General features: G+C 63.7%; 58 protein-coding genes (1 of these 58 running past the window's edge). 37 read left to right on the forward strand and 21 right to left on the reverse strand.

The window, feature by feature from the left end; translation table 11 throughout:
* The first annotated feature begins 256 nt into the window (after positions 1-256).
* The 3 genes from rfaE1 to QAZ22_RS13315 are packed head-to-tail and all read left to right on the forward strand — an operon-like array spanning position 257 to position 2,952.
* On the forward strand, positions 257-1,747 hold the full coding sequence (gene rfaE1, locus QAZ22_RS13305; protein ID WP_278207221.1) for a D-glycero-beta-D-manno-heptose-7-phosphate kinase: 1,491 nt from the start codon (positions 257-259) through the stop codon (positions 1,745-1,747).
* Positions 1,748-1,754: 7 nt separating this feature from the next.
* Complete coding sequence (locus QAZ22_RS13310; protein ID WP_278207222.1) at positions 1,755-2,327, forward strand: SIS domain-containing protein; 573 nt, start codon at positions 1,755-1,757, stop codon at positions 2,325-2,327.
* Positions 2,320-2,952 (forward strand): HAD family hydrolase, encoded by a 633-nt coding sequence (locus tag QAZ22_RS13315; RefSeq protein ID WP_278207223.1) that lies wholly within the window; start codon positions 2,320-2,322, stop codon positions 2,950-2,952. The genes QAZ22_RS13310 and QAZ22_RS13315 overlap by 8 nt, the downstream gene beginning before the upstream one ends.
* Positions 2,953-3,041: 89 nt before the next feature.
* Here QAZ22_RS13315 and QAZ22_RS13320 read toward each other — a convergent pair whose 3' ends face one another.
* Positions 3,042-3,518, reverse strand: a complete 477-nt coding sequence (locus tag QAZ22_RS13320; protein ID WP_278207224.1) for an Lrp/AsnC family transcriptional regulator — start codon at positions 3,516-3,518, stop codon at positions 3,042-3,044.
* Positions 3,519-3,737: 219 nt separating this feature from the next.
* Here QAZ22_RS13320 and trxB point away from each other — a divergent pair, with 219 nt between their 5' ends.
* Positions 3,738-4,712, forward strand: coding sequence for a thioredoxin-disulfide reductase (gene trxB / locus QAZ22_RS13325; RefSeq protein WP_278207225.1), 975 nt, complete (start codon positions 3,738-3,740; stop codon positions 4,710-4,712).
* A gap of 72 nt (positions 4,713-4,784) precedes the next feature.
* Positions 4,785-5,681: a LysR family transcriptional regulator gene (locus QAZ22_RS13330; RefSeq protein WP_278074890.1), complete on the forward strand. Its 897-nt coding sequence runs from the start codon at positions 4,785-4,787 to the stop codon at positions 5,679-5,681.
* Between the two features lie 31 nt (positions 5,682-5,712).
* Here the strand turns inward: QAZ22_RS13330 and QAZ22_RS13335 are convergent, their stop codons facing one another.
* From QAZ22_RS13335 to QAZ22_RS13345, 3 genes are all read right to left on the reverse strand, one after another.
* A complete protein-coding gene (locus tag QAZ22_RS13335) occupies positions 5,713-6,210 on the reverse strand; it encodes an isoprenylcysteine carboxylmethyltransferase family protein (protein WP_278207226.1) in 498 nt (165 codons plus the stop codon).
* Between the two features lie 667 nt (positions 6,211-6,877).
* Entirely contained in the window at positions 6,878-8,929 is a 2,052-nt protein-coding gene (locus QAZ22_RS13340) for an elongation factor G (RefSeq protein ID WP_278207227.1), read from the reverse strand.
* A gap of 169 nt (positions 8,930-9,098) precedes the next feature.
* A complete protein-coding gene (locus QAZ22_RS13345; RefSeq protein ID WP_278207228.1) occupies positions 9,099-10,628 on the reverse strand; it encodes an EAL domain-containing protein in 1,530 nt (509 codons plus the stop codon).
* A gap of 310 nt (positions 10,629-10,938) precedes the next feature.
* Between QAZ22_RS13345 and QAZ22_RS13350 the strand changes: the two genes are divergently transcribed.
* Positions 10,939-11,334, forward strand: a complete 396-nt coding sequence (locus QAZ22_RS13350; RefSeq protein ID WP_278207229.1) for a cupin domain-containing protein — start codon at positions 10,939-10,941, stop codon at positions 11,332-11,334.
* 64 nt (positions 11,335-11,398) lie between these two features.
* Here QAZ22_RS13350 and QAZ22_RS13355 read toward each other — a convergent pair whose 3' ends face one another.
* Entirely contained in the window at positions 11,399-12,601 is a 1,203-nt protein-coding gene (locus tag QAZ22_RS13355) for a pyridoxal phosphate-dependent aminotransferase (RefSeq protein WP_278207230.1), read from the reverse strand.
* Positions 12,602-12,809: 208 nt separating this feature from the next.
* Between QAZ22_RS13355 and QAZ22_RS13360 the strand changes: the two genes are divergently transcribed.
* The 3 genes from QAZ22_RS13360 (at position 12,810) to QAZ22_RS13370 (ending at position 15,274) form a co-directional block, all read left to right on the forward strand.
* Positions 12,810-13,706 carry an EAL domain-containing protein gene (locus tag QAZ22_RS13360; RefSeq protein WP_278207231.1) on the forward strand — a complete coding sequence of 299 codons (897 nt, stop codon included), beginning with the start codon at positions 12,810-12,812 and terminating at the stop codon, positions 13,704-13,706.
* Positions 13,703-14,578 carry an EAL domain-containing protein gene (locus QAZ22_RS13365; protein WP_278207232.1) on the forward strand — a complete coding sequence of 292 codons (876 nt, stop codon included), beginning with the start codon at positions 13,703-13,705 and terminating at the stop codon, positions 14,576-14,578. The genes QAZ22_RS13360 and QAZ22_RS13365 overlap by 4 nt, the downstream gene beginning before the upstream one ends.
* 87 nt (positions 14,579-14,665) lie before the next feature.
* Positions 14,666-15,274 carry a glutathione S-transferase family protein gene (locus QAZ22_RS13370; protein WP_278207233.1) on the forward strand — a complete coding sequence of 203 codons (609 nt, stop codon included), beginning with the start codon at positions 14,666-14,668 and terminating at the stop codon, positions 15,272-15,274.
* Between the two features lie 20 nt (positions 15,275-15,294).
* On the opposite strand, the gene QAZ22_RS13375 is transcribed toward QAZ22_RS13370, so the two are convergent.
* The 3 genes from QAZ22_RS13375 to QAZ22_RS13385 all read right to left on the reverse strand — a co-directional run bounded on the left by QAZ22_RS13375 (position 15,295) and on the right by QAZ22_RS13385 (position 16,205).
* Positions 15,295-15,504 carry a hypothetical protein gene (locus tag QAZ22_RS13375; RefSeq protein ID WP_347566940.1) on the reverse strand — a complete coding sequence of 70 codons (210 nt, stop codon included), beginning with the start codon at positions 15,502-15,504 and terminating at the stop codon, positions 15,295-15,297.
* A 41-nt stretch (positions 15,505-15,545) separates the two neighbouring features.
* A complete protein-coding gene (locus QAZ22_RS13380; RefSeq protein ID WP_278207235.1) occupies positions 15,546-15,746 on the reverse strand; it encodes a hypothetical protein in 201 nt (66 codons plus the stop codon).
* Between the two features lie 246 nt (positions 15,747-15,992).
* Positions 15,993-16,205: a cold-shock protein gene (locus QAZ22_RS13385; protein ID WP_040970890.1), complete on the reverse strand. Its 213-nt coding sequence runs from the start codon at positions 16,203-16,205 to the stop codon at positions 15,993-15,995.
* Between the two features lie 275 nt (positions 16,206-16,480).
* Between QAZ22_RS13385 and QAZ22_RS13390 the strand changes: the two genes are divergently transcribed.
* On the forward strand, positions 16,481-16,810 hold the full coding sequence (locus QAZ22_RS13390) for a hypothetical protein (RefSeq protein ID WP_278207237.1): 330 nt from the start codon (positions 16,481-16,483) through the stop codon (positions 16,808-16,810).
* Positions 16,811-16,831: 21 nt separating this feature from the next.
* Here the strand turns inward: QAZ22_RS13390 and QAZ22_RS13395 are convergent, their stop codons facing one another.
* Positions 16,832-17,401, reverse strand: coding sequence for a methylated-DNA--[protein]-cysteine S-methyltransferase (locus QAZ22_RS13395; RefSeq protein WP_278207238.1), 570 nt, complete (start codon positions 17,399-17,401; stop codon positions 16,832-16,834).
* A 175-nt stretch (positions 17,402-17,576) separates the two neighbouring features.
* Here QAZ22_RS13395 and QAZ22_RS13400 point away from each other — a divergent pair, with 175 nt between their 5' ends.
* The 10 genes from QAZ22_RS13400 (at position 17,577) to QAZ22_RS13445 (ending at position 26,643) form a co-directional block, all read left to right on the forward strand.
* Complete coding sequence (locus tag QAZ22_RS13400) at positions 17,577-18,554, forward strand: transglycosylase SLT domain-containing protein (RefSeq protein ID WP_278207239.1); 978 nt, start codon at positions 17,577-17,579, stop codon at positions 18,552-18,554.
* Between the two features lie 52 nt (positions 18,555-18,606).
* Positions 18,607-19,104, forward strand: a complete 498-nt coding sequence (locus tag QAZ22_RS13405) for an N-acetyltransferase (protein ID WP_278207240.1) — start codon at positions 18,607-18,609, stop codon at positions 19,102-19,104.
* A 389-nt stretch (positions 19,105-19,493) separates the two neighbouring features.
* Entirely contained in the window at positions 19,494-20,762 is a 1,269-nt protein-coding gene (locus QAZ22_RS13410) for an ABC transporter substrate-binding protein (protein WP_278207241.1), read from the forward strand.
* Between the two features lie 95 nt (positions 20,763-20,857).
* Complete coding sequence (locus QAZ22_RS13415; RefSeq protein WP_278207835.1) at positions 20,858-21,772, forward strand: sugar ABC transporter permease; 915 nt, start codon at positions 20,858-20,860, stop codon at positions 21,770-21,772.
* On the forward strand, positions 21,769-22,596 hold the full coding sequence (locus tag QAZ22_RS13420; protein WP_278207836.1) for a carbohydrate ABC transporter permease: 828 nt from the start codon (positions 21,769-21,771) through the stop codon (positions 22,594-22,596). Before QAZ22_RS13415 ends, QAZ22_RS13420 begins: the two co-directional genes overlap by 4 nt.
* 110 nt (positions 22,597-22,706) lie before the next feature.
* Positions 22,707-23,462, forward strand: a complete 756-nt coding sequence (locus tag QAZ22_RS13425) for a DUF899 family protein (RefSeq protein WP_278207242.1) — start codon at positions 22,707-22,709, stop codon at positions 23,460-23,462.
* Positions 23,463-23,562: 100 nt separating this feature from the next.
* On the forward strand, positions 23,563-24,126 hold the full coding sequence (locus QAZ22_RS13430; RefSeq protein WP_278207243.1) for a DUF4142 domain-containing protein: 564 nt from the start codon (positions 23,563-23,565) through the stop codon (positions 24,124-24,126).
* 260 nt (positions 24,127-24,386) lie between these two features.
* Positions 24,387-24,851 carry a cupin domain-containing protein gene (locus QAZ22_RS13435; protein WP_278207244.1) on the forward strand — a complete coding sequence of 155 codons (465 nt, stop codon included), beginning with the start codon at positions 24,387-24,389 and terminating at the stop codon, positions 24,849-24,851.
* Between the two features lie 178 nt (positions 24,852-25,029).
* The gene (locus QAZ22_RS13440) at positions 25,030-25,674 is read left to right on the forward strand and encodes a hypothetical protein (RefSeq protein ID WP_278207245.1); all 645 of its coding nucleotides are present in this window, start codon (positions 25,030-25,032) and stop codon (positions 25,672-25,674) included.
* A gap of 177 nt (positions 25,675-25,851) precedes the next feature.
* Positions 25,852-26,643: a hypothetical protein gene (locus QAZ22_RS13445; RefSeq protein WP_278207246.1), complete on the forward strand. Its 792-nt coding sequence runs from the start codon at positions 25,852-25,854 to the stop codon at positions 26,641-26,643.
* A 14-nt stretch (positions 26,644-26,657) separates the two neighbouring features.
* On the opposite strand, the gene carB is transcribed toward QAZ22_RS13445, so the two are convergent.
* The 4 genes from carB to QAZ22_RS13465 form a co-directional block, all read right to left on the reverse strand.
* Positions 26,658-30,149, reverse strand: coding sequence for a carbamoyl-phosphate synthase large subunit (gene carB / locus QAZ22_RS13450; protein WP_278207247.1), 3,492 nt, complete (start codon positions 30,147-30,149; stop codon positions 26,658-26,660).
* Between the two features lie 209 nt (positions 30,150-30,358).
* Positions 30,359-31,132: an SH3 domain-containing protein gene (locus QAZ22_RS13455; protein ID WP_347566941.1), complete on the reverse strand. Its 774-nt coding sequence runs from the start codon at positions 31,130-31,132 to the stop codon at positions 30,359-30,361.
* Between the two features lie 549 nt (positions 31,133-31,681).
* On the reverse strand, positions 31,682-32,440 hold the full coding sequence (locus tag QAZ22_RS13460) for a metallophosphoesterase family protein (protein WP_278207249.1): 759 nt from the start codon (positions 32,438-32,440) through the stop codon (positions 31,682-31,684).
* A complete protein-coding gene (locus tag QAZ22_RS13465; protein WP_278074869.1) occupies positions 32,440-32,796 on the reverse strand; it encodes a helix-turn-helix transcriptional regulator in 357 nt (118 codons plus the stop codon). The genes QAZ22_RS13460 and QAZ22_RS13465 overlap by 1 nt, the downstream gene beginning before the upstream one ends.
* A 192-nt stretch (positions 32,797-32,988) precedes the next feature.
* Here QAZ22_RS13465 and QAZ22_RS13470 point away from each other — a divergent pair, with 192 nt between their 5' ends.
* The gene (locus QAZ22_RS13470) at positions 32,989-34,167 is read left to right on the forward strand and encodes an MFS transporter (protein WP_278207250.1); all 1,179 of its coding nucleotides are present in this window, start codon (positions 32,989-32,991) and stop codon (positions 34,165-34,167) included.
* Positions 34,168-34,308: 141 nt separating this feature from the next.
* Here QAZ22_RS13470 and QAZ22_RS13475 read toward each other — a convergent pair whose 3' ends face one another.
* Complete coding sequence (locus QAZ22_RS13475; RefSeq protein WP_278207251.1) at positions 34,309-34,773, reverse strand: MarR family winged helix-turn-helix transcriptional regulator; 465 nt, start codon at positions 34,771-34,773, stop codon at positions 34,309-34,311.
* A gap of 190 nt (positions 34,774-34,963) precedes the next feature.
* On the opposite strand from QAZ22_RS13475, the gene QAZ22_RS13480 reads away from it, so the two are divergent.
* Complete coding sequence (locus QAZ22_RS13480) at positions 34,964-35,758, forward strand: SDR family oxidoreductase (RefSeq protein WP_278207252.1); 795 nt, start codon at positions 34,964-34,966, stop codon at positions 35,756-35,758.
* Positions 35,759-35,764: 6 nt separating this feature from the next.
* Here the strand turns inward: QAZ22_RS13480 and QAZ22_RS13485 are convergent, their stop codons facing one another.
* A complete protein-coding gene (locus QAZ22_RS13485) occupies positions 35,765-36,364 on the reverse strand; it encodes a LysE family translocator (protein ID WP_278207253.1) in 600 nt (199 codons plus the stop codon).
* 97 nt (positions 36,365-36,461) lie between these two features.
* Here QAZ22_RS13485 and QAZ22_RS13490 point away from each other — a divergent pair, with 97 nt between their 5' ends.
* Positions 36,462-37,328, forward strand: a complete 867-nt coding sequence (locus QAZ22_RS13490) for a LysR family transcriptional regulator (protein ID WP_278207254.1) — start codon at positions 36,462-36,464, stop codon at positions 37,326-37,328.
* 67 nt (positions 37,329-37,395) lie between these two features.
* Here QAZ22_RS13490 and QAZ22_RS13495 read toward each other — a convergent pair whose 3' ends face one another.
* The 3 genes from QAZ22_RS13495 to QAZ22_RS13505 form a co-directional block, all read right to left on the reverse strand.
* Positions 37,396-38,046, reverse strand: a complete 651-nt coding sequence (locus QAZ22_RS13495; RefSeq protein WP_278207256.1) for a dihydrofolate reductase family protein — start codon at positions 38,044-38,046, stop codon at positions 37,396-37,398.
* 93 nt (positions 38,047-38,139) lie between these two features.
* Positions 38,140-38,982 (reverse strand): rRNA adenine N-6-methyltransferase family protein, encoded by an 843-nt coding sequence (locus tag QAZ22_RS13500; protein ID WP_278207257.1) that lies wholly within the window; start codon positions 38,980-38,982, stop codon positions 38,140-38,142.
* A 45-nt stretch (positions 38,983-39,027) separates the two neighbouring features.
* Entirely contained in the window at positions 39,028-40,386 is a 1,359-nt protein-coding gene (locus tag QAZ22_RS13505; RefSeq protein ID WP_278207258.1) for an Nramp family divalent metal transporter, read from the reverse strand.
* Between the two features lie 208 nt (positions 40,387-40,594).
* On the opposite strand from QAZ22_RS13505, the gene mntR reads away from it, so the two are divergent.
* The 3 genes from mntR to QAZ22_RS13520 all read left to right on the forward strand — a co-directional run bounded on the left by mntR (position 40,595) and on the right by QAZ22_RS13520 (position 43,667).
* Positions 40,595-41,050, forward strand: a complete 456-nt coding sequence (gene mntR, locus QAZ22_RS13510) for a manganese-binding transcriptional regulator MntR (protein ID WP_278074860.1) — start codon at positions 40,595-40,597, stop codon at positions 41,048-41,050.
* A gap of 159 nt (positions 41,051-41,209) precedes the next feature.
* Positions 41,210-42,142 (forward strand): neutral zinc metallopeptidase, encoded by a 933-nt coding sequence (locus QAZ22_RS13515; RefSeq protein WP_278207259.1) that lies wholly within the window; start codon positions 41,210-41,212, stop codon positions 42,140-42,142.
* A gap of 256 nt (positions 42,143-42,398) precedes the next feature.
* Entirely contained in the window at positions 42,399-43,667 is a 1,269-nt protein-coding gene (locus QAZ22_RS13520) for a TCR/Tet family MFS transporter (protein WP_278207260.1), read from the forward strand.
* Between the two features lie 12 nt (positions 43,668-43,679).
* Here the strand turns inward: QAZ22_RS13520 and carA are convergent, their stop codons facing one another.
* On the reverse strand, positions 43,680-44,885 hold the full coding sequence (carA, locus tag QAZ22_RS13525) for a glutamine-hydrolyzing carbamoyl-phosphate synthase small subunit (RefSeq protein ID WP_278207261.1): 1,206 nt from the start codon (positions 44,883-44,885) through the stop codon (positions 43,680-43,682).
* 270 nt (positions 44,886-45,155) lie between these two features.
* On the opposite strand from carA, the gene QAZ22_RS13530 reads away from it, so the two are divergent.
* The 8 genes from QAZ22_RS13530 (at position 45,156) to QAZ22_RS13565 (ending at position 51,287) form a co-directional block, all read left to right on the forward strand.
* Positions 45,156-45,605, forward strand: coding sequence for a GatB/YqeY domain-containing protein (locus tag QAZ22_RS13530; RefSeq protein WP_278207262.1), 450 nt, complete (start codon positions 45,156-45,158; stop codon positions 45,603-45,605).
* 143 nt (positions 45,606-45,748) lie between these two features.
* Entirely contained in the window at positions 45,749-46,753 is a 1,005-nt protein-coding gene (locus tag QAZ22_RS13535) for a D-cysteine desulfhydrase (protein ID WP_278207837.1), read from the forward strand.
* Positions 46,754-46,800: 47 nt separating this feature from the next.
* Positions 46,801-47,520 carry an amino acid racemase gene (locus QAZ22_RS13540; RefSeq protein WP_278207263.1) on the forward strand — a complete coding sequence of 240 codons (720 nt, stop codon included), beginning with the start codon at positions 46,801-46,803 and terminating at the stop codon, positions 47,518-47,520.
* A gap of 132 nt (positions 47,521-47,652) precedes the next feature.
* Positions 47,653-48,462 carry a transporter substrate-binding domain-containing protein gene (locus tag QAZ22_RS13545; RefSeq protein WP_278207264.1) on the forward strand — a complete coding sequence of 270 codons (810 nt, stop codon included), beginning with the start codon at positions 47,653-47,655 and terminating at the stop codon, positions 48,460-48,462.
* A 72-nt stretch (positions 48,463-48,534) separates the two neighbouring features.
* Positions 48,535-49,281, forward strand: coding sequence for an amino acid ABC transporter permease (locus QAZ22_RS13550; protein ID WP_278207265.1), 747 nt, complete (start codon positions 48,535-48,537; stop codon positions 49,279-49,281).
* Positions 49,278-50,126, forward strand: a complete 849-nt coding sequence (locus QAZ22_RS13555; protein WP_278207266.1) for an amino acid ABC transporter permease — start codon at positions 49,278-49,280, stop codon at positions 50,124-50,126. Before QAZ22_RS13550 ends, QAZ22_RS13555 begins: the two co-directional genes overlap by 4 nt.
* A gap of 3 nt (positions 50,127-50,129) precedes the next feature.
* Positions 50,130-50,876 (forward strand): amino acid ABC transporter ATP-binding protein, encoded by a 747-nt coding sequence (locus QAZ22_RS13560; RefSeq protein ID WP_278207267.1) that lies wholly within the window; start codon positions 50,130-50,132, stop codon positions 50,874-50,876.
* A gap of 126 nt (positions 50,877-51,002) precedes the next feature.
* Positions 51,003-51,287, forward strand: a complete 285-nt coding sequence (locus tag QAZ22_RS13565) for a hypothetical protein (protein ID WP_278207268.1) — start codon at positions 51,003-51,005, stop codon at positions 51,285-51,287.
* 25 nt (positions 51,288-51,312) lie between these two features.
* Here the strand turns inward: QAZ22_RS13565 and QAZ22_RS13570 are convergent, their stop codons facing one another.
* Positions 51,313-52,317: a hypothetical protein gene (locus QAZ22_RS13570; RefSeq protein WP_278207269.1), complete on the reverse strand. Its 1,005-nt coding sequence runs from the start codon at positions 52,315-52,317 to the stop codon at positions 51,313-51,315.
* A gap of 285 nt (positions 52,318-52,602) precedes the next feature.
* Between QAZ22_RS13570 and QAZ22_RS13575 the strand changes: the two genes are divergently transcribed.
* Together QAZ22_RS13575 and QAZ22_RS13580 are read left to right on the forward strand one after the other, a co-directional pair.
* Positions 52,603-53,313, forward strand: coding sequence for a DNA helicase (locus QAZ22_RS13575; RefSeq protein WP_278207270.1), 711 nt, complete (start codon positions 52,603-52,605; stop codon positions 53,311-53,313).
* 53 nt (positions 53,314-53,366) lie between these two features.
* Positions 53,367-53,924 (forward strand): GNAT family N-acetyltransferase, encoded by a 558-nt coding sequence (locus QAZ22_RS13580; RefSeq protein ID WP_278207271.1) that lies wholly within the window; start codon positions 53,367-53,369, stop codon positions 53,922-53,924.
* A gap of 29 nt (positions 53,925-53,953) precedes the next feature.
* On the opposite strand, the gene QAZ22_RS13585 is transcribed toward QAZ22_RS13580, so the two are convergent.
* Positions 53,954-54,340, reverse strand: a complete 387-nt coding sequence (locus QAZ22_RS13585; protein ID WP_278207272.1) for a DUF983 domain-containing protein — start codon at positions 54,338-54,340, stop codon at positions 53,954-53,956.
* A 111-nt stretch (positions 54,341-54,451) separates the two neighbouring features.
* Between QAZ22_RS13585 and QAZ22_RS13590 the strand changes: the two genes are divergently transcribed.
* Positions 54,452-54,723: the start of a PLP-dependent aminotransferase family protein gene (locus QAZ22_RS13590; RefSeq protein ID WP_278207273.1), read on the forward strand. 1,105 nt of this gene lie beyond the right edge of the window; only the first 272 of its 1,377 coding nucleotides appear in the window; it begins with the start codon at positions 54,452-54,454; the stop codon falls past the right edge of the window.

The raw sequence follows: 54,723 nt of genomic DNA on the forward strand, positions 1-54,723 counted from the left end.
TTTGCGTTGCCGAATCCGGCCCTTATAGGGGAGGCGGGCGGGAGTGTCGATAAAGCACGTTCGCGGGCTAAGCCGGCGATGCTTGGCCATAGTCGCGCCGCAAAGCTCCCGCTTCACTCGCGCCCGTTCCGCCTGCCCGGTTCGCAGCCTGCCGTTGCGCTAGCCCCAATTGCGGTATATCGGCATCGCAAATACGATGGGCGCTGCAATTCCGGCGCTTCAAACCGACCAAATCCGCCCTCGGGGCGCCAGTGAGATGATCAAGCACAATCCGCCTTCTCCGGAACCTTTGCATCGCACCATCGCCCGGTTCGGCGACGTCACCGTGCTGGTGGTGGGCGATTTCATCCTCGACCGCTTCATCAACGGTGTGATCGAGCGCATCTCGCCGGAAGCTCCGATCCCCGTGCTGCATGGACGGGGCGAGACGCTCAACATGGGCGGCGCCGGCAATGTCGTCTCCAACATCGTTTCGCTGGGCGGGGCCGCCATACCCGTGTCGGTAATCGGCGCCGACCAGGCGGGCAACAATCTGATGCGGATGCTCAGCGAGAGCGGCGTCGACACCGACGGGCTCCTGCAGCGCCAGGACCGCATGACCTCGTCGAAAAGCCGCTTCAGCGCACTCAACCAGCAGGTGCTGCGTTTCGACGAGGAGGAGATAAAGCCGCTGGCCCGCGGTGAGCGGGCTGCGCTCGTCGAGCACTTTCAGGCCGCGCTTGCGCGCGCCGACATCGTCATCCTGTCCGACTACGGCAAGGGCATCCTGCTCGACGGCGTGGCGGCCGAGTTGATCGCCATCTGCCGCGATGCCGGAAAGCCGGTGCTGGTCGACCCGAAGGGCCGCGACTATGCGCGCTATGCCGGGGCGACGGCGGTGACGCCCAATCGCAAGGAGCTTGGCGAGGCGGTCGGGCGCGCGGTCTTCGGCGACGAGGAGATCGTCGCCGCGGCGCGGAACCTAATCGCCGCGCATGACTTCGACTTCATCGTCGCCACGCGCAGCGAAAAGGGCATGAGCGTCGTCACCGCCGAGGATGCCCGCCACATCTCCACGCAGGCGCGCGAGGTGTTCGACGTCTCGGGCGCCGGCGATACGGTCATCGCGACCTTCGCGCTTTCCCTCGCAGCGGGCGCCGACCGGGTGCATGCCGCCGTGATCGCCAACGCCGCCGGCGGGGTCGTGGTCGGCAAGCGCGGCACGGCGCGGCTGACGGTCGAGGAACTCTCCGGCGCGCTGTTCCGCTCGCACGGGCCGGTTGTCCACCAGGATGCCATTCTCGACGCCAAGGCAGCGGCCAGGATGGTGGCGGCGTGGAAGGAGGAGGGGCTGACCGTCGGTTTCACCAATGGCTGCTTCGACATCCTGCATGCCGGCCATGTCAGCCTGCTGCATGCCGCGCGCAGCCAGTGCGACCGGCTGGTGCTCGGTCTCAACAGCGATGCCTCTGTGCGCCGGCTCAAAGGTCCCGGACGTCCGGTCAATGACCAGCATGACCGCGCCTGCGTGTTGGCGGCGCTTGCCTCGGTGGATGCCGTCGTCGTCTTCGAGGAGGACACGCCGCTCAAGCTGATCGAGGCGCTAAAGCCCGACATCCTGGTCAAGGGCGCGGACTATACGATCGAGACCGTGGTCGGCGCCGACGTGGTGCAGAAGGCAGGCGGGCGCGTGGTGCTGGTCGACCTCGTCGCCGGCAAGAGCACGACAAGCACGATCGGCAAGCTGCGCGCCGGCGGCACGAATTGAGGGTTTCATGTCCGAACTGAACGATTATCTGGTCCGCTCCGCGGCGGCGATCTCGGCGATGGTCGAGCGCGACCTCACCGGCGAGATGGAGCGCGCGGTGAACGCGGTCGTGACGGCGCTGTCGCGGGGCAAGGCGCTGCTGATCTGCGGCAATGGCGGCTCGGCGAGCGATGCCATCCACATCGCCGGCGAACTGGTCGGCCGTTTCCTCAAGGAGCGCAAGGCCTACAATGTCATCGCGCTGCCGGCCAATGCGGCGGTGCTGACCGCCTGGGGCAACGATTATGGCTTCGACACGGTCTTCTCGCGCCAGGTCGAGGCGCATGGATCGGAAGGCGCGGTGCTGCTCGCCATCTCGACCAGCGGCAATTCGCCGAGCATCCTTGCCGCCGCCGAGCAGGCGCGCGCCATGGGGATGACGGTGATCAGCCTCACCGGCGACACCGGCGGCAAGCTGAAGCCGCTGACCGACATCCTGCTTAACGTGCCGTCGACCTCGACACCGATCATCCAGCAGGGGCATCTCTGCCTCTACCATCATTTGTGCGAGGCGGTGGAAGCGCGTCTCAGCAATGGCTGACGGCGAAGGGGATTTTCCGCTCGCCGAGCCCGGCCTGTGGGTCGAGCGGATTGGATCCAGATCGTTCCCAGCCGGCCTGCCGGCGCTGTTTCTCGACCGCGACGGCACCATCAATGTCGACACCGGCTATCCTGACGATCCGGCCGCCATGGTGCTGCGCGACGGCATCGCGCCGGTCATAGAGGCCGCGAACCGGCAGGGCATCCCCGTCGTCGTCATCACCAACCAGTCCGGCATCGCGCGCGGCTATTTTGGCTGGGATGCCTTCGCCCGGGTCAATCAGCGGGTGCTCGACCTGCTTGCCGAGAAGAATGCAGCCGTCGACATGGTGCTGGCCTGCGCCTATCACGAGGCCGGTTCCGGCCCGCTGGCCGTCACCGATCATCCGATGCGCAAGCCAAATCCGGGCATGCTGCTCGAGGCAGGGCGCCGCCTCGGCCTCGATCTCGAGCGATCGCTGATCGTCGGCGACAAGCCAGCCGACATGGAAGCGGGCGAGCGCGCCAGCCTCACACGCGGCTGGCTGGTCGATGGCGAAGCCTCAACGATGGGCGGGCTTGCGGTTGCATCGTTGCGCGGCGCCCGTGATCTCGACGGCCTGCTGGCCGCGATACGATTGCTCTGATCGCATATTGATTCGAACTTGGGCGCCAAACCGCTGGCTCTCCAGGGTTTTTCGGAAAAGCCGGCGCAGTTTTCCAGGAATCGCCTTCGTCAGCTCGGAAAAGCCACCAGCCCTTCGTCTTTCACGCGGCGGATGGTCAGCGCAGTGCGCACCGTGTCGACATTGGGGGCCGAAGCCAGTTCCTCGATAACGAAGGTCTGGAAGGTGCCGAGATCGCTCGCCACGCAGTGCAGCAGGAAATCGGATTCACCCGAGACCATCCAGGCATCGCGAACGATCGGCCAGCCGCGTGTGCGCTCCGCGAAAGTCTTCAGCTCGGCGTCGGCCTGATGATGCAGGCCGATAAGGCAGAAGGCGACGACATCCATGCCGAGGGCCGGCGCGTTGAGCAGCGCACGGTAGCCGCGGATGATGCCGGCCTCTTCCAGCCGCCTGACGCGGCGCAGGCAAGGCGGCGCCGAGATGCCGACCCGGTTGGACAGCTCGACATTGGTCATGCGGCCGTCGTTCTGCAGCTCGCGCAGGATCTTCCAGTCGATGGCGTCGAGATCGGCTTTGAGCGGCATGATCGGCTTTCGCGCAAGAATCTTTCGCGATTTTGTAATTTGGTTTCGCGCGGGAGGCCATCCCTTCCCGATAATTTTTGCGCGTTCGAAGGGACATGGCCGGTTATGCCTTCGCCATGAAGCTTTCCGGGGACGAAGGCCAAGCTGCCTTGCTGGCTTGGCGGGCAGCACTTACATTACCGGCGACAAAACCACGGCCTCGCGCCGCAGGGGACTTTAATGAACATCAAACACGCGCCCGTTCTCATCATCGGCTCCGGCCCGGCCGGCTACACCGCGGCGATCTATGCCGCACGCGCCATGCTGAAGCCGATGCTCGTCGCCGGCCTGCAACAGGGCGGCCAGTTGATGATCACCACCGATGTCGAAAACTATCCGGGCTTCGCCGACCCGATCCAGGGTCCGTGGCTGATGGAGCAAATGCTCAAGCAGGCTGAGCATGTCGGCACCGAGATCGTCAACGACATCATCACCGAGGTCGACCTCAACGTGCGGCCGTTCCGCGCCACCGGCGATTCCGGCACCGTCTATACCGCGGACGCCTTGATCATCGCCACCGGCGCGCAGGCCAAGTGGCTGGGCATTCCGTCGGAGCAGACCTTCATGGGCTTCGGCGTTTCGGCCTGCGCCACCTGCGACGGCTTCTTCTATCGCGGCAAGGATGTCGCGGTGGTCGGCGGCGGCAATTCGGCGGTCGAGGAAGCGCTCTATCTCGCCAACCTCGCCAGGAGCGTCACCGTCATTCACCGGCGCGGCGATTTCCGCGCCGAGCGCATCCTGCGCGAGCGGCTGTTCCAGAAGGACAATATCCGCGTCATCTGGGATACGGTCGTCGACGAGATCACCGGGCAGCCGGGCAAGGCACCGCTGCCGCCTTCGGTCGAGGGCTTGAAGCTGCGCAACGTGGTGACCGGAGAAATATCGCGGCTGCCGGTCGACGGCGTCTTCGTCGCGATCGGTCATGCGCCGGCGGTCGAGCTTTTCGTCGGCAAGCTCAAGCAGAAGCCGAACGGCTATCTGTGGACGGCGCCTGACTCGACCCGCACCGACGTCCCCGGCGTGTTTGCCGCCGGCGATGTCACCGACGATGTCTACCGCCAGGCGGTGACGGCGGCAGGGCTCGGCTGCATGGCGGCGCTCGAAGCGGAGAAATATCTGGCGGGGATCGAGGTTCACCGCGAAGCGGCGGAATAATCGATCGGCTGAAAAAAGCCGTTTAAAAGCCTGATTTTTCATTCAGACGCCAAAGGCAACACGAGGGGAATCATGGCGCTGGACTGGGACAAGCTACGCGTGTTTCACGCTGCGGCGGAGGCTGGGTCGTTCACCCATGCCGCCGAGACACTGCATCTTTCGCAATCGGCGATCTCGCGGCAGGTCAGCGCGCTCGAGCATGACGTCGGCGTGGCGCTGTTTCACCGCCACGCGCGCGGCCTCGTGCTGACCGAGCAGGGCGAGATGCTGTTCCGGACGGCGCATGACGTGCTGATGAAGCTGGAGACGATCAAGTCGCGGCTGACCGAGACCAAGGATCGCCCGTCCGGCGTGCTGAGGGTCACGACCACGGTAGGCCTGGGCGCCGGCTGGCTGACTGAGCGGGTGCAGGAATTCATCGAGCTCTATCCAGAGATCAGCCTGCAGCTCATCCTCGCCAATGAGGAGCTCGACCTGACCATGCGCCAGGCCGACTGCGCCATTCGGCTCAGGCAGCCACAGCAGCCGGACCTCATCCAGCGCCGGCTGTTCACCGTGCATTTCCATCTCTACGCGGCGCCTTCCTATGTCGCGAAGTTCGGCAAGCCGGCCTCGATCGCCGAGCTCAGGAACCACAGGATCGTCACCTTCGGCGTGCCGGTGCCCGCGCATCTGTCGGAACTGAACTGGCTGGAGACGGTCGGCGATTTCGAGGGTGGGCAAAGAGTGCCGACGCTGCAGATCAACGACATCCTGTCGATCAAGCGCGCGGTGCAGGGCGGCGCCGGCATCGCCATGCTGCCCGATTACGTCATCAGCAAGGACTCGAACTTGGTCCAGTTGCTGCCCGAGACCGAGGTGCCATCCTTCGACACCTATTTCGCCTATCCGGACGCGATGAAGAACCAGGCGAAGCTGCATGTGTTTCGCGATTTCATCATCGCGAAGGCGCGTAGCTGGTCATTCTGAGACGGCCTGAGACGCCACCGGGCGTAAACTGCTACTCGCGCCAAGGCGTGATGCGCGGCAACCAGCCGGGCACGGCGCGGCGGTAGGTTTCGTACTCGGCGCCATAGCGGCGGGCGAGCGTCGGCTCCTCGTAGACCTTGACGAAGGAGATCATCGCCGCCGCGGCGATGAGGCCGTAGACCAGCACCACCCAGCTCGAAAAGATGAGCACCTGGCCGAGGATGATCGACAGCACTGCGACATACATGGGGTTGCGCACATGGCGATAGATGCCGCCGACGACCAGTTTCTCGGTCGGCGCGACCGGGGCCGGCGTGCCCAGGCCCTCCAGGGCGAAACGGGCGAAGGCGTGAAGCAGGACCCCGGCCGCCCCGATCACCAGAATCCAGCCCAGGGGCACGAAACCCGGCACCGTGGACCACGGCACACGATAATGATCGGTCAAAAGCCAGGGCATCAGCCCTGCGACCATGCCGGGTGCCGCGACCAGGAACAGCGCGCTGCCGGCGACTGCCGAAAACGTCCGCATCAGGTCCTCCTGCCGCAAAAATGAACGCGGCCTGCCCGAATCCGTATCATTTCGGATTTCACGTATTTCCGGACAGAATCGGCAGCGATTTGCATATCAGCGATCGCTTTCGGTTCGGAAAGGCCCAGGATTCGGCGATTTTTGCTGGTCCTATCGGTTCCCGGAATAGGTTGGACCACAGCCTGCGTCTTTTTGCATGCGTGTGTTGCAAAATAGATGCTTGTTTCTTGGGCATGATGAGCACATATATAGTTCATCTCCAGGGCGCGTTCTCCTCCCATTAGCGCCCTCGAGTGTTCCCCTCTGGAGGTTAGCCCTAATCGGCACTTCCAATCAAACTCAGCCGGATCTTTATTGATCCGGCTTTTTTGTTGCGCTGAGGTCACGCCGACACCGGAAATGTGTGCGCCGGGGCCACGTAACAGTGACATGTAACATCGGGTAACATGTCGCAGACGCACTCTATCGATTAAGTAGATCATAGGACGCGGTTGGTCGGTCCGGGAGATGGGGGCATCACTCGGGCAGGCCGGGCTCAGGCAGCTACCGCGTCCGAACCATTTTTCCTGATGCGGCGGACCTGCCGTTGCCTCCCAGGAAGACGGTCCGCAATAAGAACGGCGTCCGGACGATCCGGGCGCCGTTTTCATATCATCAGCGAGATCAGTCAGGCGGCCTTGCCGTTGGCGTTCATCGCCTCGTCGGCCAGGCGGCCGGTCAACTCGGCCATATGGTCGAAGGCCGCCTTGTAGCTGGCGACGCCGGCCGTCGCAGAGCGCAACTCGATGATCAGGTCGCCGATCTCGGCCTGGGGCATGGTCGCCTCGACCACGTCCCAGCCGGGCCAGTCCGGCCGTGCGTCATAGCCAAGGATCTGGCCGCGCCGCTGCGGGATCAGCGCGATGATCTTCGAGGTCGCGTCGGAAGGCGTCACGATCTCGACCTTCATGATCGGCTCCAGCAGAACCGGCGAACAGGCCGCCATGCCTTCCTTCATCGCCAGCTTCGCCGCCATCTGGAAGGCCATATCGGAGGAATCGACCGCATGGTAGGAACCGTCGGACAGGTTGACGGCGACATCGACCACAGGGAAGCCGAGCGGACCCGTCTTCAGATAATCGCGAATGCCCGACTCCACCGACTGGATGTAGGTCTTGGGCACGACGCCACCCGTGATGGTGTCGGTAAACTGGAAGCCCGAGCCGCGCGGCAATGGCTTGATCTCGATCACGACGTCGCCGAACTGACCATGGCCGCCGGACTGCTTCTTGTGGCGGCCGCGCTGCTGGGCGGATTTACGGATCGTTTCGCGATAAGGCACCGCCGGCGAGTGACCTTCGATCGGGATCTGGTTCTTGCCCTCCAGGCGCTCGCGCACCACGCGCAAGTGCATTTCGCCATGCCCCGACAACACGGTCTCCGCGGAGTCCTGGTTGTGGTGCAGGCTGAGCGAAGGGTCCTCCTCGGCAAGCCTCTGGATTGCCGCCGACATCTTGACCTCGTCCTTGCGCTCTTTGGGGCGCAGCGCGAAGGCAAAGACCGGCTGTGGCGCTTCCAGCGTGACGAGAGGCTTGATGCCGCCCTTGGCGGAACTCAGCGTCTGGCCGGTCCTGACGTTATCGAGCTTGCCGAGCGCGACAGTGTCGCCGGCCCTGGCCGATGACAGCTTCAACTGGTCCTTGCCCAGCATCTTGTAGATGCCGGAGACCTTCGTCGCGTCGCCGTTGGAGAGGAAGAGCTCGGCCGCATCTGCCAATTGCCCCGAAAGCACGCGCGACACGGACAGCTTGCCGCCATGCGCGGTGTGGATGGTCTTCATCACCTGCACGACCGTCTGGCTGCCGTCCGGCGCGCCCAAGCGCTTGCGGGTCGCCTCGATATCGGGCGCATCGTGGCGGATCGTCTTCAACAGGCGCAGCACGCCATTGCCTTTCTCCGCCGTGCCGATCAGCACCGGCGTTACCGTGCCGGCACGAAGGTCGGCGGCGAGGTCATCGAAAATCGCGTCCTTCGGCGGCTCGATCTCCTCCAGCAACTGTTCCATCAGCTGGTCGTCATGGTCCGCCAGCGTCTCCAGCATCGAGAAGCGGGCCTCGAGCTCGCGCGCCTTGTCGTCGTCCGGAATCTCGGCGATCTGGCTCTCGGCATATTCGCGGTAGACATAGGCGCGCTCGAGCGCCAGATCGATCGAGCCGATGACGACGCCGTCCTTGCGCAGCGGAATCTGGCGAAGCAGCAGCGGCACCGAGCTCGCCGGCTGCAGCATCTTAAGCGTCTCGCGCACACCGGCGATCGCCTTGTCCACCTTGTTGAGGAACAGGATGCGCGGCACGCCGAGATCGTCGAGCTTGCGCATGATGAGCTGGAGCGCGGGTATCTTCTTTTCGTCCGCTTCGGCAACGACGACTGCGACATCGCAGGCTGCAAGCACCGGCTCGGCCTCAAAGGCGAATTCGATGGAGCCGGGGCAATCGACGAAGGTGAACTGCTCGCCCATGAATTCCGTGGTGGCAAAGGTGGCCTCGACGCTCATGGCGTGGGCGCGGGCTTCTGGCGAATGATCGGAAACTGTGTTGCCCGATGAAACGGGATTCTGGCGGGGGATGGCGCCCGTGCGGGCTAGGATTGCTTCGAGAAGTGTCGTCTTACCGCTTGCGAAGGGACCGACTATGGCAATGCATTTCGGTCCCGTGCGTCGTCCTCCGGCGCGAGTACCCATGGCTGACCTCCACTCAGGCGTTTCCCTGGGAGCGGCGGCCGGCCTGTTCGGCCGTCGCGGGCGGGGTTGTTGCTCACCACCTGCCCAAGGCCATCGTCACACGGGTTCGCGGAGAGGGCAAGAAAAATAGGAAATGCGCCGGCTTTGGTTTTGTCAGGCGTCCAGTTTGTCAGGCGCTGAGCGCGAGCGGCTCGCCATCGGTGGCGCACAGCACGCTCGTCTTGTCGCGCGGCGCCGGCTTGCCGAAGAAATAGCCCTGGAAGCGGCTGCAGCCAGCGGTGCGGGCAAGGGTGAACTCCTCCGACGATTCGACGCCCTCGGCGACGATGGTGATGTCCTGGATGCGCGCGATCTGAGCCAGAGCGGAAACGAAGATCTGCGCCACCTGGTCGTGGGCGAGGCTGCGGATGTAGGAACGGTCGATCTTGACGCTGTCGATCGGGAGCGTCTTCAGATAGTTGAAGCCGCAATGGCCGGTGCCGAAGTCGTCGAGCGCGATATGGAAGCCAAGCCCGCGCAATGCTTCGAGGCGCCTGAGGATTTCCGGCGTGGCGGCCATTGCGACCGTCTCGGTGATCTCGATGATGAACGCGGACGCCGATCTGCCGGTCTCGCGCAGGATGCGCTCGCACATCGTCACGATCTCGTCGCGCTTCAACTGCTCGCCGGAGACGTTGATCGAGATGCGCCGCCCCTGAAAGTGGCCGATGTCGGCGCAGGCGCGCTTGAACACCCATTCGCCGATCATGTCGATCAAGGTCGAGCGCTCGGCGATCGGGATGAACTCGGCAGGCGAGATCAGGCCGCGGACGGGATGGCGCCAGCGGATCAAGCCCTCGAGCGCGTTGATGGAGCCCTCGGTGCCCACGATCGGCTGATAGTGGAGCTCCAGCTCGCCAAGATAGATGGCGGCGCGCAATTCACGCTCCACGAGACGGCGATAGCGCTTGTCCGACAGCATCTCCTCGTCGAAGACCGTTACGCGGCCCCGGCCTGCCGCCTTGCTTTCGTAGAGCGCGAGGTCGGCAAGCAACATCAACTCGGTGGGATTGGAAGCGTGCAGCGGCGCAAGCGCGACCCCCAACGAGATCGATAGTGGAATGATCTTGCCTTCATGCCGCTTTCCGGCCCGCATCGCGTCGAGCAGCCGGCGCGCATCCTTGTTGAGGGCAGCCGCGTCACCATGCGGGACGATGACGCCGAACTCGTCACCGCCCAGCCGTCCGATGATGCCGTCGGCAAAGATGCGCTCCGCCTCCTTGACCAGATAAGCAAGGGCAAGGTCGCCGAACTGGTGGCCAAAGGTGTCGTTGAGCTGCTTGAAATGATCGAGGTCGATCAAAAGCAGGCTTGCTTGCCGCCGGTTGCGCAAGCTGCCCAGCCTGTCGCTCAATGCTTCGAGGAAATAGCGGCGGGTCATGGCGCCGGTCATTGCGTCGACGCTGAGAAAACGGTGCTTCTCGGCTTCAGCGTCCGCCGCCGACCGCAAGCGCTGGACGACGCTCGAGCGCATATACATCAGCACCAGGAGCGCAAGGCCGGTCGATGCGACCGACACGGCGAGAGCCGCGGTGCGCGAGGCATCTTCGGTCAGGCCAAAGGCGGCAATCGCCGTGGCGGCGATGCTCGCCACGAGCAGCGCCTGAATACCGCGGTAAATCCTGCCGCTATGATCCTTGATTGTCGCCAAGATGCTCATGTCCGCGCCCCCACAGCACGGGCCATGGCTAGAGCCGAGCGGTTAAAAAGACATTGAGCGCGACGACTGTCTTGCTCCGTTCTCCGATGCTCGGCTGATCGCCTAATTTTATGGTTAAAAAGCAACAATTTATGACGGTATTTTAAACAGCTAACAAAAAAGATTTGACGCAACCCCAAAGCTGCTTCGACACCCGTCGCCGTCTGCACCCGGAAGCGCCGGTTGCACTAGCCTCACAGCCGGTTGAAACTACATCCTGGGATGCGCCGCTTGCGGCTTCATGTTTCGTCAACGATTGAGGATTTGAACGATGAAGATCATTGCGTGCGGCAGCGTGCCGACGATCATCGCGCCGGAGAAGTATTTCACCGGCAAGGTGCTGCAGACGCCGATCATCGAGAAGGAGGCGCCGGCGCGGCTGAGGGCGACGCTGGTCAGTTTCGAACCGGGCGCCCGCACCCATTGGCACACGCACCCGCTCGGCCAGACGCTCTACGTCACGGCAGGGGCCGGGCTTGCGCAGACATGGGGCGGGCTGGTCGAGGTGATCAGAGCGGGCGACGTCATATCCTTCGCGCCCGGCGAAAAGCACTGGCACGGCGCCGGACCAAAAACCATCATGACGCATGTCGCCATGCAAGAGGCGCTGGACGGCAGCCACGCCGATTGGCTTGAGGCGGTCTCCGACGAGCAGTATGGCGGCTGAGAAGCCCAACAAAAAACCCGGCTTGATGAAGCCGGGTTTTCTCATTGGCTGGCCGGGTCGCCGATCAGGTCAGCGATGCGGTGAAGCGTTGGATGCGGGTGCAGGCCTCCTCCAGCAGCGCATCCGACGTTGCGTAGGAGATGCGGAAGTTCGGGCCGAGGCCGAAGGCCGAGCCGAACACCACCGCGACACCCTCGGCGTCGAGCAGCTCCGAGCAGAAGGCTTCATCGCTATCGATGACCTTGCCGCTCTTCGTCTTCTTGCCTATCAGCGCAGCGCAGGACGGATAGACGTAGAAGGCGCCTTCCGGCGACGGGCAAGAGATGCCGCGCGCCTGGTTGAGCATCGAGACGACGAGATCGCGCCGCCCCTGGAAGATCGCCTTGTTCTTCGCGATGAAATCCTGCGGGCCGTTGAGCGCCTCGACGGAAGCCCATTGCGCGATGGTGCAGGCGCCGGAAGTCTGCTGGCCCTGGATCATGTCCATCGCCTTGATCAGCGGCACCGGGCCGGCGGCGTAGCCGATACGCCAGCCGGTCATGGCATAGGCTTTCGACACCCCGTTCATGGTCAGCGTGCGCTCGTAGAGGTTCGGCTCGACCTCGGCGATGGTCCTGAAGACGAAGTCGCCATAGGTCAGGTGCTCGTACATGTCGTCGGTCAGCGTCCATACATGCGGATGCCTGAGCAGCACGTCGGCCAGCGCGCGTAGCTCGGCTTCGGTGTAGGCTGCGCCCGACGGGTTGGATGGCGAGTTCATCAGCAGCCACTTGGTCTTCGGCGTGATGGCCTTTTCGAGCACTTCCGGCGTCAGCTTGAAGCCGTTGTCGATCGAGGTGTCGGCGAAGACGGAGGTGCCGCCGCAGATCGCCACCATTTCCGGATAGCTCACCCAATAGGGACGGGGGATGATGACCTCGTCGCCGGGGTTCAGCGTCGCCATGAAGGCGTTGAACAGGATCTGCTTGCCGCCGGTGCCGACGATGGTCTGCTCGGGCCGGTAGTCGAGATTGTTCTCGCGCTTGAACTTTTTCGCGATCGCCTCGCGCAGCGGCGCGATGCCGGAGACCGGCGGATATTTGGTCTCGCCGCGGCGGATCGCGTCGATCGCCGCGTTCTTGATGTTGTCTGGTGTGTCGAAGTCAGGCTCGCCGGCGCCGAGGCCGATGACGTCACGGCCGGCGTTTTTCAGCTCGCGCGCTTTCTGCGTCACCGCGATGGTCGCGGAAGGCTTCACGCGGGAAAGGGCGTCGGCAAGAAAGGCCATGACTAAGCGTCTCCAAGAGAGGGGCGCGGCCAGAAGCGGCCGCGGCGCCTCTCATGTCGCATCGCAGGCTCCAGCGCAAGCATTGTCGGATGATCCACAAGTCAAGGTGGCGTGAGCGGCGGCAACTATAAATTCATCAACGACCGGTAAACCCTTGGCTGGCAGGATGGCTGATTGAATTCCGCCGCGCTGGCGGAGCGAGGGACCTTTGTCGCGCAGCATCGGGCTTGCCCATATCATCCGTCATGACGACGGCACCTCCAGCGGTGTCTGGGGCATCTACACGCTGCAGAGCGCCTTCCAGCCGATCTTCGCCTTCAACGGAGGCAAGCTTTCGGTCGCCGCCTTCGAGGGGCTGATCCGGCCGTTCCGCGATGGCGAGCCGCAATCGCCGGTGAGCTTCTTCGGTACCTGCCCGGCGGCCGACCGGCTGCATATCGAGGCGCTGACAAGGACGCTGCATCTGCTCAACGCCGGCGCGTGCCTGCCGGAAGAGGCATCCATCTTCATCAATTTCGATCCGTCGGTATTCACCGACCGCGCCATTGTCGACAAGGCGCTGCGCGACATGCGCCTGGTGCTGCACGAGGCCGGCATCGACCCGCGCCGCATCGTCTGCGAGGTGACCGAGCAGAAGTCGGCCTCGCAGGAAACGCTCTACAGCTTTGTCGAAGCGCTGCGAGCCAACGGCTTCCGCATCGCCGTCGACGACTATGGCGCCGACGATTCCGACATCAACCGCGTCAAGGAATTGCGGCCGGACATCGTCAAGTTCGACGCCCACTGGATCACCCAGCTCATGGAGTCCGGGGCAGGATTCGCGCTGCTGACCGCGATGGTGAAGAGCTTCGAAAGCCAGGGCATCCGCACGGTCTTCGAAGGCATCGAGGAAGGCTGGCAGCTGGAGCTCGCCGAGAAGTCCGGAGCCTCGATGGTGCAAGGCTATGTGCTCGCCCGACCGGAATTGGCTTCCACCAGTTTTCGCGCCTTCGGCAAGAGTGCGCAGGCGCCCGCGACCGAGGAGGGCAAGGCCGCTGCCGCCAGTCCCGCTCCGGTGGCGTCGGCGCGCCCGACTAAGGCGTTTGGACGCAAGGTGACGCCATGATCGTGCGGCCCGAGAGGCGGCGCCCAGAAAGGCGGCGCAATGTCGCCGAGGCGATCTTCGCCGACGAGATCGGCCTCCAGTTCGGCGTCTATGGCGAGTTCCGGCTGTGGAGCGCCTATCAGCCGATCTTCGCGCCGCAGGGCAGGACGCTCAAATCTGTCGCCGTCGAAGCGCTGATCGAGCCGCGCCGCGTCGCAACCCCCGTTGCGCCGCAAGTTTTCTTCGACAGCGTCGCGGCATCGGACCGGCTGTTCGTCGAGACGATGTGCCGGATGCTGCATCTGGGCAACTACCGCAACATCGGCGTCGACGGGCTTGCCCTGTTCTTCAACTATGACCCGATGATCAACGATCACCTCGGGCGGGCACTGGCCGAGATCCGCCTTATGACCAGGCATCTCGGCGATTTCGGCCTCGAGCCGACCAAGCTCGTCTGCGAGATCACCGAACAGGCGGCCGACGATCAGGTGCTCGCCAGCCTCGTGCGCGAGATGAGGCGTGACGGCATCCGCATCGCCGTCGACGATTTCGGCACCGGACATTCGACCGAAGCGCGCATCGGCCTTCTGTCGCCCGACATCGTCAAGATCGACGGCGGCTGGTTCGCGGAGCTCTGCCGTCATGCCGCAGCCGAACGGTTCTTCCGGCCGCTGGTCTCGATGCTGCACGACCGCGGCGCCAAGGTGCTGGTCGAAGGCATCGAGCAGGCCACGCATCTGCGCGTCGCGCTCGACGGCGGCGTCGACCTTCTGCAGGGATATCACCTTGCCCGCCCGGCGCTCGCCGGCACGATCTTCAACGACGAGCCGCTGTCGATCGATGCGCTGCTCGGCATGGACAACAAGGTCGTGCAATTGCATCAGCGCCGCTGATGCTTTCCCCTAAAAACAAATCACTGGATGAAACGCGCGCAGGCGGGTTAGAGGCTTCTCGACATTCGACGCGCGAAGCGAGGGCCTATGATACTCTATGACATGATCGACAGCGGCAATTGCTACAAGCCGCGTCTGTTGATGGCAAAGCTCGGCATTCCCTTCACCCGCATCGAGGTGAGCTCGCATACCGGCGAGACGCGCAAGGCCGACTATGTCGCCAAGAACCCGAACGCGATGGTGCCGCTGCTCGAGCTCGACGACGGCCGGCGTATCGCCGAATCCAACGCCATCCTGCTCTATCTCGCCGAAGGCACACGCTTCCTGCCGGCCGACAGATACGAGCGGGCGCTGGCCTATCAGTGGCTGTTCTTCGAGCAGTACAGCCACGAGCCCTATATCGCGGTGCGCAAGGCGCTGCTCACCTTCCCGGAAAGGGCGAAGGACGCGACGCCGGAAAGGCTGGCGCAAACGTTGGAGCGCGGCAACAAGGCGCTCGGCGTGATGAACAAGCACCTGGAGCAGAACGCCTTCTTCGCCGGCAGCGCCTACAGCGTCGCCGACATCGCGCTCTATGCGTACACCCACACCGCCGAGAAGGGCGGCTTCCAGCTCGACGCCTATCCGGCGGTGGTGGAGTGGCTGAAGCGCGTCGAGGCGGACAAGGGGCACGTGCCGATCGAGTGGGTGCCTTAGTTCAACCCTCGTGTGGGGTGCTATTTGATAAGGCGATCATATTCGGCGTGAGTGCCGATCCAGATCCAATGATAGCCGTCGGTACTTTCTAGAGCCAAGGCGCGATAGTTGTCGTCTATTCTCGCTGACCAGAGTTCGCCTACCTTTTTGAAATGAAGCGATGGATGCCGCGGGTTGCTCTTCATCAACGTGAAGCCCTTGTCGGCCACACGGCGAACGGCTTTTGGCAAGGAGTTATATTTCGTCCAAAAACTGGCCGTAGCGCGGTGCCTCACAGGTCGCGCAGCTTACCGGCGGCTATCTCGGCACGAGCCTCGGCCACCAATTTGTCCAGCCGGCCCGCCTTTGCGTCGGCTTCGATCTGCTTGTCCCACAAGTCGGCCTGAAGCGCCTCGAACCATGCGGCAAATGCCTTCAGTTCTTCGGGGTTCAGTTCGGCGACGGACTTTTCAATCTGTTCGAGCTTGGTCATGGCCAGCAAATAACATAGTTGGGCCAACGAGGCCAATGGCGGCGATATAGACAACAAAAAAGGCGGGACAATGCCCGCCTTCCTATGCCGGTAGCCTGATCGGGAGCGTTAGGGCCGGGCCGGCAGCAATCTGCTGCTTCGGCTTGTCGGGTCCTTCCGCTCCGGCGCGCTTATCGCGCGACCGTCAGTACATCCGTGACTTGCCGCGCGCCCCGAACCTTCGTTCGGCGCGCGCCATCGCAAAAATCAGGCTGCCTTGCTCAGAGATCCAGCAGCGGACTTGCCGGTGCGGCGGTCCTGCTCGATCTCGAAGTTGATCTTCTGGCCCTCAACGAGGGTGGTCATGCCAGCGCGCTCGACGGCGGAGATGTGGACGAAAACGTCCGCGCCGCCATTGTCAGGCTGGATGAAGCCGTAGCCCTTGGTGGCGTTGAACCACTTGACTGTACCAGTTGCCATGTAAAATGCCCTTCGCATTTGCTTCGTTTGACCGGGCCAAAAACCCGGCCGGTGGTATCGAAATTTTGGAGACGTCAGCAAACGCGAAGATCGCGAGGCCCGATCGATCGGCCAAATTCAATGTGCCGCATATAGTATGGTTCGGGAACGAAAACAAGATGGCGTTGCCGGCACGCACCGAGATAGCGTGCGATGGGCGCTCCAATCGCGTGGAAGCTTTGAGGCCAGGCGTGCGTTGTTGAGGGAAGACACGCTCGCTGTTGTAGGAGAGGATCATGAGGAGAATTCTGCTTGCCGCCTGCCTGATGCTGGTGGCCGCCGAGGCACAGGCTGCCGCGCGCTACGACCCGACGCGCATGAGCTGCGATCGCGTGCAGGCGACGATCGCCAGGCAGGGCGCCGTCATCCTGCGCTACCAGTCGACGCGCGTGCCGGGGCTGCCGCTCTATGACCGCTATATCCGGGACGAGCGCTTCTGCAACATGGGCGAGGTGAGGGCGCGGGCCTATGTGCCCAGCGCCGACACCAGGTCCTGCCCGGTCTATGTGTGCAAGCGGCCGGACTTCGACCGGCATTTCCGCCGCCGGCTCTTTCCTCATCGCTAAGGCTTGGCGCTCGGCAACTTTTCAGAACCCGAACGAAGCCTGCGCGGCCGGCGGCGGACCGACGCGCACGCCCTCCATGGCCAGCATCTTCTCCTTGGTGGCGGAGCCGCCAGGCGCGGAGAAGCCGCCGATCTTGCCGCCTGCGGCAAGGATGCGGTGGCAGGGAATGACCAGCGGCACCGGATTGGCGCCGAGGGCGGCGCCGGTTTCGCGCGCGAGGCCGGAATGGCCGGCGCGCTTGGCCAGTTCGCCATAGGTGGTGGTCTCGCCGAAGCCGAGCTTGCGCGCGGCGTCATAGATGGCGAGGCGGAAATCGTCGACGCTGTCGAGATCGACCGGCACGCCGGAGAAATCGACATCCTGCCCGGCCGCATAGGCCTTGATCGAAGCGATCAATTCGACCACCCATTTCGGCTGCTCGGTGGCTCTCGAAACACCGGCATTGCGAAACAGCCGGCGCTCGACCGCTTCGCGGCTGCGTTCGGGCAGGCAGAGCCGGATCAGGCCCTTTTCGCTCCAGGCAATGCCCATGAAGCCGATCACTGTTTCTAACACTGCGTGGCCGGCCGTGATCGGTGATGCGTTTTCCATGGTGCGCTCCTTTCCGCAAACGGCGAAAAACGGGTACATCTCCAGTACAGATAGGGAACAATATCGCAGTTTGATCCGAGTCTCGCCACCCGAAACCTGCATATTGGCCCCGATTGCCCGGTTGGAATCGCTGGTGTAAGGACTTTTTAACAACCGACAATCGGACCTGCAGGGCTTGGCAGCGAAAATCATCCTCACCGCGATCGGCGTGCTCGTTGCCGCTGCCGGCCTCAGCGGCTGTACCTCGACCTCGCAGATGAAAGCCACGCCCGCGCTTGCGGCGGCTTCGACGCCAGCCGTCGAGGACGATACACCGACCGTTGCGCTGCCTGAGACGGTGGCCGTGCTGCCTGAGCCTTCCGGCCTCGCGCAGGTGCAGACGGCGGCGCTAGCCGGCGATGCCGTGGCGTTGGTAACTTCTGGGGCGACGACGCCCGGCGCGCCGACGACGCCTGGCGCGCCATTGCCGCCGCCGGTGCAACCTGGCGCCACGCTTCCGCCGCCGGCGCAACCCACCGCGTTCGCCGGTTCGACACCCGTCGCCGGCCAGTTCCCGCCGCCGCCGGTGCTGATGGCCGGCGCGTCGCCGATCGGCCCCGCTTCGCTCAAGCAGGCAGCCGTCTACAGGACCGCCGGCGTTGCCATGCCGGTCACCGGTCAGTCGGCCAAGGTGGCTCCCATGCCGGGCGTCCAGCAGGCCGCCTATGTGGTGCCGCAAAACCCGGCGCTGCTTGCCCAACCGGTCCAGCCCGAACAGCATGCCAGCGGCCCGCGCGCCGAGATCGAGCGGCTGATCGAGAAATATTCGGCGATCTACGAAGTGCCGGTCGATCTGGTGCGCCATGTCGTCAACCGGGAGAGCACGTTCAACCCGAAAGCTTACAATCACGGCCATTGGGGGCTGATGCAGATCAAGCACGCGACGGCGCGCGGCATGGGCTATGACGGGCCGGCGAGCGGGTTGTTCGACGCCGAGACCAATCTCAAATACGCGGTCAAATATCTGCGCGGCGCCTGGCTGGTCTCGGGCGGCAACGCCAAGCGCGCCGACACGCTCTACCAGACCGGCTATTATTACGACGCCAAGCGCAAGGGTCTGCTCGAGCAGACGGGCCTCGGCGTCGACCGCCGCCGCCTGCAGCCAGGCGCCTGAGCGTCCTGCTCGCCAGTGCGCAGCGGGGAGCGTAGCTGTTTGGGGCTGCGACATGCATGAGCAAAGCGGTCCGAGCCCGCCTGCGCCCAATGACATCCGCCTTCGCAAGCTTCTCGACGATGCGCTGACCGCGCCGCATTGGCCGGAAGCGTTCATCATGCGCCCGTTCGAGCACCGGGATGCGCAGGCCCTGCATGCGCTCCTGGAAGAGGCGTTCGACGACGGCGCCGACGGCCCGTTCGACGATTGGTGGGAGCGTATCTCGGGCGATGCCGAGTTCGATCCCGATCTCTGCTTCCTGGTCATCGACGGCAAAGGCTTGCTGGCCGGCGCCGCGCTTTGCTGGACGTCCGGCTTCGTCAAGGATCTTGCGGTCCACCCGGGCTCCAGAAAGCGCGGCATCGGCGAGGCGCTGATGCGGCATGTCTTCCTTGCCTTTCGGGACAGGGGCGCGATCCATGTCGACCTCAAGACCAACACGGTCGGGCACGCCGCCGCCTTCAGGCTTTATGAGCGGCTGGGCATGATCCCCGTCGGCTGGGAAGGTTAATGATTTTCCACCGACCACCGGCATTGTGAACCGCTTCACATAGGATGACGTTAGGGCATGCTAATGCGTCGTCGTGCCGGGCGGCCGATCGGCGGATCGACGCGGGCAAGGCGTCGGAGGAGGCTGTGCCGGCATGCGTCAGCCACTCCAAAGGCGGGCTCCGGGGCGGCGGGTTTCGGAGCCCGCCCGCTTTGGTTTGAAATCCGCCCTTCCAGCCAGCCAGATTGCATTCTTGCGCTTCGGTCAGCGGCCGAGACGCCGCCGATTCATGCCGAATAGCTGATGTTGGAACCCAAAGCGGTGCTCCGCATTCAAGTGCTGGGTGGGCATCTGATGGCTGTCGGCGCGCGCAGTCTCGGCCGCCAGCCTCCAAAGGGAGGTCCACCGCCATGAAGCTTCTTCACGCATTTCTTGCGCTTGCGGCCGGCGCGATGTTCGCCGTGGTCCCAGCTCACGCGGTCGACCTGTCGATCGTGTCGGGCGACACCGGCGACGGCATCAAGGTGCTGCGCGAGATACTCGACCGCTACGAGAAGCAGAGCGGCAACAAGGTCAACATCGTCGTCATGCCGCCGTCGACGACCGACCAGTTCGGCCAGTACAAGCTGTGGCTCGCCGCCGGAAACACCGACATCGACGTTTACCAGACCGACGTGATCTGGGCGCCGCAGCTCGCCAGCCAGCTCGTCGACCTGACCGACGCGACCAAGGACATCGTGGCCAAGCACTTCCCCTCGATCATCCAATCGCAGACCGTCAACGGCAAGCTGGTCGCGCTGCCGATCTACACCGACGCGCCGGCGCTCTACTACCGCAAGGATCTGCTCGACAAATACGGCGCCAAGGTGCCGACCACCTGGAAGGAGTTGGCCGACACCGCGAAGTTGGTGATGGACAAGGAACGGGCCGCCGGCAACAAGGACATGTGGGGCTTCGTCTTCCAGGGCAACGCCTATGAGGGGCTGACCTGCGACGCGCTCGAATGGGTGATGTCGAATGGCGGCGGCCAGATCATCGATCCGGACGGCACAGTCTCCGTCAACAATCCAAAGGCGGCGGCCGCGCTCGACATGGTCAAGGGCTGGATCGGCACCATCTCGCCGCCGGGCGTGCTCGCCTACCAGGAAGAAGAAGCGCGCGGCGTCTGGCAGACCGGCAACGCCGTCTTCATGCGCAACTGGCCCTATGCCTATGCGCTGGGCAACGGCGGCGATTCACCCATCAAGGGCAAGTTCGACGTGGCGCCGCTGCCGGCGGGCGAGGGCGAAGGCGCGCGGCCGATCGCGACGCTCGGCGGCTGGAATCTCGCGGTCTCCAAATATTCGAAGAACCCGGACGCGGCGATCGACATGGTCAAGTTCATCGCTTCGCCCGAGATGCAGAAATACCGGACACTGAAGAGATCGACCCTGCCGACCATCCAGGCGCTCTATGACGATGCCGACATCGCCAAGGAACAGCCGATCGTTCCGCGCTGGAAAGAGGTCTTCCTCAACGCGGCGCCGCGGCCCTCGGCGACGGTCAAGGTCAAGTACAACGAGGCGTCGAGCCAGTTCTGGACCGCCGTGCACAAGACCCTGTCCGGCGAAGGCAGCGCCGCCGACAATCTCGCCGATCTCGAAGTGACGCTGACCAAGCTGAAAGGCAGCGGCTGGTGACCGCGGCGCCGGCAGAAGCCGGCTCGGGCGTCCGCGGCGGCAAGACGAAACGGGCGCCGGAAACAGCCGCCGCCCGGCGTACGCGCTCGCGGCTGATGGCGCAGCGCGTGCGCTCGGCCTGGCTGTTCCTCACGCCGATGCTTGCGGTGCTTGCCGCCGTCGCCGGCTGGCCGCTGATCCGCACCGTCTATTTCAGCTTCACCGACGCCTCGCTGTCGGACCTCGACGCCCGCCAATGGGTGGGCTTCGCCAACTATTTCTCGATGCTCAGCATGCCGAGCGGCCGCACGATCTATGACGGGCTGCTGGTCGACCCGGTGTGGTGGCGGGCGGTGTGGAACACTGTGCGCTTCACGGCAGTCTCGGTGACCTGCGAGACGATACTGGGCATGATCGTCGCGCTCGTGCTCAACGCCGAGTTCCGTGGACGCGGCATCGTCAGGGCGGCGATCCTCATTCCCTGGGCGATCCCGACGATCGTCTCGGCAAAGATGTGGCAATGGATGCTCAACGACCAGTTCGGCATCATCAATGTCGTGCTGCTGAACCTCGGCCTGATCCATGCCAAGATCGCCTGGACCGCCAGCGCCGACACGGCGATGGTCGCCGTGCTGATGGTCGACATCTGGAAGACGACGCCGTTCATGGCGCTGCTGATCCTCGCCGCATTGCAGATGCTGCCGCGCGAGATCGTCGAGGTGGCAAGGCTCGACGGCGCCAATCCGTGGCAGATCTTCTGGCGGGTGACCCTGCCGCTGATCCGCCCGGCGGTGATGGTGGCGGTGATCTTCCGCGCGCTCGACGCGCTGCGCATCTTCGACCTGATCTATGTGCTGACGCCCAACAATGTGCACACCAAGTCGATGTCGGTGTTCGCGCGCGAGAACCTGTTCGAGTTCGACAAGTTCGCCTATGGCTCGGCCGCCTCGACGCTGCTGTTCCTGATCCTGGCGCTGCTCACCATTTCCTACATCCGCATCGCCCGGATAAGCCTGGACGGAGGCAGCTGATGGCACTGCTAAAGCGCATGGCTTTCTATCTGCTGGTGGCGGTGATCATCTTCATCGCGGTCTTCCCGTTCTACTACGCCATCGCCACCAGCCTGAAATCGGGAACGGAGCTCTTCGAGGCTAGCCTCTGGCCGCATACGATCAGCCTCGCCAACTACCGGAACGTGCTCACCGAAGGCACCTTCCTGCGCAACCTCGTGAACTCGCTGGTCGTGTCGGGCGCGGTCGTGCTGATCTCGCTGCTGCTCGGCGTCACCGCCGCCTATTCGCTGGCGCGCATCCGTTTTCGCGGCCGCGCGGCGCTGATGCTCGGCATCCTGTCGGTCTCGATGTTCCCGCAGGTGGCGGTGCTGGCCGGCCTGTTCGAGATGATCCGCTGGGCCGGCCTCTACAATTCGCTGATCGCGCTGATCTTCTCCTACATGATCTTCACCCTGCCGTTCACCGTCTGGGTGCTCACCACCTTCGTGCGCGACCTGCCGGTCGAGATCGAGGAAGCGGCGATCCTCGACGGCGCGACGCCCTGGATCATCATCACCCGCGTCTTCCTGCCTTTGATGTGGCCGGCCTTGGCGACGACGGGCATGCTCGCCTTCATCGGCGCCTGGAACGAGTTCCTGTTCGCGCTGACCTTCACTTCCAACAACGCCCAGCGCACCGTGCCGGTGGCGATCGCGCTGCTGTCCGGCACCTCGCAGTTCGAGATCCCCTGGGGCAACATCATGGCCGCGTCGGTGATCGTCACCGTGCCGCTGGTGGTGCTGGTGCTGATCTTCCAGCGCAAGATCGTTTCCGGTCTCACCGCCGGCGGGGTCAAGGGATAGGCGCGTCAGAAAGAAGCGCGCCGGAATGTCGGATGTAGCCGGCGCGACACGTCCTTCGGTCGTAGTGCAACCCGCGCCGGGACGCCGGTGCGACGGCCAAGGAGAAAGCCATGATCACCTTTCCCAACGAATCCGCCAAATACCGCGCCGCCCGCGAGAAGCTCCTGCAAAAGGAAATCGAGCTGCGTCGCGCCATGGAAGCCGTGGCCGCGGCCAGACGCGCGCTGCCGCCGGGCGGGCTGGTGTCGCGGGACTATGTCTTCGACGGGCTGGACGGCGAGGGCAGGGCGACGCGGGTCAGCCTGTCCGACCTGTTCCAGCCGGGCAAGGATACGCTGATCCTCTACCAGATGATGTTTCCGCGCCATCCGCAGGAAACGCGCGCGGTGGCAGCGAGCGGCGAGACGGCGAAGCTCGCCAGAGCGGACCAACCATGCCCGTCCTGCACCGCGCTGCTCGACCAGTTCGACGGCGCGATCGGCCATCTGGAGGCGGCGGGCTTCAACTTCGCCGTGGTGGCAAAGACCGCGCTCGACAATCTGACGGCGCTCGGCCGCGACCGCGGCTGGAGAAACATGCGTCTCGTCTCCTCGGCCGGCAACAGCTTCAAGCGCGACTACAATTCCGAGACCAGCGACGGCGCGCAGATACCGCTGCTTTCGGTGTTCCACCGGAACGGCGACGGCATCCGCCATTTCTGGTCGTCGGAGCTTGGCTTCGCGCCGACCGAGCCCGGCCAGGATCCGCGCGCGATCGGCACCTGCGAGATCCTGTGGAACCTGATGGACTTCACCCCGGAAGGCCGCCCGGACTGGCATGAGCAGCTGCAATATTCCGAACGCGCCGCCGAAGCATCCTGCCACTGACGGCAAGGCAGGCGGTTCCGGCGCCGGTCTTTCCAGGCAACCCCGACGCCGGTGCCGCGTTTGAGGTGGCAGAGGGGCTGTTCCGGATCGGAGACTTCAGATGAGAACGCTTCTGCCCCTGGCCGCCATCGCGCTGCTCGCCGGCGCGCCGGCCGCCCTTGCCCAGTCGGACGACACAAGCCCGGATGCCGTTGGCCCCATGGTGACCGAGGACAAGGTCGACACCCAGACCTTCGTAGCTACCGTGCCCAACGCCGACGAATTCGAGATCCAGTCGGGCAAGCTGGCGCAAGAGAAGTCGACGTCGGACGACGTCAAGGCCTTCGCCGGCCAGATGATTGCCGACCACAGCAAGATCGGCGAGGATTTCAAGGCGGCGCTGAGCCAGGGCCAGACGACCTCGTCGATCAAGCCCTCCGATCCCGCGCTGCAGCCCAGGGAGCAGCAGATGCTCGGCGAATTGAAGAGCGCCAGCGGCAAGGACTTCGACCGGAAATACATCAAGATGCAGACCGACGCGCACAAGGATGCGGTTGCCCTGTTCAGCACCTATGCCAATTCGGGCGACGACCCGGCGATGAAGGAATTCGCCAAGAAGACGCTGCCGATGCTGAAGATGCATGAGAAGCGTGTGAAGGAGCTGGCGGTGGCGCATCAGGGGTGAGAGGCAAATCCTTGCCTTCTCCCCTTGTGGGAGAAGGTGGATCGGCGCGCAGCGCCGAGACGGATGAGGGGTGTTGGAAGAAATGAGACCGCGGTGATCGTGTGCCTTTCGGCACCAATAGCACGGTTGCGTGTGACCGGGCGCATCGCCAAGCTGGAACACCCCTCATCCGACCGAGCTTCGCTCGGCCCCCTTCTCCCACAAGGGGAGAAGGGGGAGTGCGCATTCGCAATGCCGGCATCGAATCAACGGAAAAAGCCATGCCCAAGATCGATATCTCATCCGTACCCGTCCGCAAGGGCTCCAGCTATCCGCCGCCTTTCGGCCAGCCCTGCGCCGAGCGTACACGGCAGCGCCTCGGCGATGCCGGCGGGCTGAAGGATTTCGGCGTCAACCTGATGACGCTGCCGCCCGGCGGTTGGTCGAGCCAGCGCCATTGGCACAGCCATGAGGACGAGCTCGTCTATGTGCTGGAGGGCGAGCTGACGCTGGTCGAGGACGGCGGCGAGACGCTGCTCAGGGCCGGCGATAGTGCTGCCTTCGCCAAGGACAGCGGCGACGGCCACCACATGATCAACCGCTCGTCGGTGACGGCGCGCTACCTGGAAGTCGGCTCGCGCAACCCGGATGATCTCATCACCTGCTCCGACATTGACATGATGAGCCCGAGTTCGGATGGACGGTTCCTGCACAAGGATGGGGTGCCGTATCCGGGGCAGGGGTGACCGCTGGACAATGCCTCGCCGCTGGCTTTCCGCTCATCAGTGACGGCGCGCTACCTTGAACTTGCGCAACCCGAACGGTGTCATCTAGTTGCCCTGACTCGCGATGGTGGCGGTGTGGCGCTGCGCGTCTGACGCATAGCGATGGTCCGCAATCCGGCGTATGTCGGCCGATATGCCCATGGACATAGACAATGTCTATTCAGATAGAAATTGGCTTGCAATTTGTCTGAACCGTGGTATGACGTCTCCAAGAAAGGATGCTGCAATGAACGGAAAGCGGTCCCGGGAGGCCCTTCTTGAGTTCCTCGACTATCTTGCGAGGAAGGGCCTGATGAATCAGACGACTGCTCGTTCGCGCAAGGCTGCAGCAAATAAGGTTCTGGCCATCCTCGATAAAGAGGAGGCCGAAGATGTCACCAAGCTAGACTTGGATCATCTTTTTGTTCGGTTTTCAAATATCTCTGGTTCCGATTACACGCCAGATAGTTTGAATACCTATAAAAGTAGGCTGAAGTCGGCGATAGATGATTTCAAGAACTATCAAGACAATCCAATGTCGTTTAGGCCATCCGTGCAGCCGTCGGGGAGAAAGGTCGCGGATCGCCCTAAGCAGGTTGGCTCAGAAGGTCCCAGAGCACAGGTGGAGGCGCCACCAAGAGCAACTACAAGTTTTACGTCTGCGCCGCCGACCTCGGTCTCAATATTGCCTATCCCGATCAGGCCGGATCTGACGATCCAAGTTCAAGGGTTGCCCTACGATCTGACGCCCGCAGAGGCAAACAAGATTGCGAACGTGATACGTGCGATGGCGTCTGTTGAATAGTTTCCCAGTCCAAATGGGAAATTTCCTCAGCGCTGCTGAGGCCGTGGGAGCCGCTGGCTCGGTGTCCAAAACCGATGTCCAGCGGCCCTCTCTGCTCACCTATAGGCGAGCATAGGAAAGATAGCTCATGGCTATCATTCCTGCAATTCAATTTGCCAACGTACCTCGGTACTGAATATGACTGCTCCTGACCCAACTCGGCAAAAAGACGGATGGCGAGAGATCGACGGTATTTTTGCAGATGCAAAAAATACCTGGGTTATCCACTATTCCTGTGAGAGTTTTTATGATCGTCCGGAAGGTCGATCACCTAGAGTAACTTCCATCGCAGTCCGTAAACTAAGCGACGCGCAAACGCATTCTTTCTCTATTCACCAAGTCGCAGAGCGACAGGGTGTAGCGTTTCGTGAAATTGAACAGCACTATGATCGACTCGAACGCGTGATGCTTGACGCGTTCTTTGCTTTCATCGGTTCATATCGGAACAGCCATTTTCTGCATTGGAATATGCGGGATGCGAACTATGGCTTTCCTGCTATTGAGCATCGCTACACTGTTCTTGGTGGCGCTCCTATAACGATCGATGACGAGCGCAAACACGACCTTTCAAGGATAATTATAAACATATATGGAAAGGGCTATATTTCTCATCCGAGACTGGAGTCTTTGATAGAAAGGAATAAAATTCGTCCGTTGGACTTTATGACTGGCCCCCAAGAGGCTAAAGCATTCGAGGAACGAAATTTCAATGGTCTTCATCAATCTACATTGCGAAAAGTCGACATATTAGCTAATCTTGCGACTCTAGTGAAGGATCGTTCACTTAAAACTAACACTACTCATTGGGATATGCACGGAGGGCGCATTCGTGCTGCTGTTTACTGGATTCTTGAGAACAAACTGATTGCTTTCTTTGCAAGTATTGCGAGTATTGTCGGTTTGGGCTTGGCAATTTACGCTCTAAAGTAACACGCCAATAGTCCTCACCCAAAATACTCCTGCAGCGGCCGAACCTCCAAATTCCCCGCCCTTAATGCCGCAATCGCCTCCGCCACGGCCGCCGCGCCCGACAGCGTCGTATAATACGGCACCTTCTGCATCAGCGTGGCTCTGCGCAGCGACTTCGAGTCCGACACCGCCTTCTGGCCGTCGGTGGTGTTGAAGACGATCTGGACCTGGCGATTGCGGATGGCGTCCTCGATGTGGGGGCGGCCTTCGAGCACCTTGTTGATCTTTTCCGCCACCACGCCGTTCTCGGCGAGGAAGCGCGCCGTGCCGGAGGTGGCGAGCACCTTGAAGCCCTGGCCGGCGAGGCGCTTGACCGCCGGCAGGATGCCCTTCTTGTCCTCGTCGCGCACCGAGACGAACAGCGTGCCGGAACGGGGGAGATCGACACCTGCGCCGAGCTGGCTCTTGGCGAAGGCCAGGGCGAAGTCGCGGTCGAGGCCCATGACCTCGCCGGTGGAACGCATTTCCGGCCCGAGCAGGATGTCGACGCCGGGGAAACGGGCGAAGGGGAAGACGGCTTCCTTGACCGCGATGTGGCCCGGGCTGCGCGGGTCGGGCATGGCGCCGTAATGGGCGAAGGCGTTCTCCAGCGTCTCGCCGGCCATGATGCGGGCCGCGATCTTGGCGATCGGCCGCCCGATGGTCTTGGCGACGAAGGGCACGGTGCGCGACGCGCGAGGGTTCACCTCCAGCACATAGACCGTGCCGTCCTTGATCGCGTATTGCACGTTCATCAGGCCGCCGACGTTGAGCGCGCGAGCCAAGCTTGCTGTCTGCCGCTCCAGCTCGTCGACGAGGTCGGGGTGCAGCGAGTGCACCGGCAGCGAGCAGGCGCTGTCGCCTGAATGGATACCGGCCTCCTCGATATGCTCCAGGATGCCGGAGACGAAGGTCTCCTTGCCGTCGCACAGGCAGTCGACGTCGACCTCGGTGGCGCCGGTCAGATAGGTGTCGAACAGAAGCGGGTTCTTGCCGAGCAGCGTGTTGATCTGGCCGGTCTTGTCGGCGGGGTATTTCTGCTTGATGTCCTCCGGCACCAGGCCGGGCACGGTGTCGAGCAGATAGGTCTGCAGCATGCCTTCGTTGTAGATGATCTGCATGGCGCGGCCGCCGAGCACATAGGACGGGCGCACCACCAGCGGGAAGCCGAGCTCGGCGGCGACGAGGCGGGCCTGCTCGACCGAATAGGCGATGCCGTTCTTCGGCTGGGTGAGGCCGAGCTTGTGCAAAAGCTTCTGGAAACGGTCGCGGTCTTCGGCGAGGTCGATCATGTCGGGCGAGGTGCCGAGGATCGGGATGCCGGCCTTCTCCAGCGCATCCGCCAGCTTGAGCGGCGTCTGGCCGCCGAACTGGACGATGACGCCGACCAGCTCTCCGGACGCCTGCTCCGCGCGCAGGATCTCCAGCACGTCCTCCGGCGTCAGCGGATCGAAATAGAGGCGGTCGGAGGTGTCGTAGTCGGTCGAGACGGTCTCCGGGTTGCAATTGACCATGATCGCCTCGAAGCCGGCGTCGCGCAGCGCAAAGGCCGCATGGCAGCAGCAATAGTCGAACTCGATGCCTTGGCCGATGCGGTTAGGGCCGCCGCCGAGAATGACGACCTTCTTGCGCGACGAGACCCGCGCCTCGTTGGCGAGCTCGCCGGCAAACGGCGTCTCGTAGGTCGAGTACATATAGGCGGTCGGCGAGGCGAACTCGGCGGCGCAGGTGTCGATGCGCTTATAAACCGGATGAACGCCGAGCTTTTCGCGAATGTTCTGAATCACTTCCGCGTCGGTCTTCGTCAGCGAGGCGAGGCGGGCGTCGGAGAAACCCATCGCCTTCAGCATGCGCAGATTGGCGGCGTCCCGCGGCAGGCCATGCTCGCGGATGCGCTCTTCCATGGCGATGATGCCGGCGATCTGCTCGAGGAACCACGGATCGATCTTGCACATGGCGTGCACGTCCTCGAGCGAGGTGCCCATGCGGATCGCCTGCGCCACCATGCGCAGCCGGTCTGGCGTCGGCGTGCCGAGCGCGGCGCGGATGGCGTTGCGGTCGTCGGCGCCGTCGGCGGAGCCGAGGCCGGGGATCTCGATCTCGTCGAGGCCGGTGAGGCCGGTTTCCAGTCCGCGCAGCGCCTTCTGCAGCGATTCCTGGAAGCTGCGGCCGATCGCCATCACCTCGCCCACCGACTTCATGGCGGTGGTCAGCACCGGCTCGGCGCCGGGGAATTTCTCGAAGGCAAAGCGCGGAATCTTCGTCACCACATAGTCGATCGACGGCTCGAACGAGGCCGGCGTCGCGCCGCCGGTGATGTCGTTCTCCAGCTCGTCCAGCGTGTAGCCGACGGCGAGCTTGGCCGCGACCTTGGCGATCGGGAAGCCGGTCGCCTTGGAGGCAAGCGCGGAGGAGCGCGAGACGCGCGGGTTCATCTCGATCACCACCAGGCGGCCGTCGGCCGGGTTGACGGCGAACTGCACGTTGGAGCCGCCGGTCTCGACGCCGATCTCGCGCAGCACCGCGATCGAGGCGTTGCGCATCATCTGGTATTCTTTGTCGGTGAGCGTCAGGGCAGGGGCCACGGTGATGGAATCGCCCGTGTGCACGCCCATCGGATCGAGGTTCTCGATCGAGCAGATGATGATGCAGTTGTCCGCTTTGTCGCGGACGACCTCCATCTCATACTCCTTCCAGCCGAGCACGCTTTCCTCGATCAGCACCTCGGTGGTGGGCGAGGCGTCGAGGCCGGACTGGACGATGTCGTAGAATTCGGCGCGGTTGTAGGCGATGCCGCCGCCGGTGCCGCCCATGGTGAAGGAGGGGCGGATGATCGCCGGCAGGCCGACATGGTCCAGCGCCTGGGCGGCGATCGCCATGGCATGGCTGATATAGCGCTGCTTGCGGTCGCCTTCGCCGAGGTTCCAGCGCGTCTCCAGCGCGTCGAGCGCGGCGTCGAGGTTTTCGGGGTGCTCCGCCTTCAGCGCGGCGCGCTCGGCCTCGTGGATCTTGCGGTCGGCATCCTTGACGTCGGTGGCGTTGGCCAGCATCGAGCGCGGCGTCTCGAGGCCGATCTTGCTCATCGCCTGGCGGAACAGCGCGCGGTCCTCGGCCTTGTCGATGGCCGCGGCGTCGGCGCCGATCATCTCTACTTGATAGCGGTCGAGCACGCCCATGCGGCGCAGCGACAGCGCCGTGTTCAGCGCCGTCTGGCCGCCCATGGTTGGCAGAAGCGCATCGGGGCGCTCCTTGGCGATGATCTTGGCCACCACTTCGGGCGTGATCGGCTCGATATAGGTGGCGTCGGCCAGCTCCGGGTCGGTCATGATCGTGGCCGGATTGGAGTTGACCAGGATGACGCGGAACCCTTCCTCTTTCAGCGCCTTGCAGGCCTGGGTGCCGGAATAGTCGAACTCGCATGCCTGGCCGATAACGATGGGGCCGGCCCCGATGATCAGGATCGACTTGATGTCGGTGCGTCTTGGCATAGGCAGTTGGTTCCGTTCGGCGAGCGGCTTGCACGAAAAACCGGGCGGGGGGAGGACCCGGCCGGTTGTGCTTGCGATTCTGGTATCAGGCTAGGAGGGCCTTATAGGGAAGAGTTTTGGCGGATGTAACCCCGAAAATGAGAGAAGCAGGGGAGTAGGGCAGTAGGGCAGTAGGCATTCTTTCCCTACTCCCTTACTCCCCTATTCCCTTACTCCCCTAATGCCAGCGCGTCGGTGATCTCGAACCGCTCGGAAACGCCGACGCGGATCATGTTCAAGCTGCCTTCGCGCGTGTAGCGAAATTTATCCGGCGAGTCCGAGCCGGCGGGCATGCCGCCATGGAAGTTGATGACGCGCGTGCCGCCGTCCGGCCAGGTCACGGTCACGGCGCTGTCGCCATCCTTACGCGCGACGCTCACCTCGCAGCGGGTCATCGGCTGGCCGATGCGGCGCGCGCAGGGAATGCCGCCGGCGGCATCGGGGGCAGGGGTGTCGGATTCTTCGGCAGACGACGCCGAGGCCGCGAAGGCGAGACGATAGGCGTCCTGCATGGCGGTCACGCTGATGTCGGCCGCGGATGGCGGCTCGGCCGGCTCGCTGGCGCCCAGGCGCGACGCGATGTCCGGCTGCTCCTCGGAGGGCTGAGGCGCGGCGGCCGCAGTCGCCGGGACGGCGGCATCTTCCGGCGCAGGGGCCGGGTTGTTGGGGCTGAGATAGCGGGCGGGCGCCCATCCGGTGATGTGCGCGTCCTGCGTATCCTCGACCTTGCACCAGGGATAGTTGTTGACGAGCTTGCAGCCGTAGTTCTTCACGGCCGCGCCGTTCGGCAGGCGCGCCTCGATCTTGCCGCCCGGCGAAGCGGTGGCGCGAATGTTGAGGAGATCGTCGGGTGCCAGGCCGCCGATAATCGAAATGATCGCCGCCGGCGCCTCCTCGGCCAAAGCCGGCATGGCGGCCAGCAGCAAAGGGGCGGCGATCAGCAATATCGATCGGAGCGTGACTTTGCGCTTCATCCTTCGGCCACGGGCAATGCACTGCAATTGTCAGGCGCGACCAGAATCGGCGCGCCCACCTCAAGCCACGGCGTTTTTAGGGGAGGTTGCCGTCGCATGTCATCTCCAAAATGGACGCGTCGGCCTGGCTATGCTTACCTTGGCAGGGCACATGCCTTGGCGATTGGCCGAAATGCCCATCCCGTCGTCATCCTCGGGCGGAGCGGGAAGCGAAGCGTACCGCGCAGACCCGAGGATCCATGCTGTGACTTCAGAGCGCTGCTACGATGCAGAATTCTGCTCCGCTTGCACCCTTCGATCAAGGTAACGGCATGGATCCCAGGGTCTCCGCGACGGAGCTTCGCTCCTGCTTCGCCCTGGGACGAGGTTGAGAGGCTTTCAGCTAGTCCCCAGCGCTTGCGCTGATTTCACAGAAACGGCGAAAATCTCACCGCTCACCCTGCACCTTTCGAAATCCCGGTGTCGAGGAACCAGCCGTTCGGGATATGAGCTGCGCTCAATCCTGGGTATGAGCTGCGCTCAATCCTGCACAAATCCGGTTCGCAGCGCGTGCGCCCATTCTGGGCGTCCCGCTTGTTCGGCCTGCGTTGCGGCGGCTTCATGGTCGTAGTCCACGGCGATCGCCTCGAAGCGGTCCGGGCGGTAAGCCGCGTCCAGCTCGACGATGCCATAACGCGCATGCGGGGTGCCTTGCTCGGAGACATGCGCGGGCGGTGTGTCATCCTCATAGGCCGGGCAGCCGACGCTGCCGGGGTTGAAGATGACCGGGCCGCCCGGAATGCGGATCAGCTCGCTGCGATGGCTGTGGCCGCACAGGGCTAGGCGGCAGGCGGGGTCGAGTGCCTTCAGCCGACGTTTGATCGCGCCGAGCGGCGCGCGCACCAGCTGGCCGTCGACGATCGCATCGGCAAGGTATTTTTCGTCATGGTCGGGCCGGGCATGGAAGGCGACGACGCCGGGCGCGATCTCGAGCGTGAGCGGCAAGGCGAACAGCGCTTCGCGCTGGGCGGCGGTCAGCCGTTCCTGCGCATAGCGGTCGGACGGCCACATTGCCTCGTCGGCCGGGTCCTGGGCGACACGACGGTCGTGATTGCCGCGCACGGTCGGCAGGTCGAGCGCTTCCAGCCGCTGCATGGTCTCGCGCGGCCAGAGCGGGCCGGAGACGCAATCGCCGAGATTGACGATGAGATCGGCGCCGCCGCGCTGCTGGAGATCGTGGAGGACGGCATCCAAGGCCAGCACGTTGCCATGGATGTCGGCGAGAATGGCAATGCGCATCAGGCGTCGATTTCGGTATCGGCGGCGCCGACCGCGGGAAGTGCCTTGTCCTCGCCGGCAGCCGCGATCACGCTGTCGAGCAGTCCGGGGAAGCGTCTGTCGAGGTCGTCGCGGCGCAGCGTGATCAGCCGGCTGGTGCCGACCGCTTCGGTGCGGGTCACGCCCGCCTCGCGCAGCTTGGCGAGGTGGTAGCTGAGGTTGGTCTTGGAGGCGAGGTCGAGGAACTTGCCGCAGTTCATCGGCACGCCTTCCTTGCTGGCGAGATAGCGTACGATGGCAAGCCTGGTCGGGTCGCCGAGCACGGCAAGCACGATCGGCAGGCTGATCTGATCGGCAGTCGGGTGGGGCAAGGTCATGTCGCAGAATTAAGCACAAACTGAAACAACTTCAACGCGCCTCCTCGTCTTGCCGGTTTACACGTGCCCCCGGTTTTTTGCCGGTCCTGACACAGGGCTGTCAGCAGGGTTCGGTTATTTTCCCCTGGCTCGGTTGACATCATGCCCCGTTATGTCCAATTGTTCAATAACTTTTGAACTAAGGACATCCCCATGGACAAGCGGATCTATTGGCTAGCGCTCGGATCGTTCGCGATCTCGACCGAAGGCTTCGTCATCTCCAGCCTTCTTCCCGACATCGCCGCGGACGCGGGCATCTCCGTTCCGCTCGCCGGATCGCTGATCACCGCCTTCGCGCTCGCTTATGCGATCGGCGCGCCGATCCTGGCGACGCTGACAGGCGAGTGGGACCGGCGGCGCGTCATCCTGTGGACGCTGGTCTTCTTCGTCATCGGCAATCTGGTCGCGGCGGTGAGCTCGTCCTTCGAATTGCTGCTGATCGCGCGCATCGTCATGGCGCTCTCGTCCGGCCTGTTCGCGGCGACCGCGCAAGGCACGGCCGTGGCGCTGGTCGACGACCATCACCGGGCGCGTGCGATTGCCGTCGTCGTCGGCGGCACCACGGTGGCGGTCGCGGTCGGCGCGCCGCTCGGGGCGCTGGTGGCGGCGATCGCCGGCTGGCGCGGCACGTTCTTCGCCATTGCCGGGCTCGGCGCGCTGGCCGGCGCGATCCTCTGGTGGCGGCTGCCGCGCGGCATCATCGGCACCAGGCTGCCGCTGAAACGCCGGCTGGCGGCCGCGGTCCGTCCGGGCGTGTTGCCGATCCTAGTCACGACCGTGCTGGCGCTGGTCGGCGCCTTCACCGTCTTTGCCTTCATCGCGCCTCTCGCCATCGAGGGCGGCGGTCTCAGCCCGCTTGCGTTGCCCGGCATGCTGCTTGCTTTCGGCATCGGCGCAGTCATCGGCAACATCGCCGGCGGCCAGGCCGCCGACCGTTTCGGCGCGGCGCGCACCGTCTGCTGGTCGCTGGCGCTTTCCGCGGCGATGCTCGTCACCTTCTCGCTGATCCCGACCTTCCTGCCGCATTCGATCGCCGGGCCGGCGCTGATGGGCATGATGGTGCCGTGGGGTATCGTCGGCTGGGCCTTCCCGCCGGCGCAGGCGAGCCGCATCATCAAGATCGCTCCGGACGCCGCTCCGATCGTCCTCTCGCTCAATGCCTCGGCGCTCTATTTCGGCGTGGCGCTGGGCGCCGTGGTCGGCGGCGCTGTGCTGCGTTTCGGCGCGCCGGCCGATCTCGGCCTTGTAGCTGCGATCTTCCCGATCGTCGGGCTGGGTGTCGTGCTCGCCGGCCGCGCGTTTGCTCGTCCGGTCGCCATGCCGGCCGAATAGGCTCGGCCAAAACGCTAGAGCGGTTCACCGTTTCACGGAAACGCCGAACCGCTCTAACTCTTCGTTTTTGCGCAATTGCGGGCGGAAAACCGATCACACTTTTCCTGGAATTGCTCTAAGAACTCACCGACGGCCGCTTCTTCAGATGGAAGGAGCGGCCGCCGCCAACTCAAAATCCAGCGCGGCCACTTCGTCCAGCGTCGCGCGCAGCTTCGCGGCCCGTTCCACGCCGACCATATCCTCGAATTGCCGCTGGGCGGCGCTCCACAGCTTGATCGCCTCGTCGAGCTTTGCCTGACCCTGCGGCGTCAGCCGCACGCGCTTGATGCGGCGGTCGGCCTTGTCGGCAAAAGTCTCGACATAGCCATCGCGGATCAGCGGCTTCAGCGTGTGGCCAAGCGCCGACAGATCCATGATCAGCTCTTCGGCAATCTCGCCCATCGCCGGCTCGCCGCCGGCATGGATCTGGAAGAGCAGGCCAAACTGCGTTCCCTTCAGTCCCGAAGGCGCCAGCGCGTCGTCGTAGAAGCGGCCGAGCCTGCGCGCGGTGCGCCGCAAGGTGGCGTTGTTGCAACGGCTGAATCCGGGTTGCTGAGCTTCGGTCATGTCCACTCCTTGCCGGCGCGAAGGTGCGCCAGCCTGCCGCAGAAATAGTTTTCGCAACCGCCGTTGACAAGTTAGTGGCATATACCTACTTCGGCAAAAGTGGCATATGCCACTAATAGAACATAGGCTCGGCGGTTGAGGTGTCCATCGGCGCCGAACGTGAGCGAACAGGACGAAAAGGATAAGGACGATGAGCAAGAGCGAAAACAAGGGAACGGTCGTGATCACCGGCGCCTCCTCGGGTATCGGCGCGGTCTATGCCGACCGGCTTGCCGGGCAGGGCTACGATCTTGTGCTGGTGGCGCGGCGCGCCGACCGGCTGCAGCAGGTGGCGGACCGGCTGGCTTATGCCTATGGCCGCAAGGTCGAGACGATCGTCGCCGATCTCTCCGTAGACGCCGACCTGCGCCGGGTCGAGCAGGTGGTCGCGGCGGACGAGAGCGTGACGCTGCTGATCAACAACGCCGGCATGGGCGGCATCGAAACGGTGGCCGACGCCGACGCCGATGCGGCCGAGCGTATGATCAAGGTCAATGTCGTCGCCTTGACGCGTTTGACTCGCGCGGTGCTGCCGGGGCTGCTTGCTCGCAATCGCGGCGCCATTGTCAACATCGCCTCGGTGGTCGCCTATGGCATCGCCGTCGGCGGCATCTACAGCGGCACCAAGGCCTATGTCGTCAACTTCACCGAAGCGCTGCAGAAGGAGGTCGCCGGCACCAAGGTGAGGGCGCAGGTCGTGCTGCCAGGGCCGATCCGTACCGAATTCTGGGACGTCTCCGGGATCAGCCTCGACAGGATCAACCAGGACTGGGTGATGAGCGCCGACGACCTGGTCGATGCGGCGCTGGCCGGTTTCGCCCAAGGCGAGACCGTCACCGCTCCGGGGCTGGCCGATCCGGCCGGGCTGGACACCTATCTCGGCGCGCGGGACCAGTTCTACGGCAGCCTGTTCGCCGGCAAGCCGGCGGCGCGTTACGCCGTATAGTCTCTCTCAGGCTGGCCGCCACATCTGCAGGATCGAGGCGGCCAGCAGCAGGCCAAGCACGACGTTGAGCGCGCGCCACTGCCGCTCGGTCTTGAGCAGGCGTGCCAGCAGCGTGCCGGCCACGCACCACAGCGACAGCGAGAAGGCCGCCGCGAGGCCGAACACGGCGCCCAACAATAGCGCGAGCTGCAACGGGCCGTCGGCGAGCGCCGCGAAGGAAGCGGCGGCGCCCAGCCCCATGGCCCAGCCCTTCGGGTTCATCCACTGAATGCCGGCGCCGCCGAGGAAGCTGTTCGGCTTGGCCATGCTGACATCGAGATTGGGCGGACCGCTGCGGCCGATCCTGATCGCCAGCCAGATCAGATAGAGCGAGCCCGCGATCTTCATGGCGAGCTGCAAGGACGGGACGGCGGCCAGCAGCCCGGCGAGGCCCGCCGCGCCTGCCGCCGCCACGGAAGCGAGTCCGGCTGCGCTGCCGGTCATGAGCGGCACCGAACGGCGAAAGCCGAACTGCGCACCGGACGCCGTCGACAGCGTCGTGGCGATGCCGGGCGTCGAGGTGGAAATCAGCGCGAACAGGACAAGAGGGGTAATGGTTTCGGACATACAGCTTTTCCGGTCGAAGAAGCCGTATGCTAGGCGCCTTGTGCTATCAGTAAATGCAATGTTTGATATGATCTGCATTAGCAGTTATAATGGATAAATGATCCGCGATCTCGACACCACGTTTGTCCGCACCTTCGTCACCGCAGCCGAAAAAGCGAGCATGACGGGCGCTGCAAATGCGCTCAATCTGACGCAAGGCGCCGTCAGTCAGCAGATCAAGCGACTGGAGGAGGTGCTTGGCCAGACGCTGTTCGAACGCGACCGGCGCGGTCTGAAGCTGACGCGCTCGGGCGAACGGCTGCTCGACAAGGGCCGGCGTCTGCTGCAGCTCAATGACGAGATCATCGCCGAAATGGGCGGCAAGGCGGTCGCCGGCCAGGTGCGGATCGGCGTGCCTTACGACCTCGTCGGCACATTGCTTCAACCCGTGCTCAAGACCTATGCCGAGGCCTGTCCGCAAGTGGAGATATCGCTGGTCTGCGCCTCCTCGCCGGAGCTCGCGGCGGCGCTGACGGCGGGGACGATCGATCTCGCCGTCATCGAGGAGCGGGCCGGTCCGACGGCCGGCGAATGCCTGCTGGTCGACCGCCTGGTCTGGGTCGGCGCGAGAGGCGGCTTGGCGCGCCTGAAGCGGCCGCTGCCGGTCTCGATGGTCGCCGACACCTGCGCCTTCCGGCCCGAGGTGCTGGCAGCGCTTAGCGGGCATGGTCTGGACTGGCGCACCGTGTTCGAGAACGGCAACATCGACGCCACGACCGCGACGGTACGCTCGGACCTGGCAGTGACGACATGGCTGGCCTCGACGGTTCCCGCGGACCTCGACATCCTGTCTGATGCGGACCTTCCGGCGCTGCCGAATTTCGCCATCAACCTGCATCTGCCGAAACATGGCGTCGAGCCCGCCGCGCGAGAGTTTGCGCGGCATATCAGAGAAAGGCTGGCGTGGCGGCCGGTTGCGGCTTGAGCCCTGGAAGAAACTTGGGTTCCTCTCCCCCTTCCGGAGGGAGAGGAAAGGTGCCGGGGCCGTCCCGCTACTTCCAGTTCTTGCGCCGTTCGAGCTCGGCGTCGGACGGCTCGTCCTGCGCGAAGGATCCGGTCTTGATCTCGCCGCCACGCTCATAGGTCGCCATGATGACGCCGGTGCTGGAAGTCTGCGACTTGATGAGCTTGAAGGCGGCCGGCATCGCGTCCTCGCCGAACAGCCGCTTGCCCTTGCCCAGCAACAGCGGGAAGATCATCAGCCGGATCTCGTCGATCAGCCCGTTGGCGAGCAGGGTCTGGATCAGATTGCCCGATCCCTGGATAAGCAGGTCAGGTCCGTCTTCCTGTTTGAGCTGCCTCAGCCTTGCGATGACATCCGGCCCAAGCGATTGCGTGTTCTGCCAGGTGAGCGACCCCGGCCGATGCGTCGCCACATACTTGATCGCAGGGTTGAACGCACCCGCGATCGGATCTTTCTGATACGGCCAGTACGCGGCGAAGATGTCGTAGGTTCGGCGGCCGAGCAGCAGGGCGAAGGGCTTGGAGAACAGCTCGTCTATTGCCGCGCCCGCAACCTCGTCAAAATAATGGAACGTCCAGCCGCCGAATTGAAAGCCGCCGACCGGATCCTCTTCCGGCCCGCCCGGCGCCTGCATGACGCCGTCGAGGCTGACGAAGGTGGCGGCGATGATCTTGCGCATCTGTTTTCTCCTTTCATGATCCGCGCCGTCGCGGCCGGATTTCAGGCCAAGGACGAACGACGGGTTTCCATTTCGACAAGCGCCGGTAAGTTTTTAGCGTTTGCCGCCGGCGCGGATGGCGCGGGACGAGAACCAGACGTCGCCGAAGATGGCAGTGGCGGTGCGGTCGGGCGCCTTGTCTTCACTCAGCCAGATCGAGTGCGTACGGGCGGCGCGCTCGCGGGTCGGCACTTTTGCCCCTGGTCCGGCGACCCAGGCGCCGACACAGGGGATGAACCAGGAGCCCATGAACGGCTGGCAGGCAAAGCCTCTCTCCATGCGCGTGACGATCACCGCCAAGCCGATGCGCTCGGCGGGACGCCAGGGGAATATCATGCGGCCGCCGGGTTTGAGCACCCTCAACCATGCCGCCGGAGGGGCGGCGACACCGGCATTGACATAGATGATGTCGGACGGCGGTAGCAGGCTGGTGACCGCGTTGCCGTGGATGACTTTCACATTGCCGTAAGCTGCGAGATTCTGGCTTGCTCGCTCCGCGAGATCGGCCTCGAGCTCGAAGGCGGTAACGCTGCCGCCAGGCTCGACCAGCTTCGCCAGCAGCGCGGTGTAGTAGCCGGTGCCGGCGCCGATATGGGTGACGGCTTCGCCGGGCCTCGGTTCGACCTTGCCGATCCACATGGCGTGCAGAACCGGCTCGCCGTTGTTGATGCGCTTGTCGGCATCGAGCACCACAAGCACGTTCTGGTAGATGTAGCTTGGATCGGCGGTCGGCGTTTTGAACGCGCCGTCGCCGGCAAAGATGGTCCACGGTCCAGGCCCGAGAAAGGCCTCGCGCGGCACCGAGGCGAACACCTCCTCGATGCGGGGATCGGCGGAGCGCGCATGCGCGGCCATCAGCTTGGCGTAGAATTTTCGGGCGTCGTCCGATCCGGTCATGCTTCCAGAAGTTAGCGCGGCCGGCTCGGATGTCGCGGTTCCATCTCAGCCGGCGATGGTGTCGTAAAGCAGCTTGAAGTTGAGCGCCAGGATGATTGCAGCGACCACCCAGGCGAGCGCTGCGACGCTGCGCGGGATGGCGAAATTGCCCATTTTCTTCTTGTCCGACACGAACTGTACCAAAGGCACCACGGCGAAGGGCAACTGCATCGACAGGATGACCTGGCTGAAGACCAGGAGCTGAGCCGTGCCCTTCTCGCCGTAGAGCGCGGTCACGATCACGACGGGGACGATGGCGGCGCCGCGCGTCAACAAGCGACGCGCCCACTGCGGGATGCGCAGGCGCAGGAAGCCTTCCATGACGATCTGGCCCGCGAGCGTCGCGGTGACCGTCGAGTTGAGGCCGGAGGCGAGCAGCGCGACGGCGAACAGGATCGAGGCGATGCTCAAGCCCAGCAGTGGCGACAGGAGCTCGAAGGCCTGGCCGATCTCGGCGACATCCTGGTGGCCGGTGCCGTGGAAAGCCACGGCCGCAACGATCAGGATGGAGGCGTTGACGAACAGCGCCAGGATCAGCGCGATGGTCGAATCCGTGGTCGCCCACTTGATGGCGTCGCGCTTGCCCGCGTCGGTGCGGTCATAGGCTCGGGTCTGCACGATCGAAGAGTGCAGGTAGAGATTGTGTGGCATCACCGTGGCGCCGATGATGCCGATTGCGATGTAGAGCATCGCCGGGTTGGTGACGATCTCGGACGACGGCACGAACATCGAATGCAGGATGGTGCCGGCAGGCGGCGCGGCGACGAAGATCTGAACGGCGAAGCAGCCGAAGATGACGATCAGCAGCGCGACGACGAAAGCCTCGAGATAACGGAAGCCCCTGTTCATCAGCAGCAGCACGAGGAAGGCGTCGAGCGCGGTGATGAGGGCGCCGCCGATCAGCGGAATGCCGAACAGCAGCTGCAGCGCGATTGCCGTGCCGATCACCTCGGCCAGATCGCAGGCGATGATCGCCAGCTCGCAGGCGACCCAGAGCAGGAAATTGACCGGGCGCGGATAATAGGCGCGGCAGGCCTGCGCGAGGTCGCGGCCCGTGGCGATGCCGAGGCGGGCGGCCAAGGCCTGCAAAAGGATCGCCATCAGGTTCGACAGCATGATGACGAACAGCAGCGTGTAGCCGAACTGGGCACCGCCGGCGAGATCGGTCGCCCAGTTGCCGGGGTCCATATAGCCGACCGACACCATGTAGCCCGGGCCCATGAAGGCGAACAGGCGACGAAGCCACATGCCGGTCCGCGGCACCGCGATCGTGGCATTGACTTCGCGCAGGCTGGGCTGCTCGTCGCTGGGCCTGTCGAAACGCCATGCGGAACGGGATACTGCTGCTACTTCGGCATCGGACATGAGGATTCCATTGGAACGGATCGATCGTGCCCCTTATCTATGCCATGGCTCAACATTATGCAATAGGCTATATTTCATTGTTTGTGCTTTTGCATGCCGAGGGCCGGTTGCATGTGAGCGGAAATGCAAATAAACGGCCGGACCACCAGGGTTCGTGTTATGAATGCGATCCCGATTCAGGCTTCGGCCAGCCAGGAAGGAGCGCGTATTGGCGCTGAGGAACAGACCGGTTCGACGCGAAAAGCCGCTTCCCGATGCCGAGATCCACTCGGAAGGATTCCGGCAGACGCGCGAAGCGCGCCGCAGCGCGCTCGTCGAGGACTATGTCGAACTGATCGCCGACCTTATCGAGGACGGCAACGAGGCCCGTCAGGTCGACATCGCGGCCAGGCTTGGCGTCGCCCAGCCGACGGTCGCGAAGATGCTGACCAGGCTGTGCGCCGACGGGCTGGTTTCCAGAAAGCCTTACCGCGGCGTGTTCCTCACCGAATCCGGCCGCAAGGTAGCGGAGGAGAGCCGCATCCGTCACCAGACGGTCGAAGCCTTCCTGCGCTCGCTGGGCGTCAGCGCCGAGACGGCGCGCATCGATGCCGAGGGCATCGAGCATCATGTCAGCGCCGAGACGCTGGAAGCCTTCCGCAGGGCGATGACTGCCGCCCGCTGAGCCCGGTGCCCGGAGACACGGATCGGTTGCGGAGCGCGACGGTGCGGCGCCGCCGGCGCGAAAAATGCTGTGACTTGGATTATGCGTTGCGATAATTGTCTGACTGGGGGCGGTCGGCGGACCAATCCTTCCAGGACATCTGCATTGCGAGGAGTTGCCATGCTTTGGAGAGGCCGTCGTCAGAGCGACAATATCGAGGACGAGCGCAGCGATAGTGGCGGCGGACTCGGTGGCGGATTGGGTGGCAGCCCGGGTCAGTTCCGCATTCCGATCGGCGGCCGCGCCGGCGGCGGCTCGAGCATCATCCTGGTCATCCTCGTCGTTCTCGCCGGATGGTATTTCGGCTTCGATCCATCACAGATTCTGGGTGACGGCAGCGGCGGTCTTGTGCCGGGCGGTGGTGGCCAGATCACCGACAACAGCGGCGCGCAGGACAGCACCGGGGCGCCTGCTTCCGACGAGATGAAGCAGTTCGTGGCGACCGTGCTTGCCGAGACCGAGGACACCTGGACCGGCATCTTCAAGGCCAACGGACTCACCTATGAGGACCCCAAGCTGGTGCTGTTCAGCGGCCAGATCCGCTCGGCCTGCGGCTTTGCCTCGTCCGCGGCGGGGCCGTTCTATTGTCCGGGCGACCACAAGGTCTATCTCGACATGACTTTCTTCCAGCAGCTCGACCAGCAGTTCGGCGCTTCGGGCGAGTTCGCGCGGGCCTACGTAATCGCGCATGAGGTCGGCCATCATGTGCAGAACCTCACCGGCATCATGCAGAAGTTCAACCAGATGCGGCAGAGCATGGGCGAGGCGGAGGCCAATCAGATGTCGGTGCGGGTCGAGCTTCAGGCCGACTGCTTCGCCGGTGTCTGGGCGCACTACACCGCGCAGAAGGGCATCTTGGAACAAGGCGACATGGAAAGCGCGCTGAATGCCGCCAAGCAGATCGGCGACGACACGCTGCAGAAGAAGATGCAGGGCTATGTCGTTCCGGAAAGCTTCAACCATGGCACTTCCGCGCAGCGGCAGACCTGGCTGGCGCGCGGCTACAAGAGCGGCAAGCTTTCGGACTGCGATACGTTCAACAATCCGGTCTGAACCGGCGGTTTAGCGCCGCGCTCCTTCAGCGGCGTCGCCGGCAACGATGTCAGGATGAGGCAGTTGCCGCCGTTCGCTTATTGTTCCGGGCGGCAAGCTCGCCTATAAGGTGCCTCCCGCCTGTACCCTAAAGCGCGTCGCGCTGAACGGAGCCAGGTGACGCGCCTTAGGTTTTTGAATTTGCGCATGCCTTCATCCCGAAACCGGTTTCCACTTTCGGGAGACATACTTTGGGCGGCCGAGGAGCTTGACCACCATGATCGACCCCAAGACCGCCAAGCGGGGCCTTGCGCTCGTTTTCACCACGCTTTTGCTCGACGTCATCGGCTTCGGCATCATCATGCCGGTACTGCCGGCCTATCTGCAGGAACTCAGCGGCGTCGGCGTCAGCGAGGCGGCAATCGAGGGCGGCTGGCTGTTCTTCGTCTATGCGGCGATGCAGTTCTTCTTCGCGCCGGTCATCGGCGGCTTGAGCGACCGTTTCGGCCGGCGGCCGATCCTGCTCGCCTCGGTGCTCACCTTTTCCATCGACAACCTGATCTGCGCCATCGCCTGGTCCTTCCCGATGCTGTTCATCGGCCGCGTGCTCGCCGGCATCTCCGGCGCCAGCTACTCGACGACATCGGCCTTCATCGCCGACATTTCGAACGACGAGAACAGGGCCAAGAATTTCGGCCTGCTCGGCATCGCCTTCGGCGTCGGCTTCGTCATCGGCCCGGTGCTCGGCGGCCTGCTCGGCACGTTCGGGCCGCGCGTGCCGTTCTATTTCGCTGCCGGGCTCGCCTTCGTGAACTTCCTGACCGCGATGTTCCTGCTGCCGGAGACGCTCGACGAGCAGCATCGCCGCCGCTTCGAGTGGAAACGCGCCAATCCGGTCGGCACGCTCATCCAGATGCGCAATTATCAGGGCATCGGCTGGATCGGGCTCGTCTTCTTCCTGATGACGCTCGGCCACATGATGTATCCGGCGGTCTGGTCCTTCGTCTCCAGCTATCGCTACGGCTGGAACCAGCAGCAGATCGGCTTCTCGCTCGGAGCCTTCGGCCTGTGCGGCGCGATCGTCATGGCGACCGTGCTGCCGCGCGTCATCGCCAGGCTCGGCGAATGGAAGACGGCGGCGATCGGCCTCACCTTCACCGCGCTCAGCGCCTTCGGTTACGCGTTCGCAACGCAAGGCTGGATGATCTACGCGGTGATCGTCGCCGGCTGCCTGGAGGCGCTTGCCGATCCGCCGCTGAGAAGCCTCGCGGCCGCCAAAGTGCCGCCCTCGGCGCAAGGTGAACTGCAGGGCGCGATGACCTCGATCTTCTCGATCACCTCGATCATCACGCCGCTGCTTTATACGGCGATCTTTTCCTGGTTCACCGGCCCGCGCGCGCCGGTCGAGTTCGGCGGGGCGCCTTATGTGCTCGGCGCGGTTTTCCTCACGCTGGCGGTGGTCGTCTTCGTGACGAAGGTGGCCAAGCCGACGCCAAAGGAAGTCGAGCGCATGCACGCGCAGGGGGCCGTGACCGACCCCGCTTGAGCCGCGTCGTGGTCAGGCGCGCTCGGCCAGCGCCGGCTCGCCGCGCCGTTCGCGGATGAGGTTGACGAAGCGGCGGAAGAGATAGTGCGAATCCTGCGGGCCCGGCGAGGCCTCGGGATGATGCTGGACCGAAAACACCGGCCGGCCCGTCAGCGCGATGCCGCAATTCGAGCCGTCGAACAGCGAGACATGCGTCTCCTCGACGCCTTCAGGCAGCGAGTCGGCATCGACCGCGAAACCATGGTTCATCGAGACGATCTCGACCTTGCCGGTCGTGTGGTCCTTGACCGGATGGTTGGCGCCGTGATGGCCCTGGTGCATCTTCTGGGTCCTGCCGCCGAGCGCCAGCGCCAGCATCTGGTGGCCGAGACAGATGCCGAACACCGGGATGTCGGTCTTCAAGAGGTCCTGGATCACCGGCACGGCGTATTCGCCGGTCGCTTCCGGGTCGCCCGGACCGTTCGAGAGGAAGATACCGTCCGGCCGCATGGCCAGGATTTCCTCCGCGCCGGTCTTGGCCGGCACGACGGTGACCTTGGCGCCGAGGCCAGCGAGCAGGCGCAGGATGTTGCGCTTGACACCATAGTCGATGGCCACGACATGCATCGACGGCTCGTCCTGCTCGCCAAAACCCTTGTTCCAGGCCCAGGGTGTCTCGCGCCAGACCGAGGACTGGCCCGAGGTTACTTCCTTGGCGAGGTCGAGGCCGATCAGTCCCGACCAGGCAGCGGCACGCTGCTTGAGATCGTCGAGGTCGAAGACGCCATCGGGAGCATGGGCGATGACGGCGTTGGGCATGCCCTTCTCGCGGATCAGCACGGTGAGCGCACGGGTATCGATGCCGCAAAGCGCGAGGATGCCGCGCCGTTTCAGCCATTGATCGAGATGCCCGGCTGCCCGGTAGCTGGACGGGTCGGTGACATTGGCCTTGAAGATCGCGCCGACAGCGCCGGCGCGCGCCGCCGGGTTGAGGTCTTCGATATCCTCGGCGTTGGTGCCGACATTGCCGATATGCGGGAAGGTGAAGGTGACGATCTGGCCGGCATAGGAGGGATCGGTCAGAATCTCCTCGTACCCGGTGAGCGCGGTGTTGAAGCACACTTCCGCGACCGCCGATCCTGTGGCACCGAGGCCACGGCCCTCGATCACCGTGCCGTCGGCAAGCACCAGAAGGGCGGTCGGCTTTTCGGTGGCCCAGGGGGCTGTGATCGTGGCCATGACGGCACTCCTAGAGGCTGCTTCCAGCTCAACCCGTTTGCGGGACGATCCGCGCAGCAAACAACGCGCGGCGCCGAATTCGCGAGCCTGCGCGCAACCAGATTTTCAGTTCATGCGAGGCTCAGTACATAGGGGAAGGCGCCAAGGCGGTCAATGACGCTTGCCCCGAACGGAATTGATTTATTTCGCCAAGCAATATCAATAGTTTGCCGGAATTTGCCTTGGCCCGCCAGCAAAGCTATTGTCCGCCGCGATCGAAGGAGAAGCACGATGCGCGAGAAAATCGCCGAATCCATGAAGAGCGCGATGAAGGCGCAGGACAAGCACCGCCTGCCGACGCTCAGGCTGATCCAGGCCGCCATCCATGACCGCGACATCGCCAATCGCGGCGCCGGCAAGCCGGCGGCGAGCGAGGAGGAGATCCTGCAGATTCTCGCCAAGATGGTGAAGCAGCGCGAGGAATCGGCCAAGGCTTTCGAGGACGGCAAGCGGCCGGAACTGGCCGCGCAGGAGCGTGGCGAGATGGAGATCATCCGCGAGTTCCTCCCGGCGCAGCTCGACGACGCGGCGATCCAGGCTGCCGCGCGCGAGGCGATCGCCGCCACAGGCGCTGCCAGCCAGAAGGACATGGGCAAAGTGATCGGCGCGCTGAAGCAGAAATATTCCGGCCAGATGGACTTCGCCAAGGCAAGCGCCATCGTCAAAGGGCTGCTGCAGTAGGCCGACTGCTGCGGCAGGCATTCTTGCCGCTCCTGCGGCGAGGCCCATGTAAGGCTGGGCATCTAAGCCCGGCTCAAGCCGCGTCGGCGCTTTCTCCTGACGGGTGCATGCGGCATTTCCTTGCCATGAAGGAGGACACGATGATGAATCTCGCCCGCTATCCTCGTGTTGCGCTCGGCCACCTGCCCACGCCTCTCGAACGGCTCGAGAACCTGACCAGGGAATTGAACGGCCCGGAGATCTGGATCAAGCGCGATGACTGCACCGGCCTGTCGACCGGCGGCAACAAGACGCGCAAGCTCGAGTTTCTGATGGCCGAGGCGCTGGCCGAAGGCGCCGACACCGTCATGACGCAGGGCGCTACTCAGTCCAATCATGCGCGGCAGACCGCCGCTGCTGCCGCCAAGCTCGGCATGACCTGTCATCTGCTGCTGGAGGACCGAACCGGCAAGACCGATTTCGACTACAAGGAAAACGGCAATGTGCTTCTCGACCGCCTCCACGGCGCTACTATCGAGCGCTGCCCGGCCAATCCCGACATGAACGGCGAGATGGAAAAGGTCGCTGAAAGGCTGCGCGCCGAAGGCCGCAAGGTCTACACGATACCCGGCGGCGGGTCGAACCCGACGGGCGCGCTCGGCTATGTGAACGCGGCCATCGAGCTGATCTACCAGGCGAATGCGATCGGCCTCAAGATCGATCGTGTCGTGCATGCGACCGGCAGCGCCGGAACCCAGGCCGGCCTGGTCACCGGGCTGATCGGCATCAACAGCGGCGTGCCGGTGCTTGGCATCGGCGTGCGCGCGCCGAAGGCCAAGCAGGAGGAAAACGTCTTCTCACTCGCGTGCCGGACGGCCGAGAAGCTTGGCCTTGCCGGTAGCGTGAAACGCGAGGATGTCGTTGCCAACTGCGACTATATCGGCGACGGCTACGGCTTGCCTGCCGCCGATACGATCGCGGCGATCCGCACACTGGCGCGCACCGATGCCATTCTGCTGGACCCCGTCTACTCCGGAAAGGGCATGGCCGGATTGATCGACCTGGCGGGGAAGGGTTTCTTCAAGAAGGGCGAGACCGTCGTCTTTCTACACACCGGCGGCTCGGCCGGGCTGTTCGGTTATCCGACCGATCTCCAGAGCAATTTCTGACCAGCAGGTCGTCAGACTCCGAAGGATATTCAGAAGGCCGTATCGAGATGAGCAGCTACTACCCGCCCGCTCACCCCGTCGTCGGCGTGCTCGGCGGCATGGGGCCGGCGGCCACGATCGAGCTGATGCGCCGGGTCATGGAGGCGACGCCCGCCGCGGACGACGCCGACCACATTCATCTTCTGGTCGACCAGAACCCCAAGGTTCCGTCGCGCATCGATGCCCTGATCAACGGCACCGGGCCGAGCCCGCTCGACGAACTGGTGCGCATGGCAAAGGGACTGGAAGGCGCCGGCGCCACGATGCTCGCCATCGCCTGCAATACCGCCCATGGCTATGCCGCCGACATCGCCTCGGCGGTCCGCATACCGCTCCTCGACATGGTCACGCTTACCGCCGGGGCGGTCGCGCGCCGGCCGCTCAGCCGGCGACGCATCGGCATGCTCGCCTCCACCGCGGTGCTGCAATTGGGACTCTACGAAAGAGCGTTCGAAGCGTTCGGCATCGAAACCCGGTATCCAGACGATCAGGCGGAAATCATGGCCATCATCAAGGCGGTCAAGAAGGAAGGCGCGACGGCCGGATTGCGCAGCCGGTTCAATGTCGTCGCGCGCCGACTGATTGCCGGCGATGTCGATTTCCTGGTGATCGCATGCACCGAACTTTCGCTCCTCGTCGATGGCCTCGATGCCGACCTGGCGAAAATCGACGCCCTCGACGTGCTGGTTGCTACGATCGTCGAACGCACACTGCCTCATCGCCGGTGAGGGCCCAAAGACCCCCGCCGGTCCCACTCGTTTCATTGACCTTGCGCAACCGCGCTCTAGCTTCGACGCTACCGGCTTTTGTCATGACCGCCGGTGAGGCGGGCTGACGCGCATTATCCGGGAGTGGAGCGAATGAAGAGACTTTCCTTTGTCGTTGCGGGCATCACGCTTGCCATGCTGACGGCGCAGGCGTGGGCAGGCAAGATGGACGACATCAAGGCCCGCGGCACGCTGATCGTCGGAACCAAGGCCGACTACAAGCCGTTCGGGTACCGTGATCCGTCCGGGGCGATCGTCGGCATCGAGCCAGATCTGGCAGCCGATCTCGCCAAGCAGCTCGGCGTCAAGCTGGAATTCGTGCCGGTCGTCGCCGCCAACCGGATGGAGTTCCTGCAGCAGGGAAAGATCGACCTTCTGATTGCAACCATGTCCGACAAGCCGGAGCGCCGGAAGGTCGTGGAAGCAATCGATCCGCCCTATTATTCGGATTCGGTCAATGTGCTGATATCGAACCGCGCCAAGATCAAGTCCTGGGAGGACCTGAAGGACAAGCCGCTCTGCGCGACGATCGGCTCGTTTTACAACAAGTCGGTCGCCGAGAAATATGGCGCCAAGATCGTCGGGCTCGATGGCTCCGACAAGCCGTTGGTCGCGCTGAAGCAGGGCAATTGCGTAGGCTATCTTTATGACCAGACATTCATTCAAGGCAAACTGCTCGATAAGCAATGGTCCGCCGATTATTCCATGCCGCTGCAGGGCATCATGGAGACTCCTTGGATCATGGCCGTGGCGCCGGGCAATGACGACCTGAGGGATTTCGTTTCCAAGGCCACGATCGAGTGGATGAAAAAGGGCACGATCGTCGAGCTCGAACAGAAGTGGGGCATCACGCCCACCGATTATTCAAAGCGCATGCACGACAAGTACAAGAACCAGAGCTGACATGCCTCGAGCGACCGGCGCGCTCGTGGAAAGACCGCGCGCCTTGGTTGCCTCTGCCAGTGGGTGATATGCATGCAGGAAATCGCCGCTTGGTTTCGTAGCCTCTACGAAACTACAGGGCTGAATTTCACGATCTTCTACGATCCCTACGATGCGACCCAGTTCGCCAGGGGCGTCGGCATGACGATCTATCTGAGCGTCGTGTCGATCCTCATCAGCCTCGTCGTGGGGGTGATCGGCGCCTGGCTGCAAAGCTCGCGGATCGGGATCGTGCGCGGCCTCGTCGAGATATTCGTCGTCATTTTCCGCAACACGCCGCCCTTGGTTCAGATCTTCTTCTTCTATTTCGGCATGGGCGAGCTGCTGCCAGCCACCTACAACGACATCGGCCTGCGTGAGCCGCTGCTTAGCAACGTGCAGTGGGCGATCATTTCCCTTTCCCTGTTTGCCGGCGCCTTCAACATCGAAATCTTCCGGTCCGGAATCGAAGCAGTGCCTCAAACCACGGTGGAGGCGGCCGAAGCCCTCGGCTATACGCGCCTCGGCGCTTACCGCCATGTCGTCCTGCCGCTGGCGTTGCGCGTCTGCCTGCCGGCGTTGAACAACAATCTGGTCAACCTGCTGAAGACCACGACGCTTGCCTATGCCATCGCGGTTCCCGAGGCGCTTTATGCGGTCACGCAAATCTGGGCGGAATCGCAGAACGTGACGGAAATGATGTGCGTGCTGTTGGCTACGTTCGTTCTGCTGGTCGGCGTGCTCGTATGGGTCATGCACCGCTGGGAGCGGTCGCTGCGCATCCCGGGATTCGGCCAATGACGGAAGGGCGCATCAAACCGATGACCGACCTGGCCGTGCTGCTGCCGGTTCGGCCACCTTCCGTGCCGGCTTTGCGGTTTCGCGCCTGGCACGGCCTGGCTTTGATCGCGGCAGTGCTTTTGTTCGCGCCCGCCGCCGGTGCCCAGACGGGTTCGGAAGAGCTGTCGATAGTCGGCGTCATCATCAAATGGATGCCGCTGCTTTTGACCGGCTTCGGCTTCAATCTTCTTATTTCCGTGCTGTCGATGGCGCTGGGCACGATCGTGGGTCTTGGCCTTGGTCTGCTGCAGCTGAGCGAGTTCCACTGGCTCAGCCGCTGCGCGTGGGTGCTGACCCAGTTCTTCCGCAACGCGCCATGGTTGGTGCTGCTGTTCTTCGCCATGTACCTCATCCCCTACCAGTTCCGCATCGGCGACGTCACGGTTCCGTTTCCTGACTGGGTCAAGGCGGTCATCGGCTTCGCGCTGCCGGTCATGGCCAATGTCGCCGAGATCGTGCGCGGGGCGGTGCAATCCATTTCCAGCGGCCAATGGGAAGCGGCCGACTCGCTGGCCTTCACCCGCCGGCAGACGATGTGGATGATCATCTTGCCGCAATGCGTGAAGCGGATGCTGCCACCCTGGATGAACCTCTATTCGCTCGTCACGATGGCGACGGTGCTGGCCTCGGTCGTGGGCATCAACGAGATGCTGACCCTGACCGCGCAGGTTCACAATGCCGAAGGCGGCCGAACGGACCTTTTGGCGCCGCTCTACGCTTTCGCGCTGCTGTGCTTCTTCATCTACTGCTACCCGATCAATCTTTGGACTGTCCGTCTCGAGCGGCGCTTCAACGTCAAGAGCTGAGCCATGGCCTGGACCCCCGATGAACCGATGGTGCGTCTCCACGACGTGCACAAGTCGTTCGGCCAGATCGAAGTGCTCAAGGGCATCAGCCTTCAGGTGATGAAGGGCGAGGTCATCTGCGTCATCGGACCGTCCGGCTCCGGCAAGTCGACATTGATCCGTTCCATCAACGCGCTGGTGCCGATCAATTCCGGCTCGATCACCGTCGAGGGACAGGAGGTCAATGATCCGGCAGTGGACAAGCTGGCGCTGCGCCGCAAGGTGGGCATGGTCTTCCAGCAGTACAATCTGTTTCCGCACAAGACCGCGCTGCAAAACATCATGATGGCGCCGATCCACGTCCTCAAGCAGGACCGCCGCGAGGTCGAGGCACGCGCGCGGGCGCTGATCAGGAAGGTCCGCCTCGAAGGGAAGGAAGACGCCTATCCGGGAGAATTGTCCGGCGGTCAGCAGCAGCGTGTCGCCATTGCCCGCTCGCTCGCGATGCGTCCGGATCTGATGCTGTTCGATGAGGTGACGGCCGCGCTCGACCCCGAAACCGTCAAGGAAGTGCTGGTCACGATACGCGAACTGGCGGGTGAAGGAATGACGTGCATTCTGGTCACGCATGAGATGGGTTTTGCACGCGAGATCGCCAACCGCATCTATTTCACCGATCAAGGCGTCATCGTGGAGCACGGCCCGCCGCAGGAAATATTGGATCATCCGCGAGAGGCGCGGACGAAGGCATTTCTCGAGCAGGTGCTGTAGATCGTCTTGCGGCTGCGTTCTTTCGCCGGCGATCTGGCCCGTCCGAGCCGGTCGGGTGGCAGGCGGCCGGGCGAGTGCCTAGGTGAAGGACAACGATCAACCTCTATCAGACGCGCGGAGGCGCGCATGCGGATCAAGGTCGAAACCCGGCAAGACGGCGACGTCGACGTGCCCCGGAGGTTCAGCCTCAACGGCGAGCAGATTGATGTTTTCGAGATGGTCGACCAATGGTTCGGCGCCGACTACCGCTATTGCAAGGTCAAGGGCAGCGATGGCGCGCTTTACATCCTGCGGCACGACGAAGTCCGATCGGAATGGTGCCTCACGATGTTTGCCAGCGAGCGGGCGCAGGCCGTGACGGCCGGATGGACCTCGCCGAGCCAAAGCGCCGTCAAGGGATCACTTCAGTAAGAATTGTCGCCCGACGGCGGGAACCTCACGGATCCTTGCAGATCGGCACCGGTTGCGGAGGCGGCAAAGGGTGATCCTTCTTGTATTGCGCGATGATCGGCTCAAGCATCCTCTTCGGCCAGAATTTCGGAGCGCCGATCTCCTTCAGGCAGGATGCGTTCCAGTAGAGTCCGGCGGCCGAAGCCGATTGTCTGGCCGCCACGGTACGCGCCATGGCGGCAATGTCTCGCGATTCTGGATAGATGTAGAGCGTCGTCGGATTGTCCTTCACCATCGGGATGATCTGCTCGGCATCCGCGGGAGACCAACTTGTGCAGCCATTGCTGCGGCCGCCGGCATAATTCACCAGCTTGCCGAAGGGAACATAGCCGTCGTGGTCGGCGTATGAGCTGTTCGGGCTTTTGCGAAGGCACATTCCCCTCAGCAGCGCTGCCGGGTGCCCGCCGATCACGCGTTGCCTGGCATTGGCGGTTTCGCCTTCGCCATCGAACTGTATGAAGGTGCGCATGAACACCGCGTTCTGCTTCGCACCGACACGGTAGAAACCCTTGAACGACGTTTTCGCCTCGGCGGTCATGTAGGCGCCGCCGGCCGTCAGTTCCGAGTCCATCGCGTTGCCGAAGTTCTTGGCGCAACGCCTGCCGTTGGCAAAATCCGCGACGCCTTTCAGGTTTCGGCCGCCGCCGTGACCGGCCGAGACCGCGCGGAACGACTGCTCGGCCTCGCAGATGATGTAGTAGCGGCGTCCCAGCACTCCGTTGCCCAGATCGCCGGGGCGCGTTGCGTCCATGGCGAAGTAGCAGGGATTTTTCACGGAACCTTCGCTCACCTTCTTCAGGTAAAGCGCGCGTGCCCGTTCCAAGACCACCTGAGCGATCTGGCCGTCGCCTTCGCCGACATGGGCCTGCAGCCAGGTCGGAATGCTCGACGACCGCAGCGCTGCGAAGGATCGGGCCGACATCGTCAGCGCGCCGATAACGGCGAGGAAGCAGACAATCGCGACGCCCAGCGAAACAGATCTCAACCGCACCGGATTATTTCCCCTCTCCAGCCGCTATTTCCTACGATGAATCACCTGCGCCAATCATAAAAGCCCTCGCGCCGATCGGCGAAACACTTCTAGTTTAGCGTGCCCTTAACATGCGTGATTCCCGGTCCGTTCGTGTTGAGGTATCATGTGATTCCGGCGCGCCCACGCCTCCTCCCTCCATCGGGAAAGCATCGTCCATGCGGGGCATTGGATCACTCAACCGACTGTTCGAGCACCAGGCATAAGGAGGGGTTGCGAAGACTGCTCGCGGCAGGAGGTTTTTCGATGCGGCTTTCCGCGCCCATCTATCGTCTGAAGCGTCAGGCCAGGCTCCTTTCCCGTAGGGAAGGAGTGCCGCTTCACCAGGCCCTCGATCGGGTCGCCGCCGGGGAGGGCTTCGCCAGCTGGAGCCTGCTTGCGGCCAAAGCCGCAGAGGCGACGCCCGCGGGCAGCCTGCTTGCGCAACTGGAACCTGGCGACCTCGTGCTGGTCGGCGCAAGGCCTGGCCAAGGCAAGACCTTGATGAGCCTCGAGCTTGCGGTCGAGGCGATGAAGTCCGGCCGACACAGCGTGTTCTTTACGCTGGAGTACACGCACACGGACATTCTGGATCGGTTTCGCGCCATCGAGGCCGAGCCGGCGCTCTTCGACGGCCTGTTCGAATTCGACAATTCGGACGCCATCTGCGCCGACTACATCATCGGCAGATTGCGGACGGCGCCTCGCGGGACGCTAGCGGTCATCGACTACCTGCAACTTCTCGACCAGAGGCGCGAGAATCCGGAGCTGAAGATACAGGTTCCGATGTTGCGGTCTTTTGCGCGCGACAGGGGACTGATCCTGATCTTCATCTCGCAGATCGACCGGGCGTACGATCCGTCCAGGAAGCCATTTCCCGACCTTGGCGATTTCCGGCTGCCGAACGCTTTGGATTTGTCGCTCTTCGACAAGATGTGCTTCCTGAACAAGGGCGAAATCCGCTTTCAGGCAGCTTGAGCGCAATCCGTGCCGCGGCTATGCCTGCCGGGTCTGCAAGGGGACACCGGATCATGTTCGAAATCGTCAAGCCCGCGCTCGAACACCTGCCGTCCTACAAGGCAGCGCTGGAGCGCGGCTGGTCGCCGGACAATGTGCGGCTCCTGGAAGCGACGCGTGAGCAGCTCGCGGCCATCGAGGAAGACCCGGTGGCATTTCTCGCCGGTCTTGACGACCCGGAGGCGAAAGGGCCGCCGATAACATTGCCGGACGGCACGACGGCGCCACGCCTGCCGGGTTTCCGGCGCTGGATCTGGGATGGCGAAATTGCCGGCTCGATCGGGCTTCGCTGGCAGAAGGGCACGTCGGCGTTGCCCTCGCATGTGCTCGGCCATATCGGCTACGCCGTGGTGCCTTGGAAGGAGCGGCGCGGCTACGCCACCGCAGCGCTGCGGCTGATGCTGGACGAGGCGAGGGTGGTGGGTCTCGACTATGTCGAGATCACCACGGATCTCGACAATCTTGCGTCCCAGAGGGTGATCCTGGCCAATGGCGGCATTCTCGTGGGGCGGTTCGCCAAGCTCGCCGCCTATGGCGGGGCGGAAAGCCTCAAATTCCGGATCGATCTCTAGACCTCCGTCGCGGCAAGGGTGCCCGTGCGCTACTCGCCGGGCCTGGCCAGCCGCCCTTCTTCGGCCTTGTAGTAGAACTGGCTGGCGACAAGCCAGCCTTTCAGCGGCCGGAGCGGCGGAATGCAGGTCGCCAGAATTATCGGTACCGAAACGAAGGCGTGGAACCACATGGAAGGCTCGAAGGTCACCTGGGCCCAGACGGCGAACAGCACGGAGGGCACACAGGCAAAGCAGATGACGAAGAAGGCCGGGCCATCGGCGGGATCGGCAAACGAATAGTCGAGCCCGCAGACGTCGCATTTCGGCGCCAGCTTCAGAAATCCGTCGAACAACCGGCCCTCCCCACAACGCGGGCAGCGGCCACGGATGCCAACCCGCCAAGGGTCGAGGTGGGGATAGTGCGCATGATCTTGCATGGTCGTCACTCCAGAGACCTCGCATGGCATTTCGATCGGCCTTGAGGTCACCAATGCATACTAGTATCATGATTGTATGCATACAATGCGACAAAGTGTATGGATCACAGGATGAACGACGAGAGCGACCTCAGCTGGCTTTCTCCCTTGGAGGAAGGCCCTCGGCCGATCTATCTCAAAATTGTCGATGCCCTTGCTGCCGCCCGCTCGATCGGCCGGCTGCAGCCTGGGGACAGGCTGCCGCCGCAGCGGGAGCTTGCCCGCTTCCTTGGCGTGGATCTGACCACGGTCACCAGGGCGTTCACCGAAGCCCGCCGCAGGAACCTGATCGATGCAACGGCCGGTCGCGGCACCTTCGTCACGCCCGGCGAGCCGGAAGAGCC

The sequence above is a fragment of the Mesorhizobium sp. WSM4906 genome (assembly GCF_029674625.1).
Taxonomy (GTDB): Bacteria; Pseudomonadota; Alphaproteobacteria; order Rhizobiales; family Rhizobiaceae; genus Mesorhizobium.

What these genes read in the sequence shown, in the direction of transcription:
- QAZ22_RS13425 (WP_278207242.1), top strand. Translation starts at nt 22,707, where the DNA reads ATGATCACCTTTCCCAACGAATCCGCCAAATACCGCGCCGCCCGCGAG.
- QAZ22_RS13340 (WP_278207227.1), bottom strand. Translation starts at nt 8,929, where the DNA reads ATGGGTACTCGCGCCGGAGGACGACGCACGGGACCGAAATGCATTGCC.
- QAZ22_RS13410 (WP_278207241.1), top strand. Translation starts at nt 19,494, where the DNA reads ATGAAGCTTCTTCACGCATTTCTTGCGCTTGCGGCCGGCGCGATGTTC.
- QAZ22_RS13465 (WP_278074869.1), bottom strand. Translation starts at nt 32,796, where the DNA reads ATGACCTTGCCCCACCCGACTGCCGATCAGATCAGCCTGCCGATCGTG.
- QAZ22_RS13310 (WP_278207222.1), top strand. Translation starts at nt 1,755, where the DNA reads ATGTCCGAACTGAACGATTATCTGGTCCGCTCCGCGGCGGCGATCTCG.
- QAZ22_RS13320 (WP_278207224.1), bottom strand. Translation starts at nt 3,518, where the DNA reads ATGCCGCTCAAAGCCGATCTCGACGCCATCGACTGGAAGATCCTGCGC.
- trxB (WP_278207225.1), top strand. Translation starts at nt 3,738, where the DNA reads ATGAACATCAAACACGCGCCCGTTCTCATCATCGGCTCCGGCCCGGCC.
- QAZ22_RS13490 (WP_278207254.1), top strand. Translation starts at nt 36,462, where the DNA reads ATGATCCGCGATCTCGACACCACGTTTGTCCGCACCTTCGTCACCGCA.
- rfaE1 (WP_278207221.1), top strand. Translation starts at nt 257, where the DNA reads ATGATCAAGCACAATCCGCCTTCTCCGGAACCTTTGCATCGCACCATC.
- QAZ22_RS13485 (WP_278207253.1), bottom strand. Translation starts at nt 36,364, where the DNA reads ATGTCCGAAACCATTACCCCTCTTGTCCTGTTCGCGCTGATTTCCACC.
- QAZ22_RS13330 (WP_278074890.1), top strand. Translation starts at nt 4,785, where the DNA reads ATGGCGCTGGACTGGGACAAGCTACGCGTGTTTCACGCTGCGGCGGAG.
- QAZ22_RS13435 (WP_278207244.1), top strand. Translation starts at nt 24,387, where the DNA reads ATGCCCAAGATCGATATCTCATCCGTACCCGTCCGCAAGGGCTCCAGC.
- QAZ22_RS13395 (WP_278207238.1), bottom strand. Translation starts at nt 17,401, where the DNA reads ATGGAAAACGCATCACCGATCACGGCCGGCCACGCAGTGTTAGAAACA.
- QAZ22_RS13560 (WP_278207267.1), top strand. Translation starts at nt 50,130, where the DNA reads ATGGCCTGGACCCCCGATGAACCGATGGTGCGTCTCCACGACGTGCAC.
- QAZ22_RS13355 (WP_278207230.1), bottom strand. Translation starts at nt 12,601, where the DNA reads ATGGCCTTTCTTGCCGACGCCCTTTCCCGCGTGAAGCCTTCCGCGACC.
- QAZ22_RS13520 (WP_278207260.1), top strand. Translation starts at nt 42,399, where the DNA reads ATGATCGACCCCAAGACCGCCAAGCGGGGCCTTGCGCTCGTTTTCACC.
- QAZ22_RS13365 (WP_278207232.1), top strand. Translation starts at nt 13,703, where the DNA reads ATGATCGTGCGGCCCGAGAGGCGGCGCCCAGAAAGGCGGCGCAATGTC.
- QAZ22_RS13445 (WP_278207246.1), top strand. Translation starts at nt 25,852, where the DNA reads ATGACTGCTCCTGACCCAACTCGGCAAAAAGACGGATGGCGAGAGATC.
- QAZ22_RS13535 (WP_278207837.1), top strand. Translation starts at nt 45,749, where the DNA reads ATGAATCTCGCCCGCTATCCTCGTGTTGCGCTCGGCCACCTGCCCACG.
- QAZ22_RS13515 (WP_278207259.1), top strand. Translation starts at nt 41,210, where the DNA reads ATGCTTTGGAGAGGCCGTCGTCAGAGCGACAATATCGAGGACGAGCGC.
- QAZ22_RS13575 (WP_278207270.1), top strand. Translation starts at nt 52,603, where the DNA reads ATGCGGCTTTCCGCGCCCATCTATCGTCTGAAGCGTCAGGCCAGGCTC.
- QAZ22_RS13345 (WP_278207228.1), bottom strand. Translation starts at nt 10,628, where the DNA reads ATGAGCATCTTGGCGACAATCAAGGATCATAGCGGCAGGATTTACCGC.
- QAZ22_RS13335 (WP_278207226.1), bottom strand. Translation starts at nt 6,210, where the DNA reads ATGCGGACGTTTTCGGCAGTCGCCGGCAGCGCGCTGTTCCTGGTCGCG.
- QAZ22_RS13540 (WP_278207263.1), top strand. Translation starts at nt 46,801, where the DNA reads ATGAGCAGCTACTACCCGCCCGCTCACCCCGTCGTCGGCGTGCTCGGC.
- QAZ22_RS13545 (WP_278207264.1), top strand. Translation starts at nt 47,653, where the DNA reads ATGAAGAGACTTTCCTTTGTCGTTGCGGGCATCACGCTTGCCATGCTG.
- QAZ22_RS13405 (WP_278207240.1), top strand. Translation starts at nt 18,607, where the DNA reads ATGCATGAGCAAAGCGGTCCGAGCCCGCCTGCGCCCAATGACATCCGC.
- QAZ22_RS13315 (WP_278207223.1), top strand. Translation starts at nt 2,320, where the DNA reads ATGGCTGACGGCGAAGGGGATTTTCCGCTCGCCGAGCCCGGCCTGTGG.
- QAZ22_RS13580 (WP_278207271.1), top strand. Translation starts at nt 53,367, where the DNA reads ATGTTCGAAATCGTCAAGCCCGCGCTCGAACACCTGCCGTCCTACAAG.
- QAZ22_RS13460 (WP_278207249.1), bottom strand. Translation starts at nt 32,440, where the DNA reads ATGCGCATTGCCATTCTCGCCGACATCCATGGCAACGTGCTGGCCTTG.
- QAZ22_RS13495 (WP_278207256.1), bottom strand. Translation starts at nt 38,046, where the DNA reads ATGCGCAAGATCATCGCCGCCACCTTCGTCAGCCTCGACGGCGTCATG.
- QAZ22_RS13350 (WP_278207229.1), top strand. Translation starts at nt 10,939, where the DNA reads ATGAAGATCATTGCGTGCGGCAGCGTGCCGACGATCATCGCGCCGGAG.
- QAZ22_RS13470 (WP_278207250.1), top strand. Translation starts at nt 32,989, where the DNA reads ATGGACAAGCGGATCTATTGGCTAGCGCTCGGATCGTTCGCGATCTCG.
- QAZ22_RS13530 (WP_278207262.1), top strand. Translation starts at nt 45,156, where the DNA reads ATGCGCGAGAAAATCGCCGAATCCATGAAGAGCGCGATGAAGGCGCAG.
- QAZ22_RS13585 (WP_278207272.1), bottom strand. Translation starts at nt 54,340, where the DNA reads ATGCAAGATCATGCGCACTATCCCCACCTCGACCCTTGGCGGGTTGGC.
- QAZ22_RS13440 (WP_278207245.1), top strand. Translation starts at nt 25,030, where the DNA reads ATGGACATAGACAATGTCTATTCAGATAGAAATTGGCTTGCAATTTGT.
- QAZ22_RS13505 (WP_278207258.1), bottom strand. Translation starts at nt 40,386, where the DNA reads ATGTCCGATGCCGAAGTAGCAGCAGTATCCCGTTCCGCATGGCGTTTC.
- QAZ22_RS13555 (WP_278207266.1), top strand. Translation starts at nt 49,278, where the DNA reads ATGACGGAAGGGCGCATCAAACCGATGACCGACCTGGCCGTGCTGCTG.
- QAZ22_RS13385 (WP_040970890.1), bottom strand. Translation starts at nt 16,205, where the DNA reads ATGGCAACTGGTACAGTCAAGTGGTTCAACGCCACCAAGGGCTACGGC.
- carB (WP_278207247.1), bottom strand. Translation starts at nt 30,149, where the DNA reads ATGCCAAGACGCACCGACATCAAGTCGATCCTGATCATCGGGGCCGGC.
- QAZ22_RS13390 (WP_278207237.1), top strand. Translation starts at nt 16,481, where the DNA reads ATGAGGAGAATTCTGCTTGCCGCCTGCCTGATGCTGGTGGCCGCCGAG.
- QAZ22_RS13550 (WP_278207265.1), top strand. Translation starts at nt 48,535, where the DNA reads ATGCAGGAAATCGCCGCTTGGTTTCGTAGCCTCTACGAAACTACAGGG.
- QAZ22_RS13475 (WP_278207251.1), bottom strand. Translation starts at nt 34,773, where the DNA reads ATGACCGAAGCTCAGCAACCCGGATTCAGCCGTTGCAACAACGCCACC.
- QAZ22_RS13380 (WP_278207235.1), bottom strand. Translation starts at nt 15,746, where the DNA reads ATGACCAAGCTCGAACAGATTGAAAAGTCCGTCGCCGAACTGAACCCC.
- QAZ22_RS13500 (WP_278207257.1), bottom strand. Translation starts at nt 38,982, where the DNA reads ATGACCGGATCGGACGACGCCCGAAAATTCTACGCCAAGCTGATGGCC.
- QAZ22_RS13370 (WP_278207233.1), top strand. Translation starts at nt 14,666, where the DNA reads ATGATACTCTATGACATGATCGACAGCGGCAATTGCTACAAGCCGCGT.
- QAZ22_RS13415 (WP_278207835.1), top strand. Translation starts at nt 20,858, where the DNA reads ATGGCGCAGCGCGTGCGCTCGGCCTGGCTGTTCCTCACGCCGATGCTT.
- QAZ22_RS13480 (WP_278207252.1), top strand. Translation starts at nt 34,964, where the DNA reads ATGAGCAAGAGCGAAAACAAGGGAACGGTCGTGATCACCGGCGCCTCC.
- carA (WP_278207261.1), bottom strand. Translation starts at nt 44,885, where the DNA reads ATGGCCACGATCACAGCCCCCTGGGCCACCGAAAAGCCGACCGCCCTT.
- QAZ22_RS13430 (WP_278207243.1), top strand. Translation starts at nt 23,563, where the DNA reads ATGAGAACGCTTCTGCCCCTGGCCGCCATCGCGCTGCTCGCCGGCGCG.
- QAZ22_RS13565 (WP_278207268.1), top strand. Translation starts at nt 51,003, where the DNA reads ATGCGGATCAAGGTCGAAACCCGGCAAGACGGCGACGTCGACGTGCCC.